At 63.9% G+C, this 57,671-nt stretch carries 47 protein-coding genes (2 of these 47 cut by a window edge); 14 read left to right on the forward strand and 33 right to left on the reverse strand.

Annotated features, from left to right (window positions below; translation table 11 throughout):
- A protein-coding gene (locus tag IPP68_07870; GenBank protein ID MBL0350275.1) for a M48 family metallopeptidase crosses the window boundary here: on the forward strand, positions 1 to 284 show its 3' portion. The gene continues 499 nt to the left of window position 1, outside the view; the window shows 284 of its 783 coding nt (coding positions 500–783); the start codon falls outside the window, past its left edge; its stop codon occupies positions 282 to 284.
- A 6-nt stretch (positions 285 to 290) separates the two neighbouring features.
- Here the strand turns inward: IPP68_07870 and IPP68_07875 are convergent, their stop codons facing one another.
- Positions 291 to 929, reverse strand: a complete 639-nt coding sequence (locus IPP68_07875; protein ID MBL0350276.1) for a 2,3-diphosphoglycerate-dependent phosphoglycerate mutase — start codon at positions 927 to 929, stop codon at positions 291 to 293.
- Positions 930 to 1,005: 76 nt separating this feature from the next.
- On the opposite strand from IPP68_07875, the gene IPP68_07880 reads away from it, so the two are divergent.
- The 6 genes from IPP68_07880 to IPP68_07905 all read left to right on the forward strand — a co-directional run bounded on the left by IPP68_07880 (position 1,006) and on the right by IPP68_07905 (position 10,129).
- On the forward strand, positions 1,006 to 3,057 hold the full coding sequence (locus IPP68_07880; protein ID MBL0350277.1) for a hypothetical protein: 2,052 nt from the start codon (positions 1,006 to 1,008) through the stop codon (positions 3,055 to 3,057).
- Positions 3,054 to 3,635 carry a sigma-70 family RNA polymerase sigma factor gene (locus IPP68_07885; GenBank protein ID MBL0350278.1) on the forward strand — a complete coding sequence of 194 codons (582 nt, stop codon included), beginning with the start codon at positions 3,054 to 3,056 and terminating at the stop codon, positions 3,633 to 3,635. The genes IPP68_07880 and IPP68_07885 overlap by 4 nt, the downstream gene beginning before the upstream one ends.
- Positions 3,632 to 4,984, forward strand: coding sequence for a protease complex subunit PrcB family protein (locus IPP68_07890; protein MBL0350279.1), 1,353 nt, complete (start codon positions 3,632 to 3,634; stop codon positions 4,982 to 4,984). Before IPP68_07885 ends, IPP68_07890 begins: the two co-directional genes overlap by 4 nt.
- A gap of 86 nt (positions 4,985 to 5,070) precedes the next feature.
- The gene (locus IPP68_07895) at positions 5,071 to 7,464 is read left to right on the forward strand and encodes a hypothetical protein (protein MBL0350280.1); all 2,394 of its coding nucleotides are present in this window, start codon (positions 5,071 to 5,073) and stop codon (positions 7,462 to 7,464) included.
- A complete protein-coding gene (locus IPP68_07900) occupies positions 7,461 to 9,893 on the forward strand; it encodes a hypothetical protein (protein ID MBL0350281.1) in 2,433 nt (810 codons plus the stop codon). The genes IPP68_07895 and IPP68_07900 overlap by 4 nt, the downstream gene beginning before the upstream one ends.
- On the forward strand, positions 9,890 to 10,129 hold the full coding sequence (locus tag IPP68_07905) for a hypothetical protein (GenBank protein MBL0350282.1): 240 nt from the start codon (positions 9,890 to 9,892) through the stop codon (positions 10,127 to 10,129). Before IPP68_07900 ends, IPP68_07905 begins: the two co-directional genes overlap by 4 nt.
- Here the strand turns inward: IPP68_07905 and IPP68_07910 are convergent.
- The 8 genes from IPP68_07910 to IPP68_07945 form a co-directional block, all read right to left on the reverse strand.
- Entirely contained in the window at positions 10,126 to 11,037 is a 912-nt protein-coding gene (locus IPP68_07910) for a YihY/virulence factor BrkB family protein (GenBank protein MBL0350283.1), read from the reverse strand. The two genes, IPP68_07905 and IPP68_07910, sit on opposite strands and share 4 nt — an antisense overlap.
- Entirely contained in the window at positions 11,038 to 12,072 is a 1,035-nt protein-coding gene (gene arsS, locus IPP68_07915; GenBank protein ID MBL0350284.1) for an arsenosugar biosynthesis radical SAM protein ArsS, read from the reverse strand.
- A gap of 1 nt (position 12,073) precedes the next feature.
- Positions 12,074 to 12,361 (reverse strand): carboxymuconolactone decarboxylase family protein, encoded by a 288-nt coding sequence (locus tag IPP68_07920; GenBank protein MBL0350285.1) that lies wholly within the window; start codon positions 12,359 to 12,361, stop codon positions 12,074 to 12,076.
- 70 nt (positions 12,362 to 12,431) lie between these two features.
- Positions 12,432 to 13,619 carry a tyrosine--tRNA ligase gene (locus IPP68_07925; protein MBL0350286.1) on the reverse strand — a complete coding sequence of 396 codons (1,188 nt, stop codon included), beginning with the start codon at positions 13,617 to 13,619 and terminating at the stop codon, positions 12,432 to 12,434.
- The gene (thiO, locus tag IPP68_07930) at positions 13,616 to 14,752 is read right to left on the reverse strand and encodes a glycine oxidase ThiO (GenBank protein ID MBL0350287.1); all 1,137 of its coding nucleotides are present in this window, start codon (positions 14,750 to 14,752) and stop codon (positions 13,616 to 13,618) included. The genes IPP68_07925 and thiO overlap by 4 nt, the downstream gene beginning before the upstream one ends.
- Positions 14,749 to 15,846 (reverse strand): tRNA 2-thiouridine(34) synthase MnmA, encoded by a 1,098-nt coding sequence (gene mnmA / locus IPP68_07935; protein MBL0350288.1) that lies wholly within the window; start codon positions 15,844 to 15,846, stop codon positions 14,749 to 14,751. Before mnmA ends, thiO begins: the two co-directional genes overlap by 4 nt.
- A gap of 30 nt (positions 15,847 to 15,876) precedes the next feature.
- The gene (locus tag IPP68_07940; GenBank protein ID MBL0350289.1) at positions 15,877 to 16,254 is read right to left on the reverse strand and encodes an iron-sulfur cluster assembly scaffold protein; all 378 of its coding nucleotides are present in this window, start codon (positions 16,252 to 16,254) and stop codon (positions 15,877 to 15,879) included.
- Positions 16,255 to 16,269: 15 nt separating this feature from the next.
- Entirely contained in the window at positions 16,270 to 17,508 is a 1,239-nt protein-coding gene (locus IPP68_07945; GenBank protein ID MBL0350290.1) for a cysteine desulfurase, read from the reverse strand.
- A 78-nt stretch (positions 17,509 to 17,586) separates the two neighbouring features.
- Between IPP68_07945 and IPP68_07950 the strand changes: the two genes are divergently transcribed.
- Positions 17,587 to 19,317: a glycosyltransferase family 39 protein gene (locus IPP68_07950; GenBank protein ID MBL0350291.1), complete on the forward strand. Its 1,731-nt coding sequence runs from the start codon at positions 17,587 to 17,589 to the stop codon at positions 19,315 to 19,317.
- Here the strand turns inward: IPP68_07950 and IPP68_07955 are convergent.
- From IPP68_07955 to IPP68_08020, 14 genes are all read right to left on the reverse strand, one after another.
- On the reverse strand, positions 19,280 to 20,839 hold the full coding sequence (locus IPP68_07955) for a glycosyltransferase family 39 protein (GenBank protein MBL0350292.1): 1,560 nt from the start codon (positions 20,837 to 20,839) through the stop codon (positions 19,280 to 19,282). The genes IPP68_07950 and IPP68_07955 overlap by 38 nt on opposite strands.
- A gap of 195 nt (positions 20,840 to 21,034) precedes the next feature.
- Positions 21,035 to 22,957: a hypothetical protein gene (locus tag IPP68_07960; GenBank protein ID MBL0350293.1), complete on the reverse strand. Its 1,923-nt coding sequence runs from the start codon at positions 22,955 to 22,957 to the stop codon at positions 21,035 to 21,037.
- Entirely contained in the window at positions 22,954 to 26,436 is a 3,483-nt protein-coding gene (gene metH, locus IPP68_07965; protein ID MBL0350294.1) for a methionine synthase, read from the reverse strand. The genes IPP68_07960 and metH overlap by 4 nt, the downstream gene beginning before the upstream one ends.
- Positions 26,437 to 26,473: 37 nt before the next feature.
- On the reverse strand, positions 26,474 to 27,256 hold the full coding sequence (locus IPP68_07970) for a PhzF family phenazine biosynthesis protein (protein MBL0350295.1): 783 nt from the start codon (positions 27,254 to 27,256) through the stop codon (positions 26,474 to 26,476).
- Positions 27,257 to 27,342: 86 nt separating this feature from the next.
- Positions 27,343 to 27,540: a hypothetical protein gene (locus IPP68_07975; GenBank protein ID MBL0350296.1), complete on the reverse strand. Its 198-nt coding sequence runs from the start codon at positions 27,538 to 27,540 to the stop codon at positions 27,343 to 27,345.
- Positions 27,541 to 27,828: 288 nt separating this feature from the next.
- Entirely contained in the window at positions 27,829 to 28,845 is a 1,017-nt protein-coding gene (locus IPP68_07980; GenBank protein MBL0350297.1) for a c-type cytochrome, read from the reverse strand.
- Positions 28,846 to 28,980: 135 nt separating this feature from the next.
- The gene (locus IPP68_07985; protein ID MBL0350298.1) at positions 28,981 to 30,303 is read right to left on the reverse strand and encodes a T9SS type A sorting domain-containing protein; all 1,323 of its coding nucleotides are present in this window, start codon (positions 30,301 to 30,303) and stop codon (positions 28,981 to 28,983) included.
- Between the two features lie 76 nt (positions 30,304 to 30,379).
- Complete coding sequence (locus tag IPP68_07990; protein MBL0350299.1) at positions 30,380 to 33,091, reverse strand: pyruvate, phosphate dikinase; 2,712 nt, start codon at positions 33,089 to 33,091, stop codon at positions 30,380 to 30,382.
- A 150-nt stretch (positions 33,092 to 33,241) separates the two neighbouring features.
- A complete protein-coding gene (locus IPP68_07995; GenBank protein MBL0350300.1) occupies positions 33,242 to 34,243 on the reverse strand; it encodes a hypothetical protein in 1,002 nt (333 codons plus the stop codon).
- Positions 34,240 to 36,951, reverse strand: a complete 2,712-nt coding sequence (locus tag IPP68_08000; GenBank protein ID MBL0350301.1) for a S8 family serine peptidase — start codon at positions 36,949 to 36,951, stop codon at positions 34,240 to 34,242. Before IPP68_08000 ends, IPP68_07995 begins: the two co-directional genes overlap by 4 nt.
- A gap of 4 nt (positions 36,952 to 36,955) precedes the next feature.
- Positions 36,956 to 39,100 carry a thioredoxin domain-containing protein gene (locus tag IPP68_08005; protein MBL0350302.1) on the reverse strand — a complete coding sequence of 715 codons (2,145 nt, stop codon included), beginning with the start codon at positions 39,098 to 39,100 and terminating at the stop codon, positions 36,956 to 36,958.
- A gap of 303 nt (positions 39,101 to 39,403) precedes the next feature.
- Positions 39,404 to 40,810: a hypothetical protein gene (locus tag IPP68_08010; protein MBL0350303.1), complete on the reverse strand. Its 1,407-nt coding sequence runs from the start codon at positions 40,808 to 40,810 to the stop codon at positions 39,404 to 39,406.
- Positions 40,803 to 41,330 (reverse strand): prepilin-type N-terminal cleavage/methylation domain-containing protein, encoded by a 528-nt coding sequence (locus IPP68_08015; protein MBL0350304.1) that lies wholly within the window; start codon positions 41,328 to 41,330, stop codon positions 40,803 to 40,805. Before IPP68_08015 ends, IPP68_08010 begins: the two co-directional genes overlap by 8 nt.
- Complete coding sequence (locus IPP68_08020; protein MBL0350305.1) at positions 41,327 to 44,374, reverse strand: carboxypeptidase regulatory-like domain-containing protein; 3,048 nt, start codon at positions 44,372 to 44,374, stop codon at positions 41,327 to 41,329. Before IPP68_08020 ends, IPP68_08015 begins: the two co-directional genes overlap by 4 nt.
- Positions 44,375 to 44,959: 585 nt before the next feature.
- Between IPP68_08020 and IPP68_08025 the strand changes: the two genes are divergently transcribed.
- The 6 genes from IPP68_08025 (at position 44,960) to IPP68_08050 (ending at position 50,480) form a co-directional block, all read left to right on the forward strand.
- Positions 44,960 to 45,538 (forward strand): sigma-70 family RNA polymerase sigma factor, encoded by a 579-nt coding sequence (locus IPP68_08025; GenBank protein ID MBL0350306.1) that lies wholly within the window; start codon positions 44,960 to 44,962, stop codon positions 45,536 to 45,538.
- Entirely contained in the window at positions 45,535 to 45,771 is a 237-nt protein-coding gene (locus IPP68_08030) for a zf-HC2 domain-containing protein (GenBank protein ID MBL0350307.1), read from the forward strand. Before IPP68_08025 ends, IPP68_08030 begins: the two co-directional genes overlap by 4 nt.
- A 4-nt stretch (positions 45,772 to 45,775) precedes the next feature.
- A complete protein-coding gene (locus IPP68_08035) occupies positions 45,776 to 47,239 on the forward strand; it encodes a glycosyltransferase (protein MBL0350308.1) in 1,464 nt (487 codons plus the stop codon).
- An 8-nt stretch (positions 47,240 to 47,247) separates the two neighbouring features.
- The gene (locus IPP68_08040; GenBank protein MBL0350309.1) at positions 47,248 to 49,242 is read left to right on the forward strand and encodes a glycosyltransferase; all 1,995 of its coding nucleotides are present in this window, start codon (positions 47,248 to 47,250) and stop codon (positions 49,240 to 49,242) included.
- Between the two features lie 201 nt (positions 49,243 to 49,443).
- Complete coding sequence (locus IPP68_08045; GenBank protein MBL0350310.1) at positions 49,444 to 50,133, forward strand: TIGR04282 family arsenosugar biosynthesis glycosyltransferase; 690 nt, start codon at positions 49,444 to 49,446, stop codon at positions 50,131 to 50,133.
- Entirely contained in the window at positions 50,130 to 50,480 is a 351-nt protein-coding gene (locus tag IPP68_08050; GenBank protein ID MBL0350311.1) for an arsenate reductase (glutaredoxin), read from the forward strand. Before IPP68_08045 ends, IPP68_08050 begins: the two co-directional genes overlap by 4 nt.
- Before the next feature lie 61 nt (positions 50,481 to 50,541).
- On the opposite strand, the gene IPP68_08055 is transcribed toward IPP68_08050, so the two are convergent.
- The 10 genes from IPP68_08055 to atpH all read right to left on the reverse strand — a co-directional run.
- Positions 50,542 to 50,928 carry a response regulator transcription factor gene (locus IPP68_08055; protein ID MBL0350312.1) on the reverse strand — a complete coding sequence of 129 codons (387 nt, stop codon included), beginning with the start codon at positions 50,926 to 50,928 and terminating at the stop codon, positions 50,542 to 50,544.
- A 93-nt stretch (positions 50,929 to 51,021) separates the two neighbouring features.
- Complete coding sequence (locus IPP68_08060) at positions 51,022 to 51,477, reverse strand: F0F1 ATP synthase subunit epsilon (GenBank protein MBL0350313.1); 456 nt, start codon at positions 51,475 to 51,477, stop codon at positions 51,022 to 51,024.
- A 3-nt stretch (positions 51,478 to 51,480) separates the two neighbouring features.
- The gene (locus IPP68_08065; GenBank protein MBL0350314.1) at positions 51,481 to 52,218 is read right to left on the reverse strand and encodes a hypothetical protein; all 738 of its coding nucleotides are present in this window, start codon (positions 52,216 to 52,218) and stop codon (positions 51,481 to 51,483) included.
- A gap of 22 nt (positions 52,219 to 52,240) precedes the next feature.
- The gene (gene atpD, locus IPP68_08070; GenBank protein ID MBL0350315.1) at positions 52,241 to 53,665 is read right to left on the reverse strand and encodes a F0F1 ATP synthase subunit beta; all 1,425 of its coding nucleotides are present in this window, start codon (positions 53,663 to 53,665) and stop codon (positions 52,241 to 52,243) included.
- A gap of 15 nt (positions 53,666 to 53,680) precedes the next feature.
- Positions 53,681 to 54,355, reverse strand: a complete 675-nt coding sequence (locus tag IPP68_08075; GenBank protein MBL0350316.1) for a hypothetical protein — start codon at positions 54,353 to 54,355, stop codon at positions 53,681 to 53,683.
- A complete protein-coding gene (locus IPP68_08080) occupies positions 54,352 to 54,753 on the reverse strand; it encodes a hypothetical protein (protein MBL0350317.1) in 402 nt (133 codons plus the stop codon). The genes IPP68_08075 and IPP68_08080 overlap by 4 nt, the downstream gene beginning before the upstream one ends.
- Positions 54,722 to 54,952 carry a hypothetical protein gene (locus IPP68_08085; protein MBL0350318.1) on the reverse strand — a complete coding sequence of 77 codons (231 nt, stop codon included), beginning with the start codon at positions 54,950 to 54,952 and terminating at the stop codon, positions 54,722 to 54,724. Before IPP68_08085 ends, IPP68_08080 begins: the two co-directional genes overlap by 32 nt.
- Positions 54,953 to 54,960: 8 nt before the next feature.
- Positions 54,961 to 55,854 carry an ATP synthase F1 subunit gamma gene (gene atpG, locus IPP68_08090; protein ID MBL0350319.1) on the reverse strand — a complete coding sequence of 298 codons (894 nt, stop codon included), beginning with the start codon at positions 55,852 to 55,854 and terminating at the stop codon, positions 54,961 to 54,963.
- 9 nt (positions 55,855 to 55,863) lie between these two features.
- Entirely contained in the window at positions 55,864 to 57,378 is a 1,515-nt protein-coding gene (locus IPP68_08095; protein MBL0350320.1) for a F0F1 ATP synthase subunit alpha, read from the reverse strand.
- Between the two features lie 10 nt (positions 57,379 to 57,388).
- Positions 57,389 to 57,671, reverse strand: the 3' portion of a protein-coding gene (gene atpH, locus IPP68_08100; protein ID MBL0350321.1) for an ATP synthase F1 subunit delta. It continues 269 nt past the right edge of the window; only the last 283 of its 552 coding nucleotides appear in the window; its start codon lies off the right edge, out of view; the stop codon is at positions 57,389 to 57,391.

The raw sequence follows: 57,671 nt of genomic DNA on the forward strand, positions 1-57,671 counted from the left end.
CCGCGGTGATGCAGGCCTTCGGCCTGGGCGCCACCGTCGGCGCCGTCCTTCCCTTTGGCCGTTTTCAGGAATCCGAAGCCGACCGCATCGGCCTGATTTACATGGCCCGGGCCGGATACGACCCCCGGGAGGCCGTGGCCTTTTGGAAACGCATGGAGAACGCCGGGGGCGGCGCTCCGCCCGAATTCCTATCGACCCACCCCAACCACGAAACCCGCGTACGCGATTTGGAAAAGTGGATGCCCGAGGCCCTCAAGGCCTACGAGGACTCCCGGGGGCGCTGAGGCCCTTTACTTAAGGATTTTCTTCCCCGTCACCCGCCCCTTGTCGTCGATCTCGTAAACCAGCGGCACGCCCGTGTCGAGGTTGAGTTCCAAAACTTGCTCCTTGGTGAGTTTGTCCAAATCCATCACGATGGACCGCAAGCTGTTGCCGTGGGCGGCCACGATGACGCTTTCGCCTTTTTTCACGTGGGGCAAAATGGCGCTGTAGAAGTAGGGCAGGGTCCGGGCGGCGGTGTCTTTCAGGCTTTCCGCGATGCCCTCGGGGTTCATGTCGGTTTTGTCCTTGGGGGGAGGCACGTCGTAGCTGCGCCGCCACACTTTGACCTGATCGGCCCCGAATTTCTTCGCCGTCTCCTCCTTGTTCAATCCCTGAAGGGCCCCGTAGTGCCGTTCGTTCAGGGCCTGATTCTTCTCGATGGGAACGGATTTTTGGCCGGTCACCTCCAAAATGAGCGCGAGGGTTTTCTGGGCCCGCTGAAGGACCGAGGTGAAGGCCCGGTTGAATTTGTAGCCCTTCAGATGTTCGCCGGCCCGGCGCGCTTCGCTTTGCCCCTGGTCCGTCAAGGGAACGTCCACCCAGCCGGTAAACCGGTTTTCCAAATTCCACTGCGACTGCCCGTGACGCACCAGCACCAATTGACCCATTTCCGCTTCCTCCGCCTTTTGAAATTCCCTCGGGAAGTCCCGGGGGGGCCTGTGAATTCGGTATTATAGCAATCTAATGCTTCCACTCCTTTTCCCCCTCCAACGAGAGGAACGCCAACTCTTCGCCGCCTCGGCGACAATTCTGTTCCAGGAACTCCTTTTCATTCGGTGGATCGGAACGCAAATTCGCGTCATGGCGTATTTTCCCAACCTCCTGTTACTGGCCGCCTTTTTGGGATTGGGGTTGGGATGCCTGGCGGTGGACCGTCGCCGCTCCGCCGTCCTCTGGCCCGCGGCCCTGACCACGGTGGTGGTGACGACGTTGGGCTTGTCGCGCATCGTCTTCACCGCCGAAGGCGCCTCGGAACATCTCTGGCTTCTTTATTACGATCTGCCGAAGGGATCTCCGGTGGTTCCTCACATCGTTCCGGCCCTGGCCGCGACGTTTGTACTCGTCACGGTGGCGTTCGCTCCGCTTGGGCAATACGTCGCCGTACGTCTCCGGGCGTTCCAATCCCGGGGGGAGCCCCTGCGCGGTTATTACTGGGAGCTGGCGGGTTCGTTGGCGGGGGTTGTGATTTTTGCGGTCGCCACCGCGGCCGGCGTTCCCCCCGCGGGCGGATTTCTCCTTTTGGCCGGATTGGTTTTGGGTTTGGGAGAGACCGGGCGGGACCGATGGATCTCCCTCGCCCCGGCCGTTTTGGCGCTCTTGGTGGCGATGGGGGATCGCACGGAAGCGCACACGCCGTATTACGCCCTTCGCACCCATTCCTCGTCCCGGGGCGGCGGTACGTTCGACGTTGCGGCGAACGGGTCCCTCCACCAAATCGCCCTTCCGGTGCGCCGGTCCAACGCCCCGACGGATCCGTTTTTGCGCCGCGCCCGAGACGGTTATCAATCGCCTTACGACCTCCTCCGGCGGCCCCCCCGCCGCGCCCTGGTCCTCGGCGCCGGCACCGGCAACGACGTTTCCGTGCTGTTGGACCGTGGGGCGGAATCCATCGACGCGGTGGAAATCGATCCCGGAATCCTTCGTCTGGGGGACCGGCACCCCGACCGTCCATACGCCTCGCCCCGCGTGCACGTTTTCAACACCGACGGGCGGGCTTTCCTGAACCGCTCCACGGGAACTTACGATTTAATCGTCCTGGGCACGCTGGATTCGATGACCCGGCTGTCGGCCCTTTCCAACGTGCGCCTGGACAATTTCATTTACACCCAAGAGTCCCTCGGGGCGATTCATCGTCGGTTGACCCCCGACGGCGGGCTGCTGATGTATTTCATGATCTCCCAACGGTTTATCGATGAACGCCTTCTCACCCTGTTGAAAAACGAATTCGGGCGCCGCCCCCTGGCCCGGGCCCTGGATGTCGGAGTGTTCAACCGGATTTTTGCCGCCGGTCCGGCCTTCGACCACGTGGGCGGACCCGCGCGGGACGTCCCGGGCGGCCTCAACGCGGACCCTCTCCCTTCGGACGATTGGCCCTACTTGTATCTCCGCGCCCCCCGGATCCCCCTCCACTACGCGGCGGCCGCGTTTCTCATTCTGTTGGCGGCGCTCACGGGCGGCATCGCCATCGGCGGGTGGAAGAACCTGAGAACCCCCCCTTCCCGGCAAGACATCGTTCTCGCTCTCTTCGGCGCGGGGTTCCTCCTCTTGGAGACCCGCGGCGTGACGGCCCTAAACCTTTTGTGGAGCGCCACGTGGATCACCAGCGCGGTGGTTTTCGGAGGAATCCTTTTTATGGGACTCGTTTCCACGGCCGTGGCTCGGGCGCTGTCCCCTCGATGGACCGTGGGGGCCGTCGGTCTTCTGGCGGCCCTGGCCCTGACGTATGGGTGCCCGGTTTCGTTGTTCCTGGGATGGAACCCGGTCGCCAAGGTATTGGTCTCCGGCGTCTTGGTGGGACTTCCGGTTTTTTTCGCCGGCCTCGTTTTCGCGGATTTCTTTCGCCACCACCCATCCTCTCCGAGGGGCTTCGCCTGGAACCTGCTCGGAGCGGTGGCCGGCGGGGTGCTGGAATTCGGTTCCATGGTCCTGGGGTTCCGGGCGTTGGTCCTGTTGGCCGCGGTCGTGTATTTGACGGCGTTCACGATCCATCTTCGAACACCGGGGACCGCGCGATGACGGACGGGAACTTTTTGTCCGATCCGGGGTCCAATCCCCCGGAGGGAATCGACGCCATGCTCCAAACCCACGGCCCGCGGATCTTCGCCCTGGCGGTTCGGCTTTGCGGCAACCGAACCGACGGAGAGGATTTGGCCCAGGAAACTTTCGTCCAAGCGTTCCGCCGCCGGGATCAATTCCGGGGCGAGGCGGACCTGGGGTCCTGGATCTACCGCATCTGCGTCAACCTGTGGAAAAACCGGGTGCGTTACGAAAAGCGGCGTTTCTTTTGGCAGCACCGGCCCTTGGAAATCCGGGACGCCGACGGCGAAGTGCGCCCGATGGAGATCGCGGACCCGTCGGACGCCACCGACGCGCCGGCCGAGCTGGACGAACGCCAGCGCCTGGTGCGCCACGCGCTGGAGGCCCTGGAACCCCACGAACGGGCGGTCATCGTTTTGCGGGACATGGAAGACAAATCCTACGAGGAGATCGCCGCCTTCCTGGAACTGCCCCTGGGCACCGTCAAATCCCGCATCGCCCGGGCCCGGGAGGCTTTGAAGGAAAAGCTGGAGCCGCTTTTGGGAGAACAGCCATGACCGACGAAAAAGAACCGACGATGAACGAACGGCTCTCGGCCTACGTGGACGACGCCCTGGCCCCGGGGGACCGCGCGGCCTTGGAAAAGGCCTTGGCCGAATCTCCGGACCTGCGGCGCGAACTGTCCCGGCTTCGGGCGCTCCGGTCGCTTCTTCGATCGATGCCGACCCCGGCGCCCACGCTCGATTTCTACCGGAAGGTGCGCCGCGCCGCGGAACCCCGGCGTTGGCGTTTCGTCCTTCCGCCCCTCGCGGCGGCGGCCGCCGCCGCGCTGGTCATGGTCGCGGTTCACCGCGACGTCCGGCGAACCGTGGGAGTGGACGCCCTTCGCCCGCTCGAGAAGTCCCGCCTCGTCCGTGTTCAATTATCGACGGAGAACAGCCCGGAGAAAGACCGCGCTTCCAACGCCCTTCAAAGCGCTCCCGCGGGCTCCGGCGGGGACTACGAAGTCGCCGCCGCCCCGGCGAATTCCGCTCGACCCGGACCAATAAGCGTTGACTCCGCCGATCGAAAAGCCGACGTCGCCGACGATTTATCGAAAGAACGTCTCGAAGAGGGATTCGCCCGGGAGGCCTCCTCTCACCGGGCCGCCCTCGCCTCTTCGCCCGCCGCTGAAACCGAAGGGCTTCCCGCCGCCCCTCGAAGCGATGTCCAAACCCGGGGGTTCTTCAAGGAAAAAGACCGGCGGGTCGACCCCGAGCCCTCGCCCCCCGGGGCCGCGCGTCTTAAAGCGGGCGCGGTGGGCTCCGTTCAAGACAAAGGCTTTCGAGCGGTCCCTTCCGGCGGGTTCGCCCTGGGAGCTTCCGGGGCCGGAGCCAAATCCGTGGAAGAAAAAAAGGCCCAATTCCCGGCGGCCAAACGCGAAGCTCTCCCGACTGGGGCGTTTTCCAATGACGGATCCGCCTTGTCCGACCGCCAACGGACCGCCGGGCTTTCCGGCGGGGGGCCCATCGCCGGCTTCCGGATCCCCGCAAAAACAGCGGTCCCCCTGGAGTGGCGGGGGGACGACAGCGGCGTCCTCCAATTCCGCACGGTGGTCGTGCGGGACGCCGCCGCGTGGAAAACTCTTTGGGCGGAACACGCGGCCCTCCGCGTGCCCCCGCCGCCCCCCCCGGCCGTGGACTTCTCCCGGGAAATGATTGTCGGTGTCTTCCTGGGACAAAAACCCTCGGGCGGTTTCGAGGCGGGCCTGGCGGACACGCGGGAGGAAAAAGGCGGTTTGACCGTTTCCTACCGGGAGGTGACGCCCGATCCCGACCAGAGCCAAATCACCGTTCTCACCGCGCCTTACCACCTCCGGGTGGTGCCCCGGACCGCCGGGGCGGTCCGCTTTAAAAAGATTCCCTGACCGGGAACTTTTAACGCGGGCCGGTGTCCCACCGGTATGAAACCCTTGATTCCCGCGCCGTTTGAACCTACGCTTGGGGGACGCCCATGACACGCCGACTTCTCCCCGCCCTGCTCCTAGCGGCGTGGTCCGCCCACGCGGCGGACACGACCGACAACGCGCGCCTGAAACTTCCCTGGGACACCATCAAATCCGTCCTTAAAATCGACCGCAACGAGGTTCGTTTAACCGCGACGGAGTTCGAAACTCTCCTTAAATTGACCAGCGCGCGGCCCCTCCCCGATTACCGGATCACGGAGGGCGAAGTGGTTCTGCCCCGGGCGGAATTCACGCGCTTGGTTCAAAGCCTGGTTCCCCCGGCGCCCGAAGCGGCCGGGGCCTACCTCCCCAAAGCCGTCTACCGGGGTCGGTTGGAAAACCACGCCGTTCGATTCTCCGCGGCCCTTCAACTGGAAATCCCCCGCCGCCCCCCCCGCCCACAACCCGTGGACGTGTTTCCGGGCGGAGTGGCCTTTGAAGAAATTCTTTTGGACGGGAAACCCGCCCGGTCCGATTTATCCACCGGGCGCCTCTGCGTTCTCGTCGACGACGCGGGTTCCCACCGGATCGACTTGAAATTCGTCGTTCCCCTGCCCGAGGAGAGCGCCGCGCAATCCTTCACCGTGCCCGTCGCCCGTACCCCCATCACGGACTGGACCTTGGAAATTCCCGAATCAAAACTGGACATCGCCGTGTCCCCGGCCCTCCACCGGGACTTAAGCGGCGGGGCCGGCGCCACCCGGGTGCGGGCCCTCCTGCCCCCGACGGATTACGTGTCCGCCTCCTGGAATCCCCTGGCCCCGGACGCGGCGAAGGGACCGGCCCAGGTGTATGCCACGGTGGACCATCTTCTTTCGGTGGAAGAGGACGCCCTCCGGGTCACGGGCCTCGTGGATTTGGAAGTCCTGCACAACACCATCAACCGGACCGCCTTGGAAATTCCGGAAGGGTTCGCCGTACTGAACGTTCGCGGCGACGATATCGGGGAGTGGCAGGAAAACACCGGCCGGCCCGCGACCCTGGACGTCCCCTTCCGATCGGCGCGGAAAGGGCACGTGTCTTTTGAAGTCGATTTGGAACGGATTCTCCCCGGTGAAAAATCCACCACGACCGTGAGCGGACTTTGGGTGCGGGGCGCTCTCCGGCAACGGGGCCACGTGGGGTTGGAACTTAAAAGCGACGCGGAGTTGCCGTCCCCCGACACCGAAGGATTGGACCCCCAGGATCCTTTCCGGGAACTCCCCCCGGACCTGACCGCCCGGAGCGCCCGCCTGCTTTTCGGTTACCGGTATCTTCGACCCCCCTTCCGTCTTCGGCTCGCTCTTTCCCGCCACGAAACCGTGTCGGTCGTTTCCTCGGTTATCGACCGGGCGGAGGGCACCACGGTGCTTCGCGACGACGGCAAACGCGTGCATCAGGTGGTCTATTATCTTCGCCACGCCGCCAAGCAGTTTCTGTCCGTCCGGTTGCCCGCGGGGGCCCGACTCTGGAACGCCTTCGTGGACGGCGCCCCGGTCAAACCGGTGATGGGATCCTCCGGGACCGTTCTCCTGCCCTTGATCCGGGCGGGCCGGAACCCCGCGGAGGCGTTCCCGGTGGAATTTGTTTATTTTGAAAAAACGCCGCCCCTGGGCTTCCTGGGCCGGACCACGGTGAATTTCCCGACCCCCGACGTGATGGTGAGCCGCCTCCGATGGACCGTGATCACCCCGCCGGACCAGGGGTTCCACTCGTTCGGCCATGACTTTGAACCCGAACCCTTGTACGCCGCGGGCGTCCCCGCCTCGCCCCCGCCCGAAGATTTCGGCCGGACGGACGTCGCTTCCGAGGAACCGGTCCCGGGAGAATCCCTGGGCGCGCTCAAGGACGAGCGCGACGGCTCCGACGACAAAGAACTCCTGAATCAACTGAGCGCCGCGAAACCGATGGCCAAGAGAAGTCGAACTTTTCGAGCGGAAATGAACGCCCCCGCGCCGTCCATCGGTGGAGGATGGGAGGGAAAAGGCGGGGGCGCCAAAACGGACCTTTCGGCCGTTCGCGGCGTGATGCCCGTTCGGGTGGCCGTGCCCCGGGTGGGCGCGCAACGGGTCTTCGCCAAAACGCTTCCCGAAGCCAACGGCCTGCTCCCCCTCGTGCTTTACCACGGCACGGCCGGGGTCGGCCGGATCTTAAAACTCCTCGTCCTCGTGGCGGCCCTGAGCCTCCTTTGGTTTTTCCGAACCCCTCTTGGACGGGCCGCGCAATGGGCCCGGCCCCGGGTGGAGCCCTGGGCGCGGCGAATTCCCTGGACCGACCCGGGTCTGGGCGCCTTCGGCGGATTGGTTCTGTCCCTCGCCGCGGCCTCGATCTCCCGCGGATTTTTCTACCTTTCCCTGATCCCTTTCACGACGGCCGTGGGGCGCTGGATCCTGTCCGTCTTTCCCCGAGGAGAGCAACGATGAATTTCCGACGACTTTTTTTAATCGGCGCCCTGGTCGGTCCTTCCTTCGCCGGACGGGCCGAGGACGCCTCGACCCAATCCCAGGGCGAATTGAGCCTTCCCTGGGCGGCCTTTGAAAAGCTTTTGCAGCTCAACAAGGACAACGTCCTCCTCACCTGGGAAGAGTTCCAGCGCCTGCTCCAACAAACCGGCGCCGCGGAAACGCCCCCCTACCAACTTCAAAACGGGCAGGTGTCCCTGACCCGGGACGAATTCAAGCGCTTGTTGGACCGCCTCAAACCTCCGGCCGGCGAAGGCGCCAAGGCCTATTTGACCAGGGCCGTCTACACCGGCCGCGTCACGCGAAAAGGCGCGACCGTTACGGCCAAAATTCGGCTGGACGTGGCGACGCCGGCCGGCGCCTATTCGCCCGTCCGGGTCCCGTTATTTCCGGACGGCGTGGCCTTCGAAGACATTCTATTGGACGGCCGCCCGGCCCTGGTGGAAAGCGCGGGCGGTTGGACGACGGTGACCGTGCCGCGCCCCGGCGAACACGAATTGACGGCGGTCTTCGCCCTGTCCTCCACTCTGGACAAGGAGCCCTACCGCGTCAATTTTCAAGTGCCCGCCACCCCCATCACGCAGGTGGACTTTTTCCTCGACGCGCCGCATTTGGAAGCCCGCGTGGACGGGGCCGCCCAGGCGGCCTCGACCCCCGCCGACGGCGGCACGCGGGTCCGCGCGTCGTTGCCCCAGGGGAATTCCATCGGGATTTCATGGAACGCCGTGGAGCCCGAGCGCGCCAAGGGACCCGCCAAGGTGTACGCCACGGTGCATCAATTGCTTTCGGTTCAAGACGACGCCGTGCGCGCCACGGCGCGCGTGGAATTGGACGTCCTCCAAAACACCATCAACAATCTTTCGATCGTGCTCCCCGAAGGCTACACCCTGCTGGACGTGACGGGCGACGCCGTGGGCGAATGGAAAAAGCGCGGCGAAGGCGCGCGGACCCTTTTTGTGCCTTTCGCCTACGCCCGAAAGGGGCGCTTCACCATGGACGTCCGCGTGGAACGGGCCTTTAAAGACACCGGCGGGGCTCTGCCCTTCGACGGCTTCCGGGTCTTGGACGTCGTGCGGGAAAGCGGCGACCTGCTGATCGAAAAAACGACCAACGGCGAGGTCACCGTGGCCGAAACGGCGGGCTTAACAAGGCTGGACCCCCGAGAAACTCCGCCGGCTTTGAGCGCCCTAGCGTCCCAAACCTTTTTGGACGCCTACAAATACATCCGACCGCCTTACCGCTTAAGCCTGGACATTCGACGGCACGAAGAGATCGCGGTGGTGTCCTCGGTCATCGACACGGCCAACGCGGTGACCCTCTTGCTGAAGGACGGCAAATGCGTCACCCACGTCACCTGGTCGGTCAAGAACACCGCGCGGCAGTTCCTGGAACTCCGCCTGCCCCCCGGTGCGGAGGTATGGTCGGTGGTCGTGGACGGACGCCCGGCCAAACCGTCCAAGAACGCGGAGGGGGCGACCCTCGTGCCTTTGAATCGCTCCCGGATCGACGGGGACAATCTGGCGCCCTACGATGTCGAGGTCATGTACTTCCGGCCCCTGAGCCGCCCCGGCCCGGGCGGTTGGCGCTCCCTGGACCTGCCCAACGTGGATCTAAAAATCAGCCAATTGATTTGGTCCGTCTACCTCCCCACCGAAGACGATTACCTCTATTTCGGCGGGACGGTGGACAAGGAAAAGGACGCGGAAGGTTTCCGGCCCCTGGCGGCGGTGGCCCGCGGTCAACGGCGGATTCTGAACCGCTTGTCCGAAGCCTCCACCGACGCCCTCTACCAATCGGCTTCCGGCGTCGGCGGGGAACACCGGGAAGCCCGCAAGCAAAAAGCCCGTCAGTCGGCCCAGTACAACCTCAAGAGCGAATTCGACGAATCCCAAGGGATCAACGAGGACGCCTTTGCCCAGCAGGTGGAGCGGGAAATCAATTTCTTCAGCAACGTCAATCGCTCCCCGGGCGGCGGCGACGCCACGGGAACGCCTTTGCGAATCAAGGTGCCCAACGCCGGGCAGATTTACCGGTTTTCAAAGGTTCTCGTTCAGGAAAACGAACCCATGACCCTGGGGGCCCTGCACCTGCACGGCGCCGTGATTCCGTTGGTCAAGCTCCTGCTGGTTTTGGGGATTCTATTGGCGCTCTTCCGACTTCGGCTTCGCCTTCGACAAGGATGGGACGGGCTGGGACGTTTGGCCGAGCGCCATCCCCGGGAGTTGGGTTGGATCCACACGCCGCTCGGAGCCGCGGCGGGGTTGTTCGCTTTGGGAATCGCTCTTTCTTGGGTGTCGAAATTTTTCGCCTTCGTGGCGTTCCTGGGATCCTTCGCCCTGGCCGGACGATGGATTTTCAACCGGTGGCTCGCCGGAAGGAAAAGCCCATGAACTCCGTCCTCGAATCGGTTTTGGGTCGCCCGGTCTCTCAATGGAGCCGCCTCCAAAAGTGGGGAGTCCGATTGGGCGCGGGCGCCGCGGGGTTCGCCGCGGTGTTCGCCTTGCATGTTCTGACGATGCTCTTGGTGGGGGTTTATCGGGCGCCGAGAGTCGGCGGGGTGTGGTTCTGCGGATTTCTTTTCGCGGCGGTCCTGGTGGTGCTCGCGGACCGTCGGCTAAAAACCTAAATCGAAGGCGCTTTTTCCACCGACGGGGGCGGCCCCGCGCGAGACCCGAACAAATGGGCCCACGCCCAGGTGAACTCGGCGCCCAACAAAAAGATCTGCGTTGAAAAGTAGACCCAGATCAGCACCGCCATGACCGACGCGGCCGCTCCGAACACCGACAATTCCGGAATGTCCCGAAAATAGATCTTCAACAGATAAACGCCCACGGTCGTCAGGAACGCCGTCACGGCCGCCCCCACCCGCACGTCCCGCCAGGCCAGTTTCAGCGCCGGAAGGAACTTAAACACCACCGCCCACAAAACGGCCTGAAGGACAAAAAACAACGCCAAGTTCGTCGTGTCCCAAAGGTGCAGGCGCTCCATCATGAGAGGGGCGATTTTGGCCAGGAAATTCCGAAAAAGGCCCATCCCGGCGTTCAGTCCCGCGAATCCCAAAAACAAAAATCCGACGGCCACCACCATGGCGAAACTCATGAGGCGGTTGAGGAGGGCCCCCGCCACCCCGGCGCGGGGTTTGACGTCCCACACGATGTTCAAAGCCCGCTGAAGGTGTGCGAACACGATGGAAGCGGCCCAAATCAACAGTCCGACGCTCAAGCTCGTGGCGTGAACCAACCCCTTGAACGACGCTTCGGTGACGATGCGGGAGATGGACCCCGCGAGTTCGGGGCCCAGGGCGCCGGACAGGGCCGGGACCAGGCGCCCCAGGGACGCCGCGTTTCCCAGTGCGCGTCCGCCGATGGCCAGCACAATGACCGACAGGGGCACAAGGGAAATCAACGTGTAGTAGGCCAGTCCGGCGGCCAAGAGGGAACAATGGTCTTCCCGCCAATGGCGAAACGTTAAAGACAGCAATCGTCCGGCTTTGACCAGCGGGTGCCCGTGGACGGGCGGAGGCGTTTTGGGCACTTAGGTCAGACTCCCGCCGCAGGAGGAGCCGTTTCCGGCGGCGCAACCGAAACAATGATTGCCGACGGCCACGCGCCGCCCGGCGAGGCGGGCGGGGTTGAAATCGCGTAGGTGGGGCGGGACTCCCTCCACCAACGGCCAATCGAGCATTTGATTAAAGTCGCAGTCGTACAGCGTCCCATCCCACCCCACCGAAAGAAGCGTCCGGCACATGAGGCCCGGGACCGCGGCGGGGTTAAAAGCGTTCGCGAGACGCTCCATGTACCCTTCGTAATTCCCCGTGGCCAGCAGAAATTCCAGAAAACGTCCGATGGGCAAATTGGCGAGAGCGAAGAGGCGATTGAACTCCACCGCCCATCGTTCCCGAAGCTCCCGCTTGAATTGAATTTCGAGTTCGCCCTGGGCGGGCGGAAGAAAAGCCCCGGCCGGGTTGTAAACCAAATTTAAAATCAAGCCGCTGTCCGGTCGGCCGTATCCGAGGGCGTTGAGTCGGCGGAGCCCGCGCAGGGAACGTTCGAACACGCCGTCGCCACGCTGGGCGTCGGTTCGGTCCGCCTCAAAAGAGGGGAGGGAGGCGACGATCTCGACGCGTTGGGCGGCGAGGAATTCCGCCAAATCCGCCTGGGCGGGAATTTCCAACACCGTGAGGTTGCAGCGGTCGATGACGCGGCGTCCCAGGGCCCGGGCCCCCCGGACCAATTCCCGGAAATGGGGGTTCAACTCCGGCGCGCCGCCCGTGATGTCCAGGGTGGGAACGTCGAATTCCCGAAGAACCCGAAGACAATGCCCCACCGTGTCCCGGGCCATGGCCTCGCGGCGGTCCGGGCCCGCGTCCACGTGGCAGTGGCGGCAGGTCTGGTTGCAAACCCGCCCGACGTTCACTTGAAGGATGTCGACGCGGACGGCGGTCACGGGGGGAAGCCCCGCCGCTTTCAAACGGTCGGCGAAGTTCGGGACCGCGGGGTCCGCCAGGGCCCGGCGCTGCTCCGCCGGGGCGGCCAGGGGATTTCCGCGGGCGGTCAGGGTCGCGGCCATGTCACATGGACAGCCGGTCGACGACGTTCCGCATTTGAACGCCGTGGGCCAGGGAGGCCCCGCCCCGAATGGCGCAGGCCACGTGGGCGGCCTCGGTCATCTCTTTCTCGTTGGAGCCTTTTTCGAGGCAGGCCTGGGTGTAGGCGTCGATGCAATAGGGGCATTGGACCGCCAGGGCCACGCCCAGGGCGATGAGCGCTTTTTCCCGCTCGGTCAGGGCGCCCTTGGCGAAGACCGCGCCGTAATAGCCCATAAATTTGTCCCACAACTCTTTGTTGCCCTTGGCCATGTCGGCGAAGTGGGCCAAATCGCCCGGGTGGTAGTAGGTGTCTTTTCCGTGGTTGTGCACGCGGTCCCCTTTAGGAGGCTCCGGCGGGGGGCGTCAACGATCGGAATTGGCGTTTCCCCACCTTGATCAACAGGGGCGAGTGCACGGTGATTTCCCGCTCCTCGGTCACCCGCTCCCCGGCCAATTCCACGGCGCCCTGGCCCAGAAGCCGCCGCGCTTCGTTTTTGGACGGGGCCAATCCGGCTTCGACCATCAGGGCCAATAGGCTCACCGGGGATCGGGACACCCGGTAAACCGGAATATCGTCGGGGTGGCCCTTCTTCGAGAAAACCGTTTCAAAATGCGCGCGCGCCTTGGCCGCGGCGTCGGCGCCGTAATAACGCGCCACCAGATCGGCGGCCAAAGTTTTTTTGGCCTCCATGGGGTGAAGGGCCTTGAGGGGGGCGGGGTCGCGGTCCGTGAGGAGTTCCACGTATTTCCACATGAGGGCGTCGGAAAGGGACATCGCTTTGCCGAACATGTCCTCCGGGGCGTCGTTCAGGGCGATGGCGTTTCCGTAGGATTTGGACATTTTCTTGACGCCGTCGGTGCCTTCCAGCAACGGCAACGTCATCACCACCTGGGGCGGCTGGCCGAAATCCCCCTGCAGGTCCCGCCCCCGCAACAAATTGAAAAGCTGGTCCGTTCCGCCGATTTCGACATCGGCCCGAACGGCCACCGAGTCGTACCCTTGCATCAGCGGATACAGAAGCTCCAACAGGGACACCGGGGTCCCGGCCTTCAGACGTTTCTGAAAATCCTCCCGCTCGGTCAATTGCTGGACGGTGTTGCGCGCCATCAGGCCCAGGAGGGTCCGCCGGGGGTCGGCGTCCCGATTGGTGAACAACGGCTCCAGCCACTCGGAATTTCGCCGGACCTCCGTTTTGCTTTTGTCGAGGATGTGAAAAACCTGGTCCAGATACGTCGTCGCGTTTTGCGCCACCGCCTCCGCGGACAAGGGGGGGCGGGTTTCGGAGCGACCCGAGGGATCGCCGATGCGCGCCGTGTAATCGCCGATGATGAACACGACGGTGTGGCCGGCGTCCTGGAATTGACGGAGTTTGTTCAGGGCCACGGTGTGGCCCAGGTGAAGGTCCGGGGAGGTCGGATCGACGCCCAGTTTCACCCGCAGGGGCCGGGACAGGGAAAGTTTTTTCTCGAGGTCGGCCCGGGAAAAAACCTGGGCCACGCCCCGCAGCAACCGCTCGAGATTTTTCACGCGGGGCGGGCCGGTTCGACGGTCCGGCGGAACCGCTCCGGCGAAAAAGCATCGCCCTTGGGGTCCCACCGGCCGTCCAGGATGCCTTCGGCCATGTAGCGGCCCGTCCAGGGCGACAGGAGGATGCCGTTTCGAAAATGCCCGGCGGCGATGTACAAATTATCAAACTCCCAGAGGCGCCCCACGACGGGCCACCCGTCCGGCGTTCCCGGCCGAAGACCGGCCTGAAATTCCACCACCGGCATGGGTCCGAGGGCCGGACACCAGCGGGCCACCCAGTCGGCCAGAAAGCGCTGGGCCGCCAACGTCGGCCGCACGTTGAACCCCACCCGCTCGGACGTGGCGCCGATGATGAGCCGTCCGTCGGACCGGGGAACCACGTAGCCCGGCGTGGCGTACACCGGTCCGCGAAAAACCCGGGGCACGCCGCCCAGAACCATGAGCTGCCCTTTGACGGGTTCCAAGGGGAGAGCGACGCCCAGGGTCTCCAACAGGAACGGGGTCCAGGCGCCGGCCGCCACCACCACGTGGTCGGCGGCGATCAAATCGGAGGACGCGCGAATGCCCGACACCCGGCGGCCCTCGCGCACAAATTGAACGGACTCCGCGTGGTCCAAAAAGCGAACGCCCAAACGGCGCCCGGCCTCCTCCAGGGCCCGAACCCAACGGGCGCTGTTGATTTGGCCGTCGCCGGGGCAATGAAGGGCGCCGGGAGCGGGGGCCAGGCCGGGGTGAACCTCTTTCAACTCTGCCGACGACACCCAAGCCACCGACAGCCCCCGGGCTTCCTGCCATTTTTTCCTGGCCAGGAGGCCGGGGATTTCGTCCTCATCGGCCGCCACGCGCCAAATCCCCGCCGTTTCCCATTCCGGATCCACGGAGGACAGGGAACGGACTTCGGGAACCAACGAATTGAATTGGGCGCGGCTCGCCAGGCATACGTCGAAAAAAGCGTCGGGGCCGGAGGCTTCTTCCTGGGCGGCGAGCATGCCCGCGGCGACGCTCGAGGCCTGGCCGCCCAGCGTGCGCTTCTCCACCACCGCGACCTTGGCCCCTTTTTGGGCCAAATGAAAGGCCACGGAACAACCGATGACACCGCCGCCCGCAACGGCGACGTCGAAATACTGGCTCAAAGGGGCGACCCCGGCGCAACGGGCTCCCGGAGGGAAGCGCGGCGAATCACGCCGCCCCCGATCACGTCGTCGCCGTCATAGAAAACGGCGGCTTGGCCGGGCGTCACGGCGCGGAGGCCCTCGGCCCGGACCCGCAGGCCCTCCTCCGTCACGGTCAACACGGCGCCCACGGGCGAATGCCGGGAACGAATTTGGACGTAGGCGGCGAACTCCGCCGCGGGGGGGCGCCCATGCACCCAATGGGCGTCGCCGACGTCGAAGGTGTCGCTCAGGGTGTCCCGGTCGTCGCCCACGAAAACGGTGTTGGCGGCGGGATCCAAATCGACCACGTAGAGGGGCCGGCCCACGGAAAGGCCCAACCCTTCGCGCTGGCCCCGGGTGTAGAAGGCCACGCCCTTGTGGGTGCCGAGCACGCGGCCGTTTTTGTCTTTGATGGGACCGGGACGGACGGTTCGGGCCAAAAGCTCCTTGCGCTCGGCCTCGTCCCGCACGTAGGCGGCGGTGTTGGCGCCGGGCACAAAACAAATTTCCATGCTCTCGGGTTTGTCCGCGGTGTTGAGGCCCAGGCGGTGGGCGGCGGCGCGCACCTCGGCTTTTTCCATGTGGCCCACGGGGAACATCAACCGCGAAAGTTCGGCTTGGCCCAAATGGTAAAGGACGTAGGACTGGTCTTTCTGGGCGTCTCGGGCCCGTCGGAGACGGTACACGGGGCCGTCGTCCCCGGCCGCCGTCTCCACCCGGGCGTAATGGCCAGTGGCCACGGCGTCGGCGCCCAGGGCGACGGCTTTCTTGAGCAAAGCGTCGAACTTCACGTAGCGATTGCAATTGATGCAGGGGTTCGGCGTCTCCCCCCCCAAATACGAGTCGAGGAACGGGTCCATGATTTTCTGTTCGAAGGTTTTGGCGAAATCGAAAACGTAGTGAGGCACGCCGAGCCGGCCGCAGACGGCCCGAGCGTCGTCGATGTCCTTGGTGGTTCCGCAACAACCGAACCCGGTTTCTTTCCCGAGGAGCCGCAGGGTGACGCCGAGGACGCGGTGGCCCGCCTCGTGCAACAGCCCCGCGGCGACGGAGGAATCCACCCCGCCCGACATGGCGACCACGATGTTGCGCGGGGACGCCATTTAAGCCGCGCTCCGGTTTTTCTGGGACCAATCGGCCAACGCGGACCGCAGGGCTTCCTCGGCCAGAACCGAGCAATGCATTTTGATGGGGGGCAATCCGCCCAGGGCTTCGGCCACTTGGAGGTTGGTGATGGCCCGGAGGTCCTCCGGCGTTTTTCCGAGGACGATTTCCGTGAGGACCGAGGAGGTGGCGATGGCGGCGCCGCAACCAAACGTTTTAAAGGTGGCCTTGGCCACCCGGCCGCCGGCGAATTTCAAATAGAGCCGCAAAATATCTCCGCAGGTGGGGCTCCCGGCTTTGCCGAGGGCGTCGGCGTCCGGCATCTCCCCCACGTTCCGTGGGTTTTGAAAATGGTCCATCACTTTGGCGGAATACACAACGTCTCCCGGATCCTACGAAGTGGCGGCCGTACGGCCGCGGTCTTCCCACAGGGGCGACATTCGGCGCAAATGGGTCACCGCGGCGGGCAACACCCGCAGGGCGAAATCCACGTCGGCTTCGGTGTTGAAATGCCCGAGGGAAAAGCGGACGCTGCCGTGGATGCGTTCGGGCGCAATCCCGATGGCCTTCAACACGTGGGAGGGCTCCAGAAGGCCCGAGGCGCAGGCCGACCCGGTGGAGATTTCCACGCCGGGCAAATCGGGCTGCTTCAAGGCGAACCCCGCCTGGTCCATGGCCAACACGAGGGATTCGCCCTCGACGCAATCGAAGGTGAGATTGGAGGTGTTTCCGAGGCGCGGGGCGCCCCCGCCGTTGACAGCCACCCCGGGGATGACCGACAGAACGCCCCGCTCGAAACGGTCCCGGAGCGCCTCGATGCGGGGCGCTTCCCGGGCCATTTCCCGGCGCGCCAAATCGCAGGCCACGCCCAGGCCCACGGCCCCGGGAACGTTTTCCGTCCCGGCCCGGCGGTTTTTTTCGTGGGAGCCGCCATGAAGCAACGACTGCAGGCGCACGCCCCGGCGAAGGTAAAGGGCGCCGATCCCCTTGGGACCGTAAATTTTATGGCCGGAGATGGCCGCCATGTCCACGGGCAGGTTTTTCAGATCCAGGGGCATTTTGCCCGCCGCCTGGACGGCGTCCGTGTGAAACAACACCTTTCGGTCCCGGCAGATCGCCCCCAGTTCGGCCACGGGCTGGACGGTCCCGATCTCGTTGTTGGCGGCCATGAGGGAAACGAGGATCGTGTCCGGCCGAAGGGCCGCCGCCAAATCCGAAGGACGAATGCGTCCCTCGGCGTCCACGGGGAGCTCGGTCACTTCGAAATGGTGCTCCCGGGCCAAATAGTCCAGGGTGTGCAAAACGGCGTGGTGTTCGACGGCCGACGTGATCAGGTGCCGACCTTTCGCCCGATGTTCGAAAGCCGCGCCGATCAAGGCCATGTTGTCCGCTTCGGTCCCGCAGGAGGTGAAAACGATTTCGGAAGGATCGGCCGCGCCCAACAGGGCCGCCACTTGCTCGCGGGCGGTCTCCAAGGCGGTGTGGGCCTTTTGCCCCGCCGAATGGAGGCTGGACGGATTTCCATAGACCCCGTCCGGGGACAAAAAAGGCCGCATGGCTTCAAACACCTCCGAACGAACCGGGGTGGTCGCGTTGTTATCAAAATACACGCAACGGGCGGGCGCTGCCATAAACGGAATCATTTTACCACTTCCGACGGAAAAAGACCAGACAATGGAAGCCGCCGGGCAGTCGCCGGCCCCCCAAAAATGTGCGATATTAGCGGGGTGGTCAACAATGTTTTCCCCATCGCCGTTCAACGCCGGAGCGTCTGGGCCCGCGGATCGACGATCGCCGCCCTCCTGGGCCTCACCCTTCACGCCGCGTTGGCGCTCAACGCCGCGAGGCGACTCTCGCCCACCTGGGACGAAATCGCCGCCCCCGCCTCGGGGCTGGCCCAGCTTCAAACCGGGGCGCTGACGCTCAACACCGTAAACCCCTTTCTTTCCCGACTTTTTTACGCCCTCCCGCTGACCGTTCAAGGCGCCACGCTCCCCTGGGACCATCCCGCGTGGAGGGAAAGGGACGAATACCGATTTGGATTCCAGTACACCTTCCGCAATCGCGTCGCCCCCCAACGGTTAATCGTGGCGAGCCGATTGGTGGCGGTGCTTTTTTCACTCGGGGTCGGGATTCTCCTATTTTTGAGAACGAAAGCCGTTTGGGGACCGCTCGGCGGGGCGGTCGCCGTGTGGGCCTACGGCGCCACGCCGATTCTGGCTTCCCGGGCTTCCATTGCCATGGCGGAAATGCCGATGTATTTTTTTATACTTCTCGCCCTGGCGTTCCACACGCGACGGGAAAAAAAACGGGACGCCGCTTCGCTGTGGGCCACCGGTCTCTGCGCCGGGCTGGCCCTCCTGTGCAAACTGGCCGCGCTCCCCCTCCTGCCTTTGTTTTTCATTTGGGAATGGATGCGACCCGGGAAAAAACCGCGGATCGTCGATCGCCTGGCGGACCCTCTTCGCTTCGCGGGCATCGCGGTCGCGGTGTTCGCCCTGTCCTATCTCCCGTGGAAAAATGGGCTCGCGGCGCTGGGCATGGCCTGCGACAATCTCCGGCGCTTCGACAAAATCATTCCTTATTATTTTCACGAGCGGGTTTGGACGGCGGGCAACACCTTTCTGAGTTGGGGGGCCTTCGCGGTCAAAGCGCCTCCGGCGATTTTGGGGCTGGCGGGGCTGGGGGCCTGGGGATGGTGGAAAAGCGGGGCCGACCGGCCGGGGTGGTGGCGGTGGACGCTCTTCGGTGGGCTGGTCTTGGGGACCGTTCTCTTCTTCGACCGCCCCGTGTCGACGGTTCAGTTGTCGCCCTTCTACCTGAGCGCGGTGGTCCTCGCCGCCGGGGTGGCCGGATTTCCCCGGTCGAGGCGGCGCCACGTCAGCGCGGCCGTGATCGGCCTGCTGGGATGGGCCTGGGTCGACATCGCCGAAGCGCACCCGAACGCTCTGGGTTATTTTAACGGATTCGCGGGAGGCCCGGACCAAGGCTGGCGTTGGCTGGCGGATTCGGATCACGACTGGGGGCAGGGCTTGCCGCTGCTCGCGGAACACCTTCGTCGGGATCCGCCGGGGACATTGCTGTTGGCCTACTCGGGCTCGGGCGATCCGGAGGCTTACGGCCTCCGCTACGTGGACTTCTTCTCCCCCGCCCTGGTCAGTTGGGAGCGACGGGACGATTTGTCCGTCTCCCCGCGGACGCCGGTGGTGTTGGCCGTGGCGACCAAGCTTCTGCAAACGAACCCCGAACTTTTTGAAACGCCCCTCACCCGATGGACGCCGCGGGCCCGGGTGGGGCACTGTTTTATCCTATGGGATCTGCGGTCGACCGATCGAATCGGTTGGTTGCACGACCAATACGTGGCCATGGGGCGCCCGGTTCACGCCCGTTGGACCACGCGAATCACCCCCGGGGATCCGAAACCGAATCCGGGGGACTGAGGCGGCGAAAAATCCATATTTTTCCCCCGACCGGCAACGCCGGCATCGACCCCGCCCCCCATTCCACCAACCGCCCGCCGCTCGGCCCCACCAAAACGACGGCGGCCGCCCGATAGTTTTCCGCGAGAAGACCGCCGACGCGTTGAAGAAAATCCGGCGCGTGTGCCGCCCGTTCCGGTAAAAACAATCGGGGGGGGAATCCGACGATCCAGGGGGGGGGTGAACCGCGGAGAATGGCCAGGCAGGCCCGTTGCTGCTCGGCGTGACCCGTCCACCGCTCATCGAACAACGTCCGCATATTGACGAAAGGCGTGGCCGAAAGGCGTTCCGAAGCCAACAGGATTTCGGGCTCGGATCCCAGGATAAAAACCCGGTCCGCGGAATCGCTCCTTCGACGAAGAAAATCGGCGATGAGGGCGGACTCCACAAATGGATTGGCGCCAAAAAGCTTCACACTGGTGTCCGACCCCGACGCCGCCACGTAATACCGGAACCCCAACAAAAGGGGCGCCCCGACCAAGCCGACTCCCAGCGCGAGGGCCCGCACCTTCGGGGACAAGGCCGACCACGCCCGCCGCCGCTCCAAGGCGGCGATCCCTTGAGCGCCCGTCATGGCCAGACCGGGCAAAAGCAAAGCCAAATAATGGGGGAAGGCGAATCCCGGCAAAGCCCCCAGGGCCCCGGCCCCAAGCAAGCCCAGGGGCCAAGCCCCGGCGGACCGGAACGAAGAACGCGCACTCGCCAATCCCCCGAGCGCGAGGGCGAGCGCTCCGGGATGCTCCAGAGCGAGGGCCCCCAGATTCTTCCCCGTTCCCCACACCCCCACTCGCCAAAAATCGGCCCCGGCCGCGTAAAGACGGTTGTATTCAAAAGTCCAAAACCACAGGTCGCCCCACCGACCCGTCGCCGCGAAAGGGAGCGCTACCCAAACGGTGGCGGCCAGGGCCCCCGCGCCCCAGAAGACCCAGCGGGCCATCTTCCTCCCCGCGGGGCCGCCCCGCGGCGAGAGGCCCGCGGCCACGCCGACCAGAAGGACCGCCGGCAAGGCCTGACTTTTAATCCAAAAAGCCGTCGCCCCCAGAGCCCCCGACAACATCAGCCGCGCCCGCCAACCGGTCGCCTCCACGGGCGGCAGGGCCCAGAGGGAGATGGCCAGCGGCAACAAGAGGAACAACTCGGTGGAGGCCGTGAATCCCTGCACCGCGGCCGCCGAGCTCAGAACCGAATACAACACCACGGCCCACCGCGCGGTGGGCCGATCAAACCATCGGAGGGCCAGGCGATAGAAAACGACCGCCGTGAGAGCGTTCCACAGGTGCAATACGAGGTGGAGGGATACCGGAGTCGAGGGAACCCACCGAAGGATCAGAGCGTACAGTCCGAAAACGAGGGGGGGCTTGTGGTCAATGAAATCCCGATAAAGGGCCCCGCCTCGAAGCAGGACCTGTCCCCCGTAGCCGAAAAACCCTTCGTCTCGGTCGAAGGGAATATCCAAGAGGTTCCATCGAAACAAGACATACACGGCGAAGATCCCAATCCAAATCCACCACGGGCTTACCGCGGGCGCGGTCTCCCCGCGACGGAGCCCCGGACCTGCCGGGGGCGGCGGATTCATTGGGGGGAGTGGGGCCGGGCGACGTTGCAAGTCATGGCACGACGATATAAAAAAATAGTCGTTTACGCCCGACGGTCCGCGCCCGGGAATAGAAAGGCGGGGTTATCGCTGGAGGACAAATTTTACTTTTCGCCGGTGGCCGTTCGCGTCGATCAGGGCCACGTAGACGCCGCTGGGCGCGGCATCGCCTTCGGCCGTCCATCCGTCCCACCGCGCCTGGCCCAGGGCGTCGGCTCGAAGCTCCCGAAGCAGCGCCCCATTCAACGCCAACACGCGAACCCGGGCGTCCTCGGGCAATCGGCCGATGACCAGGAAGGGCGATCGCCCGGGATGAAACGGATTCGGATACACGATGGCCCGGTCCAAGCCGGTCAAGGGCTCCCGCGACCAAACGAACCGGGTGAGGGAATGGGCGGGGAACGGCATCGTGAAATTCACGGCGGGCGGCAGGGAACCCGCTTCCAGCGTCACGGCGTTGGGTTGAGCGAGATCGTTCCGGGCGGTCGCGTCGGCGGCGTTCAGCCGCGCGAAAGACAGCCCCGTCAGGGGCCGCGGGGCCCCCGCCACCTCCACCGTCGCCGTCACCGAATTCGTCAGATCCCGGTTCACGACGTAAAGCAAAAGCCGTCCGTCGGGGACCTCCACCGCGGCGGCGTCCAGCACGGGCACGTTGAGGACGGCCGGGATCAACCCCACCGGCGTCGAATCGAACACGGGCGATCCCGTGACCGCCGCCGCCAGCGCCCGCCCTCCCGCGGCTTCCCGATACAAACGGAAAACGTGGTAAAAAGCCGAAGCCACCGGCGCGGGATCGTATTGGACGGGGTAGGTCGGGAGGCCGGGGTTGTACCCGGGAAGTCCCGGCGCGTTGGGCCATCGCACGTTGAGCGGCGCCTGCCAGAGGCCCGTCACCGGGTTGATGTGGTTGGCGAGGCGAAGACGGGGTTCGCGCAACATCACGTTGAAGGAAAGGGCCGAAAAGAGCGCCGACCCGAGGCTGCGGTTGCGGGACACGCCCTGGGCCAGGGTCCCGAAATCGGCCCCGTCGGGATAAAGGAAAAAGGGCGCGTGTTCGGTCACGGCGATGACGAGGTCCCGGCTGTTCGGTTTCGCGTGACCGGCGATGTCGGCCAGCACCAGGTCCAAATTTTGCCGGAAGGTGACCGGAGCGGCCAAAAGCGATTTGTATTCCACCGCCGTTTCGTTGGTCGTGTTGTCGAAGGGGGCGTAGAAATTGTGCACGGCGACGAAATCGGCTTTTTCCGTGATGCGGTCCAGCACGTCGGCGATCCAGGTGTCGAGTCCGCCCGGCGCGCCCGCGAGGTGCGCGCCCACAAACCCCACCCGCGCGTCCGGATCCACGGCCCGAAGGGCGGCCGCGGTGGCGTCGAACAGCCCGGCGTAGGCGACGACGTCTTTGTGTTGAAGATCGGTCAGCGGACTTCCGTAAAGATAAACTTCGTTTCCGATTTCCCAATACGTCGCGTGAACGCCCCGGGCCTTGAGATACGCCAGCCAAGCGGCCGCCTCCCCGGGGGTCCCCGTGCCGGCGTTGGCGGTGATCATGATTTCGGTTCCGAGCCGCTGGGCGACGTCCGAAAATTCATCGGGCCCGAACACCGGGCGTTGTGTTTGAAACTGGTCGGTGGTTCCCCCGATCAGATCGTCGGTCTTTTGGGCGATCCGCCCGCCCCAGGGCCCCGTCGCCTGATTCCAATGAAAAAAATCCGACAGATTGCCGCCGGGGTACCGAAGCAGGGTGAGGCCCAAGGGGCGAAGGGCGTCGATCAGGTCCGTTCGAAGCGTGCCCGTCGTGGGATCCACGGCGTCCACCGACAGAAGGTCTTGACCGTAATATTTCCATTGGATTTGATCGCCGAAGAGAAGCGGGGAAATCGCGTGGGAGACGCTGGAGAGGTCGACGGCGATGCAGGGGGCGGGGCAATTCGCCGACGCGGACGGCGCGCCGAGGGGGCCGAGGAGAATGGAAAGGAAGAAAAGGAACGGAAGGCGACAATTCGTCAAAGCACCGCCGGGGCCTCGTCGCCCAAAACACTGAAGTAACGCGCTTCGGGGTGGTGGAACACCAGGGCCGAGACGCTGGCTTCCGGTTCCATCATGAAGTTCTCCGTGAGGCCCACGCCGATGTGCCGCGCGGGGTCCAGGAGAGCGAAAAGCTTCGCCTGGTCCTCGAGGTTCGGGCAGGCGGGGTATCCGAAACTGACGCGAATTCCCCGGTAGCGGGTTTGGAGCTTTTGCTGGATCGTCGTGTCTTTGGGATCCCCGAAGCCCCACATGGTGCGAATCCGGTCGTGCAAAAGCTCCGCCAGAGCCTCGGCGGACTCGATGGCAATGGCCTGCAAGGCGTGGGATTTCAGGTAATCCCCCCTTTCCCGCCATTCCCGGGAGAGCTCCAAGATGCCCTGGCCGCAAGTGACCACGAAAAAAGCCACGTAATCTTTTTTCCCATCGGCTTTGGGCAACAGGAAATCGCTGAGACAGAGGGCGTCGCCGCCGACCTGCCGGGGGAACTCGAATTCGGCGACCGAATCCCCCCCCTGAGGCGAATCGTAAATCAACGTCCGATCGCCTTCGGCCTGCGCCGGGAAAAAGCGCCAGACGGCCTTGGGGACCATCAGCTTTTTGGCCACGATGTCCGATTGAAGTTCGGTCACCGTTTTGTGGAGTTTGACGGCTTTCTCGTCCCCCCGGTCGAGCTGTTTTTGGAGAGTCCCGCGAAGCCCCAGATGTTTGCCGTAGAGCATGACGGGGTTGAGGTATTTGAAAATATCGTCGACGTGAAAATCCGACACCACGTGGAGTTTCAAATCCGGCGGCGTGGGCGGGTCGTAGCGCCGGCTCACCCGGGACACGGCCGCCCCGTCGGCGGCGGGCGCCCGCGGGGCCAGGCCGGCGGCCCGAAGCCGGGCTTGTATTTCTTCGTTCTTCTTTAAAAGCGCCCCCCGCGCCGCCGGGTCCATCAGGCGATTCGCGAGATCGAGCCCCGTCATGGCGTCCTTGGCGTAGAGAACGGTGTGACCGTATTGGACCGCGATCTTGGAAGCGGTGAACTTTTCCGATAGAGCGGCGCCCCCCACCAGGACCGGAAGGTCGATGCCGGCGACCTTTAAATCCTCGGCCGTCACCACCATCTGCTGGGCGGATTTGACCAAAAGCCCGGAAAGTCCGATGACGTCCGGCTTGTGTTCCTTGACGGCCTTGATCAAATCCTCCGGCGGGCACTTAATGCCCAAGTCGATGATGCGGAAGCCGTTGTTTTTCAAAATGATGTGGACCAGGTTTTTGCCGATGTCGTGGACATCGCCTTTGACCGTCGCCAGGAGCACCGTGCCCCGGGCCGCCACGTCGGCCGTGTCCATGTGGGGCTCCAGAAAAGCCACGGCGGCCTTCATGACCTCGGCGCTTTGAAGCACTTCGGCCACGATCATTTCGTTTTTTCCAAACAGACGCCCCACTTCGTCCATCCCTTTCATCAAGGGGCCGTTGACGATCGCCAGGGGACCCCGGCCGGCTTTCAGCAAGGCGTCCAGATCCTCCAGAAGGCCTTCCTTGGAGCCTTCGATAATATTTCGGGGCAGACGCTCGTCGGGGGTGGCCCCCGCCCGGACCGGGGCTTTCTTCTCCGTGGTTTTCCCCCGGAAGAAAGCGGCGTAGGCGTCCACCGCCGCCCGGGACTGGGCGGGGTCGGCGAAAAGCAGCGCGTTGGCCAGGGCCCGTTCTTCTTCGGGGATCGACGGGTAACGCGCCAGTTTTTCGGAGTTCACGATGGCCAGGTCCAGTCCGGCCTGCACGCAGTGATAGAGATAGACGGCGTTCAACACTTCCCGTCCCGCCTCGGGCAGGCCGAAGGACACGTTGCTCACGCCCAGGACCGTTTTGCAGCGGGGGAAAACCTTCTTGATCAAACGAAGGCCCTCGATGGTTTCCCGGGCCGAACCGATGTAGTTGGCGTCGCCGGTGGCCACGGGAAAAACCAGGGGATCAAAAACGATGTCCTCGGGTTCCAGGCCGTATTTTTGGGTCAGCAGATCGTAGGAGCGTCGGGCCACGGCCAGTTTCCGCTCCCGGGTCACGGCCATGCCCTGTTGTTTGTCCTCGTCGATGCATCCCACGACCACGGCGGCGCCGTACGTTTTAAGAAGGGGCACGACTTTTTCAAAGCGTTCTTCCCCGTCCTCCAGGTTGATGGAGTTGACGACCGAACGTCCCATGCACTTCTTCAGGGCCAACTCCATGACGGCGGCGTCGGTCGTGTCGATCATGAGGGGCGCTTTCACTTTTCGTGTGGCGAAATCCAGGAACTTGTCCATGTCCGCCCGCTCGTCCCGGTCGGGGTTGGCCAAACAAACGTCGACGATCTGGGCCCCCGCGCGGACCTGATGGCGCGCGATCTCCGAGGCTTCCTCGAATTTCCCTTCCACGATCAGGTTCTTGAATTTGCGGCTGCCGATGACGTTGGTCCGTTCCCCCACGAGCACGGGGCGCATTTCCTCGGTCACGACCAAGGGGTCCAGTCCCGAAAGGGCGAAGCGGGCCGCCGGAACGGCTTTTCGGGGTTTTTTCCCCTCGGCCATTTGGGCGATCAAGCGGATGTGGTCGAAGGTCGTGCCGCAACAGCCCCCCAGCAGGTTGACCCAGCCGCTGTCCACGAACCGCTCGAGTTTCTTGGCGATCATTTCGGGGGTTTCGTTGTAGCGGCCCTCTTCGTCGGGAAGGCCCGCGTTGGGGTAGCAGGAGACGGCGAACCGGGAGATCTCCGACAGGGTCCGGACGTGGTCGGTCATGAATTCGGGTCCCGTGGCGCAGTTCAACCCGATGCTCAAGAGGTCCCGCTGTTGGAGGGAATAGTAGAGGGCCTCCACCCCCTGGCCCGCCAGGGTGGTGCCCATGGGCTCAATGGTGCCGGACACCATCACGGGAATTTTTTGGCCGGTTCGGGCGAAGGCCCGGTCGATGCCGATCAAGGCGGCTTTGATGTTTAAGGTGTCCTGGGCCGTCTCGACCAGCAAAAGGTCCGATCCGCCTTCGATCAGGCCCCGGGCCTGGATTTCAAAGGTCTCGATGAGCCCATCGAAGGTCACGCCGCCGGTGACGTAAAGGGTTTTGGTGGTGGGCCCCAGGGAACCGGCCACAAACCGGGGCTTGCCGGGGGTGGAGAACTTTTTCGCGCTTTCCTTGGCCAGTTGGGCGCCCCGCCGACTGATTTCGTGGGCCTTGTCCGCGAGGCCGTATTCCGCCAACACCAGGGGCGTGGAGCCGAAGGTGTTGGTTTCGATGATGTCCGCGCCGGCCTTCAGATAGCCTTCGTGAACCGCCTGAACCGCCGAGGGCTTCGAAAGGATCAAGTTCTCGTTGCACCCCTCGAGAGCGGGACCGCCGAAATCCGCGGCGGTCAAATTCATTTTCTGGAGCATGGTGCCCATGGCCCCGTCGAGAATCAGAATTTTTTGACGAAGGAGATCCTTGAGCGCTGAATCGCTCATCGCTGGGCTCCTTGCCCGTCACGTAAATTCAGTGGATTCACAGTCCTAATTCTCCTCGCAAATAAACAACGGCTCGACCGGAAATCATCACCCGGTCGCCTTTGATTTCACAACGCAGGTCGCCGCCCCTAAACGAAAGTTGGCGCACCGCCAGCGTCCGCTTTTTGAGTCGCGCCGACCAGTAGGGCGCGAGGAGGCATTGGGCGGAACCCGTCGCGGGGTCTTCGTTCACGCCCATTTTGGGAGCGAAGAACCGAAGCACGTAATCGGCGTCCAGACCGGGCGCGGTGACGATCACCCCCCGGCGGTCCAGCCGTCGAAGGCCGTCGAAATCGGGCGCCAAACGGGAAACGGCCTGAGCGTCTTTGTACACGACAACGTAATCCATGCCCGCCAAGACCGCCTCGGGCGCGGTCCCCAGGGCCGCGATCAGAGACGGGGGGGCTTCGACCGGTTTCGGCGCCAGCGCCGGAAAATCCATCCCCAGAAAACCGTCCCGTTCCCGAACCACCGTCAACGACCCGCTTTTCGTTTCAAATTGCACGGAGGGTTTTTGGTGCCCCCGGCATTCAAAAAGCACGTGGGCCGAGGCCAGCGTGGCGTGACCGCAAAGGTCCACCTCGGCCGTCGGGGTGAACCAACGGAGGTGAAAACGGTCCCGATCGGCCACGAAAAAAGCCGTCTCGGACAAATTGTTTTCAAAAGCGATGTCTTGAAGCGTCCGGTCCGACGCCCAGGCGTCAAGGAGGCAAACGCCGGCGGGGTTGCCGCCGAAGGGGCGATCGGTGAACGCGTCGACCACGTAATAGGGGATTTTCACTTTTCAAGGCTCCGGGCTGAAAAAGGCGGGGGGCGGATGCTTTCGGCACCCGCCCCCCGCTTGCAAGATCGTGAAGGGTGGGGGACTTATTCCACCATGAAGTCGTGGCCGCGGACGGTCTGCCGGCCGTTGGCTTTGGCGCGAGCCGCCGCCTGTAGGAGATACCAGTTCAGAAGCCCGTTCAACGAGTCAAAAACGTCGCTGGAAGAGCGGCAACCCGCCTTCGCCAGGATGTCTTTCGCTTTGGATTTCACCACGAGGTCCGGAATTTGCTTTTTGGCCATGAGTTCCCCTTTCGAAACGAATGTTGGGTTACATGATATCACGACGGAGAGCAAAATGGGAGGATCCGCCGGACGTTATCGACCTCAATGGAAAAAAACATCCTTAACGCGACGGGGACTTCCCCGGGTCCGTGGCCGGCCCGCGGACGCGCCGTCGGGGTTGGGGGGATTTGAACCGGGAGAACGGACGCGCCCAAGGGACCGATCCCCGGAAGCCAACGGAGCCCTCCCGGGTCCCTTTCCAGGACCCCCATTGGTTCCGGGAGGAAGGGCGGGCCGAGACGCCGACTATTGCGGGAGCGTCGGCTCCTCGAGGTCGACCGTGTCCCCGTTCAACGCGTTTAAAAATTCGATCAAATCCTTTTTCTCCGCCGACGACAGTTTCAAAGGTCGAATTTCCTTGTCCAGCCAGGGGTTTTTTTCTCCGCCCTTGTTGTAGTACTCCACGACTTCCTCGAGGGTCTTTTGGGACCCGTCGTGCATGTAGGGGGCGGTGTCCCGGAGGTTGCGCAGGGTCGGCGTTTTAAAGGCCCCGCGGTGGGCGTCCACCTTCGTTTCCACAAAGCGACCCAGGTCCGGGTCCTTTTGGCTCATACCGACGCCGAGGTTGTGGAAATCCGAGTTTGAAAAATTAAACCCCGAATGGCACACGCTGCAGTTCGCCTTCCCGAAAAACACCGTCAGCCCGCGTTGGGCCGACGGGCTCATGGCCTTGGGGTCGCCCGCCTGGCTTCGATCGTAGGGGGCATTGCCCGTCAGCACGGTCCGCTCAAAAGCCGCGATGGCTTTGGCCACCCGGTCCACGCTGATTTCCTCGGTGCCGAAAGCCGCTTTAAATAAGGGCTTGTAACCGGCCACGCCCGTCAGCGTTTTGACCATGGCCGTGTGGGTAAACCCCATTTCGATGGGGTTTTGAATGGGGCCCTTGGCCTGCTCCTCCAGGGACGGCGCCCGGCCGTCCCAGAACTGCACGTCCATAAAAGCGCTGTTCAACACCGTGGGGGCGCTCCGCCCGCCCTTCTGCCCCTGGATCCCCGTCGAAACGGGAAGTTGGTCCGTCCAGCCCTTTTTCGGATTGTGGCAGGTGGCGCAGCTCACCGACCCGTCCGCCGAGAGGCGCTTATCGAAATAAAGTTTTTTGCCCAAGTCGACTTTCGCGTCGGACATCGGGTTGTCCGCCGGCACAAAGGGTTTCTTGAGTCCCGCCGGCACCGGGTAGGGGTAATCCGCCGAATCTTCCCACTCCGCCCGCGCCGCGCCGACGCACGCCACCGCCAACACCGCCATTGCCCATCGTTTAACCATGGGAGCCTCCTTGAAGAAGATCAAAACCTTTTTACTTTTTTCACGCGGGCAAATCCATGCGTTCGGTCATCTCCGCCGCTTCGGCCGGTGGGGGGGTGGGACGGAAGGCCAAACGCGTCGCGGAGGTCCGCGGGATCAGCGCTGGAGGACGACTTTCCACCTCTTGGTTTTTCCCTCGGAGGCGAGAACGACGAAATACACGCCGGAGGGAACGGAACCCCCGTCGCCGTCCAATCCGTTCCATTGCGCGTTGCCGAAATCGTTGGCGGCAAACTGCCCGACCAACGATCCCCTCAGCCCGTAAATCTTCCCCGTCGCACCGGGGGGCAAACCGCTCCAGCGGAGAACGCCTCCGCCGGCCGGGCGATAGGGGTTCGGGTAGGCGTGCACCGCGCGAAAGGGATCCCCCGCGGTCGGGGCGCCGGCCCCGGTGAGAACCTCCCAGGCCGGCTTCGGAGTTCCATCCGATCGGCGGACGCCCACGGTCGCCAAGTCCACGTTTCCCAAGAAAAACGACGGATCGATGTCGTGAAGGAGGGGCCACACCACCAGCGCCGGGCGGGCCGGCGCCATCAGCTCCGGAAGCCGGTCCGCGAAGGCCCGCTGGGTGGCTTCGCTTCCCGATCCGTCGGACGGCCAGCCGATCTCGGAGAACACCGGCCGCTCCGCCCCCGACAGGTGGTCCGCGGCCGCGGCGTAATAGTCGGAGGGGATGTCCCAGGGCGTGGCGAAAAGCTTATCGGCAAAACCGGTCTTGCAGGGGTACGAAGTGTACCCGACGACGTCGAGTTTCGACGGGCCGGGACCCCGATAAGCGCCCAAAAACACGTCCCAGGACCCCGGGTTGTCCCGCTCGAATTTTTTCTGCAAGTCGTATTGAAAGGAGACGAACACTTGGCAGGCGGGAACCACGGCTTTCACCTGGTCGTGGGCGGTCCGGTAGAGAAGGCCGAAATTGACGAATTCTTGATCCGCCGGGGCGGCGATTTTCCGAAGCAGGAGCGTATTGACCTCCGTCGCCAGGTGGAAGTAATCCGGTTGGACGGCCGCCGCCACGGTCGTGGCGTCCGCGATGAAGTAGGCCTGAAGACAAGGGTTGGAAAAGGACGCCGTCGCGGTGGACAGCCCGCACCCCGCCGCCACCCAGGGCGGCAAGTCGATGTCGGTCCGAAGGCCCGCGATGCTCGTCGGACTGAACCCGATCGACACCTTGAGCCCGAGGGCCCGTTCCTGGTTGGCCCGGGCGGTCATCGCGGGCAACAGCGCGTGAAGTTCGCTCCAGGCCGGAAGAATTTGCTCGAACGTGGCCACTTCCTTGGCCAGCGGAAGCGGGTTCGCGGCGGAGGCGTCCTCGTTGGCCGTGATGGCGAAGGGGGTCCGAAGCCGCTCTTCGAGCGAAGCGGCCCGGGCCCCGGACACCGCGACCCCCGCCGCCAACATCCACGTCCATTTTTTCACGCGCGCCCTCCCGGGAAAAGAAAAGAGGGGGGCGGGGCGGGATTCCCCGCGGCCCGCCCCCCTCTTCGTTGAAGCGTTATTTGGACGAGTAGGATTTCCCCGACTTGTCCTCGATGACGGCCTGGGCCGCCGCAAAACGCGCCACGGGGACGCGGAAGGGGCTGGCCGACACGTAGTTGAGGCCGGTGCGGTAGCAGAACTTCACCGACGCCGGGTCGCCGCCGTGTTCGCCGCAGATGCCGCACTTAAGATCCTTGCGGGTTTTGCGGCCGTCTTTCACGGCCATCTCCATGAGTTTCCCCACCCCCGTCTGGTCCAAGGTGGCGAAGGGGTCGTCCGAGAAGATTTTCTTGTCCAAATAGACCTTGGTGAACTTGCCCGCGTCGTCCCGGGAGAACCCCAGGGTCATTTGGGTTAAGTCGTTGGTCCCGAAGGAGAAGAATTCCGCCTCCGCGGCGATTTCGCCCGCGGTCAAAGCGGCCCGGGGCACTTCGATCATGGTGCCCAAGAGGTATTTCACCTTCACGCCCTGGGACTTTTGAACTTCCTCGGCCACGCGGCGGACGATGGCGGTCTGGTCCTTCAATTCCTTGATGTTCCCGACGAGCGGAATCATGATCTCGGGCACGACCGTGACGCCCTCTTTTTTGAGTTCGCAGGCGGCCAGGAGGATCGCCTTGACCTGCATTTCCGTGATTTCCGGGTAGGTGATGCCCAACCGGCAGCCGCGGTGGCCCAACATGGGGTTGAACTCGTGAAGTTCCTGGGTTTTCGCCAGGATTTTTTCCGTCGGGATGCCGATTTTGCGGGAGAGCTCGGTGGCGTCTTCCTTGGTTTTGGGCAGGAATTCGTGCAGGGGCGGGTCCAGGGTGCGGATGGTCACGCCGTAACCCTTCATTTCCTTGAGCAGGCCTTTGAAGTCCTCTTTTTGGAAGGGCAGGAGCTTTTCCAAGGCCGCGCGGCGCTCTTCCTCGGTGTCCGCCAGAATCATCTCCTGCATGTAGGGCAGGCGGTCGGGAGCGAAGAACATGTGCTCGGTGCGGCAAAGGCCGATGCCTTCGGCGCCCAGGGCCCGGGCCATCACGGCGTCCCGGGGGATGTCGGCGTTGGCGCGGACGTTGATCTTCCGGTAGCTGTCGGCCCATTTCATGACGGTTTCAAAGGTCGCGTAGAGGGGCGCTTCCTTCTTGTCCAACTCGCCGCGCAGGACGCGGACGACTTCGGAGGGAAGGGTGGGCACCTGGCCGGTGATGACCTCGCCAGTGAACCCGTCGATGGAGAGGTAATCGCCCTCTTTCACCCGGGTGCCGTTCACCGCCAAGACGCCGGCGTCCAAGTCGATTTTCAAGACGCCGCAACCGACCACGCAGGGCTTGCCCATGCCGCGGGCCACGACGGCCGCGTGGGAGGTGCGCCCGCCGATGGCGGTCAAAATGCCTTCCGCCACGACCATGCCTTCGATGTCGTCGGGGTTGGTTTCGGGGCGGACCAACACCACGGGGCCTTGCTTGGACATGGTCACCGCTTTCTCCGAGGTGAAAGCCACGCGGCCGGCCGCGGCGCCGGGGCCGGCGTCGATGCCCTTGGCCAGGAAGCGCCCGCTTTTGACGGCGGCCACTTTTTCTTTCCCGTCGAAAACCGGGGCCAGGAGCTGAGCCAGCTGGTCGGGCTCGATGCGGAGGATCGCCTCTTCCTTGGAAATCAGCTTCTCGTTGACCATCTCCACGGCGACGCGGACGGCGGCGATGCCCGTGCGTTTGCCGTTTCGGGTCTGGAGCATGAACAACTTGCCTTTTTCGATGGTGAACTCAAAGTCCTGCATGTCGCGGTAGTGCTTCTCGAGCTTGGAGGTGATTTCCTTCAGCTGTTTGAAGACCTGCGGCATGTCGTTTTGAAGTTCGGTGATGGGCTTGGGCGTCCGAATGCCGGCCACCACGTCTTCGCCCTGGGCGTTGGTCAGGTATTCGCCGAAGAATTCCTTGGCGCCCGAGGAGGGGTTCCGGGTGAAGCCCACCCCGGTGCCCGAGTCGTTGCCCATGTTGCCGAACACCATGGCCTGGACGTTGACGGCGGTGCCAATGTCGTCGGAAATCTTGTTCAGGCGGCGGTAGGTGATGGCGCGGGGGTTGTTCCAGCTTCGGAAGACGGCGTTCCGGGCGTCCTCCAACTGCTGCCAGGGATCCTGGGGGAAGTCCTTGCCGGTTTCGCGCTTGACCAATTTCTTGAGCAGGTCCACGACGTGCTTCAGGTCGTCGACGCCCAGGTCGGTGTCCAGGTGGACGCCCTTTTTGTGCTTCACGGATTCCAGTTCTTTTTCAAATTCGCCCTTTTCGATTTCCATGACGACGTTGCCGAACATGGAGATGAAGCGGCGGTAGGCGTCCCAGGCGAAACGGGCGTTGCCGGTCTTATCGGCCAAGCCGAGCACGGCCTCGTCGTTCAAGCCGAGGTTCAAAATCGTGTCCATCATGCCGGGCATGGAGAACTTCGCGCCCGAGCGGACCGAGACCAGGATGGGGTTTTTATTGTCCCCGAATTTTTTGCCCAGGGCCTTTTCGAGTTTGGCCATGGCTTCCTTCTGCTGGGCGGCCAATTCCTTGGGGAGTTTCTTGCCGTTGGCGTAGTAGTGCCGGCAGGTTTCGGTGGTGATGGTGTAGCCCGGGGGCACGGGCACGCCCGCGCTGGACATGCCGGCCAAGCCGGCGCCCTTGCCGCCCAAAAGGTCTTTTTGCGTTCCGTTGCCTTCGGCCTTGCCGTTGCCGAAGAAATAGACGTATTTTTTCGCCATGACAGTGAAACTCCTTAGAGAGAGACGAGTTTTTTGAACGCGAGGGTAAGACGGAGAACTGCGGGACTTGAAAAAGCCCGGAAGGCCCATCCCGAGGGAAGGCCCCCCGCGCGTTACGGGGTGGATTTTAGCACAGCCGGAGAGGCCCCGTCAACGCGGCGGGGCGGGCGGTTTGTCGCCGAAAGCCACGTCGTCCAGAAACAACGCCGAAGGGGCGCCGGGGGGGCTGGCCGTGAGGCCCACCTCCACGCGGTCCAAGACGGTATCGGGCAAGGGGAGGGTTTGGCCCCGGACGTCGATGATTTTGTCGTCGTTCAACCACAGTTGGACGACGCCTTGATCGTCGTCCATGAGCCGGTAGTGAACCCGGAGATGGAACCATTGGCCCCGGGGAACGGCGATCCCCCGCGGAGCCCGGTAGGTGGGTTTGTCGGCCCACTTTAACTCCACCCGGGGTTCGCCGGTCTCCGACAGGAGCACGCGGGGGCCGGGTCCTTCGTCCATGTAAGTGCATTCCAAATCCACCAAACCCAGCGGCCGCCCCTCCACGATGAAATACCAGGCCGAATACCAAAAATCGTCGCCCCGGACAAAATAGGCCAGCCCCGTCTCCAGGGACGCCTTGGAGCAAATCATCGACCGGGTCGGAGCGGCGGAATAGAGGTAAAGGCTCGCCCGGCCGGCGTGGGGGCGGACCGTCGAAGGCTCCACCCGGTTGTCCAGAAAATCGGAGGCGCCCGACAAGATCCGGTTTCGGAGGGCGACGTAGTCGGGCACGGTCCGGGCCCGGGGAGACTGCAGGGTGAAGCCCGACCAGCCCCGGTGGGGGCCGATCAAGTCCCGCAGGGAGGCCGCGCCCTCGAAACCCTCGGCGAAGGTCCGAAGGACGGGAAATTCCCGCCCGTCGTCCGACAAGGCAAAAACGCGTCCGCCCCGGTTCCGATACCGACGATGAACAAACGCCGGATCGTAGAGGGCCTTGAAGAATTTCTCCCGTCCTTGAACGATTTCGTAGGCGTTCCCCTTTCGAAAAACAAAGGTTCGACCCTCAATGACTTTTCGGGTCGCCGGAGGTTCCGCTCCCAGGAAGGGGATCGCCCCCAGAGCCAGCAACGCCAGGAACAGCCGCCGCCCCACGGAAGCCGCCTTCATTTCTGCACCACGAACGGGAAGGGCGGAGCGCCTTCGGGAAGAATGTAATAAACGCCGCTGGCCACCGACGCGCCGTCCTCCCCGGCGCCGTCCCAACGGGCCTCCCCGTTTTCGTCGACCGGGAGAACCCGCACCGTGTGGCCCGACACCGACACGATTCGGACGCTTTTGTGCGCCGGCAAGTGAATCAGCCGGACGTCCCCCGCCCCGGGGACATACGGGGAGGGAAACGCCCGGGGTTTTTGGGGCTCGGTGTCCGCCACGGTCCGAAAGGTTCCGGAGGACACGCTTTCCCGCCCGCCGGCGTCCCGGGAGGCGATTTGAAAATCGTAGGCCGTGTCCGGCGTCAAGTCCCCGAGGACCGCGGCGTGCGTCAACGACTCATCCGCCAGGACCACCCGACCGATCGGCGACGTTCCCGCCGGACCGACGCCCACCCCAGCCGTGGACGGTTCGTCGGTGTTCCATTGAAGGGTCGCCCGCCGGGGTTCGGGGCGGATCCTCAAGTCCGAAAGAACCGGGGGCCGGGTGTCCGCCGCCACGTCGAACAGAAGATCGTCGTGGTCCGTGTAGTCCCCGGCGGCGCAGGCGTCGGGCGGAATTTGATAGGTCATGACGGCGCGGAGCACCAGCCGGGGCGAATCGGGGAGCGTCATCGCGGTTCGGAGGGTTTGCCCGCCGCCCGCCGTCGGCACGAAAGACAGGAGGGGCGTCCACCCGGGGGCCGCCGGGGACGTGGCGTAATAGAGCGCCACCCGATCGGTGGTGAACCCAAAATAAGACCAATAGGAGACGTCGATGGTCGCCCCCCCCCCGGCCGTGAGGGGGCCGCCGGAGGCGCTCCGAACCCGCAGGCGATCGATGGACTCGTCCAAGTGAAAGGTCCCTTCGTTTCCATCGGCGCAAGGCGCGGTGAGGAGGGTGTTGGGCGCGTCGGGCTCGGCGCCGCCCAAAAAGCTTCCCCGGCCCGTCAAGAGGTTCACGGAATCGCATTCCGCGCCGACGCCGCAGGCCGGCGCGCCCACCCCCGCGTCGTAAACGGCGGGAATTCCGGGACCCAGGGGCGTGGGCGACGCCACGTTGACCGCGACCGACGCGTCGGTGGATTGATCAAAAACATCCAGAGCCCGCACGGTCAATCGATGAGCGCCGGACAACCCCGTCGCGTCGACCGCGCAGGACCACGTCCCATGGTTGACGTGGGCCATGCCCCGGGAAGCCCCGTCGACCAACACCTCCACCCGAAAGAGCCCGGCCGATGAAGCCGCCGTCCCCCGCAACCCCTGAAGGCCGGCCACCGTGGCGCCGTCGGCGGGATAAACGATGGAAACCGTCGGCGGGTCGTTGACGGCCGCCAGATTCCGCTGGGACGCCGCCCGGGCGGCGTTGATCCGCCCGGCGCCGGTGGCGGCGTCGAAGCCGGGGGTTTCCACGTCGTCCACGGCCAGTCGAAGGGCGGCAAGAAGCTGGGCGGGCGTGTAAAAGGGATGGAGCGCCGCGACCAGGGCCGCCACCCCGGACACGTGAGGGGCGGCCATGCTGGTTCCGCTTTTCGTCCCATACGTCCCCCCGGGCAACGTGGATAAAATCCCCACGCCGGGGGCGGCCACGTCCATCGGAGGGCCAAAACTTGAAAAATCCGCCTTCCGATCCGCGTCATCGGTGGCGGCCACGGCGGCCACCCCGTCCAAGGCCGCCGGGTAGCCCACCGGGCCGTTGCTGTTGCCGGCGGCCGCCACCAACAAAACGCCGCTCTCCCGGGCGTAATTCACGGCGGCTTCGATCAAGGCGCCTTTGGAGGAACCGCCCCAGCTGGCGTTGATGATCCGGGCGCCGTTGTCCGCCGCGTAAATAATACCGGCGGCCAAATCGGATTCGTAACCCGCGCCGCCGGCGTCCAACCCTTTGAGGGGCATCAGTCGGGCGCCGAACGCCACCCCCGCCACGCCCAGCCCGTTGTTGGCCGTGGCGGCGATCGTTCCCGCGACGTGGGTGCCGTGGCCGGCGTCGTCGGTCGGATTGCCGTCGTCGTTGGCAAAATCCCACCCGCCGGCATCGTCCACAAATCCGTTGCCGTCGTCGTCCAATCCGTTGGCCGGGATTTCGCCGGGGTTGGCCCACATTCGGTCCACCAGGTCGGGATGCGTTCCATCGACCCCCGAATCCACGACGGCGACCACCACGCCGCCGCCCGCGGTCGAGTCCCACGCCGTTGGGGCCTCTATTTTAGGCATGGCCCAGAGCGAGGAATAGTCGGGGTCGTTGGGAACCCAGGACGCCTCGTACCGGCGGTCCGGCTCGGCCCAGGCCACGCCGGGCTCCGCGGCGAAGGCCCGCGCCACTTCGTCGGGATCGGCCGGGCCGTCGTACGCCAGGATCCGGATGTTTTCAAGTTGGGCCCGAAGCTCCCGAGCGGCGCCGTACCGGGCGGGCGCCCTCCGAGGCGGCGAAGTCGCCCCCCCGCCCCGAAGAACGGGGGTGACGGATCGAACGCCGAAGGCCGCGTTCAGTCCGGTCAGGGCGGGGGCCTTGGCGGCGCGGAAAAACCGTGCGGGGTCCGATTGAAATTGGACGATCACCCGCCGGGGAGGGGGCCCCGCGGGCCCCGCAAAAACCCCCGCCGTCCCCACGAGAAGGGGGGCCAGAAGGAGGGGACGCCGAACGAACCGCCGGGAGGAAAAAAGCGCGCGGAATCCAGGGGAAATCACGCCTTCACCATCGAGGGAAGCCGGTCAACCGGGCGCGCAAAGCGTCGGGGGTTTCCAAAGGAAGTTCGCAGGCCCCGTCCCGGCAGAAATAGGCCCGGGCCCGGCCCACGGGAACCCGGAGGCCCGCCAAGTGCGGCAGGCGTTCCGCGAGGGCGGCCTGGCCCTCGCCTTGATCCGCGAGCAACACCAGAAGGTCGGGACGGAACACTCGACGGGCTTCCGCCATCAGTCGTCGGGTGGCTTCGTTGCCCGGCCGCCCGGCGATGACCAGTTCGCTGAAGGACCCGAGACCCAGCAGCACCGAGGACAAAAATCCCGGGAAAGCCCGGGGCGCTTCCGCCGCCCGCCCCCGCAAGGCGTCCACGATTTTCCCGGCGGCCGACGCGAAATCCGGGCGGGCCCGCAAACGACCGAGTCGGAGCAGGGCCGCCACGGCGACCGAGGAGGCGCCGGGCTCCACGTTGTCGCCTTCGTCCCGGGCCCGGAGGATCAACCGGGGGTCGTGGTCGACGGGCGTCGTGCGCACCACGCCGCGATCGCCCTCCACGAACGCCCGAAGGAAAATATCCGCCAACGCCTCCGCCCACCGAAGCCATCGGACCTCAAAGGTCGCTTCGTGCAAATCGAGGAGCCCTTGGATCAGGAAGGCGTGGTCGTCGGCTTGCCCCGGGATGGCCCGTTGGCCGTCCCGCCACCGCCGGGACAGACGACCCCCGGCGGGATCCCAAAGGTGAGCCTGAAGAAATTCCGCGCATCGCACCGCCGCCTCCCGATAGCGGTCCTCGCCCAGGACCGCGTGGCCCTTGGCGAAGGCCGAAAGGGCAAGACCGTTCCAACCCGTTAGAATTTTATCGTCCAAGAACGGCCGGGGCCGCGACAGGCGCAGACCCAGCAACGTCGACCGAGCCCGCGCCAATCGCCGGGCGACGTCCTCGACCGTCAAACCGAAATCGGCCGCCACGTCCGCGTCGGACCGCGCCCGGAAAAGAATGTTTTCCCCGGCGAATTCCCCCGCGCCGTCGGCCACGTTGCCTTCGGGCCGGACCCCGTAGGCCCGGGCAAAAAGGGCGGCCTCCGCGCCGAGGGCCTCGGCCAACGCCGAAGAGGTCCACGTGTAAAAGGCCCCTTCCTTCTTATCGGCCCCGGGAGGGCTTCCTGGAGGAAGGCTGTCGGCGTCCTCCGCGGAGAAAAACCCGCCCTGGGGATTCCCCAAATCCCGCATCAGATAATTCAAGGTGACGCGGGCCGTGTCCGCGAAAGACGCGTCGCCCGTGAGCTGATGGGCTTCCAAGAAATTGACCGCCAATTGGGCGTTGTCGTAAAGCATTTTTTCAAAATGGGGGACGTGCCAACGGTCGTCCGTGGAATAACGGTGGAACCCCCCGCCCAACGCATCGCAAATCCCCCCCGCCGCCATGGCGGCGAGGGTGCGAACCGCCATGTCCCGGGCCGGCGAACCCCGTGGGTCCGCCCGGGCCTCGGCCCGCGCGGCGAATCGAAGGAGAAATTGCTGATTGACCGGAAGGGGAAATTTGGGCGCCCCCGAAAAACCTCCGTTTTCGGCGTCGAAGGATTCCCGGAAAGCCTCAAAAGCGGCCGTCACCGCCTCCTCGGCGTCGGCCTCCACCGCCGTGGGAGCCCCCGCCAAAAAGCCGGCCACGACCCGGTTTAATTCGTCCCCCCGGCGTTCGATCGCGGCCCGCTCCTGGGGATTTTTCCAGGCGGCACCGAGGCGTTGAACCAATCGGGGCCAGCCGGGGCGCCCGCCCCGGTCCGCGGGCGGGAAATACGTTCCCCCCATGAAAATTTTTCCGGTCGGCGTCAAAAAAACGTTCAGGGGCCAACCGCCCTGGCCCGTCATGGCCTGGATCGCCGCCATGTATTGGCGGTCCACGTCGGGACGCTCCTCCCGGTCCACCTTCACACACACCAGATGTTCGTTCATGACCTCGGCGATGTCGGGGTTTTCGAATGATTCCCGCTCCATCACATGGCACCAGTGGCACGTGGCGTAGCCGATGGAAACAAGGATCGGTTTGTCCTCCCGAAGGGCTTTTTCAAAAGCCTCGTCCCCCCAGGGGAGCCAATGCACGGGGTTGGTGGCGTGCTGAAGCAAATACGGGCTTTTTTCTGTCGCTAATTTATTCATGGTCAGCATGGAACCTGGAATCGTCGAGGCGGGTGGTCGGTTTTAATAAAACAAATCCTTCGAGCGGATTGACTTCGAATGGCTTGGAGGCCGGCCGCGGCTCTCCCTCGTTGATTAAAAATCGCCCGAAGGATGTCCGTCCCTTCCCCGGAGGACACGAAATCCTCCATCGGGATTAAAAGCCCTGGGGCACCGGGAAGGATTCCAACGGAATTCGATTCCCCCGGCTTTTCGAAAGGGTCGGACCGGGTTATTTTGATTCGGGCTCGATGAAACAGAAGCGCCGGGGGGAGACCCCGGGCGCTAAGGCCATACCATATCGGATTTGTCTTCGTTGTAATAGCGTCGGCGAACGGGGGTGTAAATCACCTTCATCCGCGATGCCACGGCCTCGTCAAAATAGATGTCCAATCCCTGCCCCGGGGGATCAAAATCGGTTTTGAGGGTTTTAACGTAGACCACGCCCACCAAGCGAACGTCGTCGTTGTTGTCCTCGATCGTGCACAAACCGTCCTGAACGTGCAAAAACCCATGGAAACCCACTTTGTCGGGCAAAAGATAGGGATAACGCCCGGACGCCCACACCGCCCCCATCCCGGAAGTCGTCCACGTCGTCGAGGCATCGGTTTGGCGGTATTCCATGTCGGCGTTCACCGGGATCGTGGCGTTGTAGCTGGCCCAGTGGGGGTGCATCCAGAGGTCGTTGCTCGGCCCCGCGACGATGAACGCCTCCAGGTCCAACAGGACCTTCCCTTCGATGACGGCGCCGCAATTAGCGTTCGTTGAATTCTCGATAAAGAACACCGACGTTGAATTGGAGAACACGTAGTTTTGCCCCACGTCCGTCCGAAACCGAACCCCCCGGTTGGACCCGTCCCAATTGTCCGCGCACAAAAACAGCCCCGTGGCCGCGCCCCCGTTCGAAACGGCGGCCGTCGCGCCGTCCCGCAGGACCAGGGTCCCCAGGCCGGCCGTCCACCGGGGCAAAGACGACGCGGCCGCTTTGCTGCGGTAATAGGGATAGTCGATCGCGGGCGGGTCGCCGATGTTTTTGTCGAAGGCCCAATATTCCTGGCCGTCGGAATTGTGTTCGTCCCGGGTGGTGTCGCGGGCGAACACGCCGTTCCGCGCGTATTTTCGGGGAAAATGGGGAACGTCGGCCGTCAGGAACGCGGGGGCCAACCCGAGACCGGCGTAGCTTTTAATCGGGCCCCAATGAACGCGGGGGTAGACATCGGACGCCGGGTTCAAATCGTTTTTCATGACCAGGGCTTCAACAAAATTGCGCGTGTAGACGGCCATCAACGTGCGCACCGTTTGGGCGTTCCGGACCGATCGGACTTTGCATCGCACCGTGACTTCCTCGGGACCGGGGCCCGACGAGAATTTTATTTTGTATTGGTACGCGGGGTCCAAATCGGTCCACACTCGATCGTAGTTGAATTCCGGGATCGGGACGCCCGTTTTGGCGTTTTGCCAATTGGACTCGGAATCGCCCAAGGTCCAGGACCCCCGGTCCAGGCCGGATTCCGCGATGGTCACGATCTCATCGATGTGCAGCTTGCGCGTGGACCACCGGGAATCGTCTTTGCTCATTTGGATCAAGCTCGGCAGGAAAATGGCGAGAAGGGCCAAAATCAAAATCACCAAGGGGAGGATGAACCCCCGTTGGGACTTCCGTTGGGCCCGGCGGGTTCGGTCGCTATTCATTGAGGATCCGGACGCGGTCGTTGGTGACATAAAAAATTCTTTTCCGCCGGAAGGACTCTTTTTCCAGCGACAGGTTAACGGACATGACGCTGTCGTCCATGGACCCCACGTACGAAAAAGCCAGAAAACGCAGGTACGGCGTGACGACCCGGGGCACGGGCGACGAGACGGAGTCCGTGACGTACAAGTTGTGGCCTTCCTGCCAGACCGTGACGGTGGACCCCCGCACGGTTTCAAACCGGATCCGCGAATAGGGCGGCTGGGGGACGGGAGCGTCGACTTGGTCCACGCTGATCGTGGTGGACACGGCTTTTCGCAAATTCGTGATCACGATTTCGGTGGCGTTGCGCGCGTCCCGCTGAAGGGCCAGTCGGTCGGTCGTCACGTAATAGAAGCGAACCACCTTGTCCAACAATCCGGGCAGGAACGAGACCATCACGGCGAGGATGGCCAAGGTCACCAAGATTTCCACGAAGGTGAATCCCGCGGACCGACGGTCCTTTCTTCGTTGGGCGATCACGGGGTCAGATCCAAAACGGGAAAGTCCGCGCTGTTGCTGCCCGAATTGATGTAGGCCGAAAGAGATCGTTTCACCCAGACCACGTCGCCGGTCGGACTGAAATAGGGGTAAAAGCCGTACACGTTGTACGTCCCCATTTTGACGTCAAAGGTGTAACGGCCGGTCGCGTTGGCCGCGGTCATGTAATATTCAACCGCCCCGGCGCGGAATTGCGCCGTGAGGGCCGTCGGCGTGGACCCGGCGATGGTGGTGGTGGTCAAAACCAACAAAACGCCGGTTTGGATGGGGGCGCCCGACGCCACCACCGATCCGGATCGGTTCCCGTAGGCGTTGGTGATGGTGAACGTCCCCACCACGATTCCGCCCGCCGTCGCCACCGAGGTCGCGATGTTCACGATTCCCGAAATGTCCGGAGTCACGGTTTCCCCACGCTCCGCCATCACCCGGACCTGGTAATCGCCCGAGGACACGTTGATGCGGAACCAGCCCACGGGCCGGCCGTTCGTAACGGTGGAATAGGTCGTGGCCGAGGCTCGCTCCTCTTTGGTCGCCGCGTTGATGGCGCTCACGACGACGTCGGGGATGCCCGCGCCCAAATTGTCCTGGACGAAACCGGCCAAAAAACCCGTGTAGGGCAAACGCGTGTTCGGGCAGGCGCACGAATTGACGTAGTACCCCTCCCCGCCCCAAAATTCGTGTCCGATGGGGGGGGACCCGGGGGACCAATACACGTCGTTCAAGGCCGCGGCATAATCCCCGGACGCCGGATTATTGAGATGCACCCCCACGTAGGCTTGATTGACCGACGACGAATATTCAAGGCTGTAGGCCCCGCCGACGCGGGAGTGCGTGTAGGCGCCGACGAACCCGGACGGGAATTTGTATTCCACCCGCAGGTCTTCCAAGGGCACATCGTAAACGTCCCGGGCGGACCCAAACAGAAACACTTTATCCGTCGTTTCGCCGATGACCCCCTGCCAGAAGTTGTAACTGCCCGGGGTGACGTTGACGGTGATTTGGGACGATGCGTGGTAGTCGTAGGGCGTTTGGCCGGGGGTGCCGCCCGTTCCGCTTCCGCCGGTGATGCGGCGGACGTACAAGCCCAGGGTCCAGTTTCCGGTGGAAACCCGGGTAAATTCGTAACGGCCCCACCAGGGGATGTCGGAGGTGGTGTAGTTGAACATATTGGACCGCGGGCACGTCGTGCAAAACCCGACGCTGCTCGGGGTCCACCCGGTGTAATAGGTCGGTTTCAACCCGTCCAGGGTCGGGGTCAAACCGTCGTTCACAAAAGCGTTGACGTACCCCGCCTCGTTCCCCCCCGCCAAGCGGTTGCTGGCTCGCGTCCAATCGTCCCGGCCCGCCACGACGGGCACGGGGGCGGCCGCGCTGTTGCGGGGGAGAAACCGGGCAAAATACCCCGGAGCCGAGGGCGTGTATTTGGACCAATCCCGGACGTTGCAATTCGAGTCGTAGGCCGGCCCGACGTCCCGGGTTTCCTGCCAGGCCATGGTGCTCGCGTAACGCAGGTATTGCTCGCCCGCCTGCAGACCCGCGCAGTCTTCAATGGCCCCCGCCTTATCCACCAATCGGAAGTTTTCCTCGGCAACGACGGGGTCCCGCCCCCCTCCGACGCATCCCGCGTCCAAACCCCCGCGCCAACCGACCCCGTCCAAGTAGATGTAGTCGGTGGAGGATTGCCGGCTGTAGCTCAAACGCAAGGCGCCGCCCCCCCCGTTGTATTGAACCGCCGGAACACCCAGGACGAAGTTCCAGGTGGATTGACTGGGCAGGAAATTCGCCGTTTCCGCCGTTGTAATAATGTCGGGATTGGGCGCCCCGGCCGAGAGAAGGCCCGCCGGATCGAAACGACCCACGGCCCCCGCCGGTCGGTCCACGCGCCACCAGGCGTTCGCCGACGGATCGACCGTTTCCCACACCGCGTCCGCGGTCACGGACCCCTCCCCCAAATCGATCGTGGGGGTGTTGGCGAACAGGAAGTAGCCGCCCGGGGGAATGGAAGTGTTGACGTAGCCGACGTCGATCTTATGCAGGTCGTAATCGGCGGTGGTGTTGGGAAGAGCGCCCGCGGCGGGTTCGGAGCTGTTGTGGGTCATGTAAAAGTGCAGATTGAGCTTGGTCGCGTCCCAGGTCCAGGTCGTGGGGTTGAATATTTCCACCCATTCCTGCGCAAACGCGGGGTTTGAAAAACTGGCGGAGCTTCCGACCACGCGGCTGATCACCGGGCTGGAGTTCCACCAAAAGGCGGCGTCCACGCGGCCGTAACTAAAACGCGACAGTTGAAAGTTCACCGTCGTCACGCCCGTTTCGTACCCGACGTAGGCCGACTGCTTGGCCGAGAAGTAATTCCAGGCGCTGCTCGTGTCCCGAACGCGGAGGGTGTAGGTCCCGGGCCGAATGGAAAATTCGTAGTAGCCCGAGGCGTTGGGCGAAGCGTTCACCATTTGCCCCAAGGTTTCAACGGTGTCCACGCGAATCCCGAGCCCCCCGCTCAACGGGACGCTGTTGGTATCGGTAATCACGCCGACAAATTTAACCTCGCCCCGCGTGCGGTTGGGATTCTCCTTCAGGCCGGTCACGTCCGCCACCCGCCACGACGACCCGTCTTTCCACATCACGGAAGATTTGATCCGTTTCATGCCGGCTTCGGTCTGGTAGGGCGTGGCGGCGGCCATCGCCGCCAGATTCCCCGTCGATGGATCGCGGTAAACCCGTTCAATGTACGCCCCCCGGAAGTACGTCACGTTGCCCACTTGAATCCGCTCGGGACCGGGGGTGTAGTAAGGATCGTAGTAGAAAAAAGGGGCGCCGCTTCCGCCCGGCTGGTAATAGGTGGGAGCCCCGGCCGCTCGCAGCCGGTAGTAGGCAAGCACCTGGAGGGCTTCCAGTTTTTCCCGGGCCAACGCGGTGGCGACCTGTTTCGTTTGGCTGATAAAAACAGACTTGGCGACCCCGTTGAAAACTTTGATGGAAACGAACACCCCGACGCCCACCAAAAGGGCGGCCACGACCAACTCAATCATGGTCGCTCCTCGATGGGATGGTTTGCCGAAACGCATGTGTCCCCTCCGGTTGGATGCCATTTAAGTGTGTTACTAAAATGGTCACATTTCAATGTTTATTTCGGCCTTTCGCGCCACTTTTCGCGGCACCCTTGGAACCAAAATAGTGGTCGAACAATCGTTACCAAGTTATTCGGTCGGGGGTCAAAACCCCCCGTGGGATCGTCTCTTTTTGCCTCGCCACGTTGGCCTCGAACGGGGGGAGACGACCTTCGGTTATGACCCTGGGGCAACCGCGAAATGAAAGAAAAAATGCCGGGACGTCCTTTTCAATCGCCGATGCTTCGGGAAAATCAACCCTCGGACTCGTCGTCATGGGAATTTGGCGCCGCTTCCGTCAACCCGTCCTGGGCGCGAGGGAACTCTGAACACCGCCGTTGGAACGATCGACACGCCCCCCCCGGGCCCCGTTCTTTCCGAATCGACCGGATCCCGATCGCGCGGCGAACGACCCGGAGGGGCCTCCCGCGGGCGGTTTGCGGGTTCCGTCGAGAATTGATAACCTAGGAAGCGGCACGGGAACTTTTTTTCCCGTCGGGGTTTAGAATGAACGAGGCACGGCCACAGGAATTCAAAAGCAAAGCGCTCCCCTTGTTGGACGAGATGTACGGGGTCGCCCTGCGCATGACCCGCCATCCCCAGGTGGCCGAGGACCTCGTCGCCGAGGCCTTCGCCCGGGGCTGGAAAAGCCTCGAGCAGTTTCAGCCGGGGACAAACCTCCGGGCCTGGCTGTACCGCATCATGACGAACGCGTACATCAACGATTTCCGGAAGAAAAACCGGGAGCCGGAAAAAGTGTCCGTGGACGCTTACGAGAAACTCGACGAGTTCCACCTGTACAACCGGTTGTCGACCGAGGCGCCGGCCGCGCCCGACCCCGTCCGCGACGTGATCGCCCGGTTGACCAACGACGATTTTCGCACGGCGTTGGACGCCCTGCCGGAAGAGTTTCGAACCGCCATTGTGCTTTACGATCTCCAGGGGCTTTCCTACGACGACGTGGCCAAGGCCCTGGACGTCCCGATCGGCACGGTGCGTTCCCGATTGGCCCGCGGGCGGCGGCAACTTCAAGCGGCGCTCTACCGCCACGCGGTGGACGCCGGACTGGTGGGAGCTCAACGATGACCGACCACGACTGCGATAAAATTCTGGACCACGCCTACGAATTCCTCAATCGCCGGGACGTGACTCCCGCCGAGGACGCCGCCTTTCGGAAACATCTGAACGACTGTCCCCCCTGCGGCGACAAGTTCGAGTTTGAGCGGAAATTGCTGCTGCGGCTGAAAGCCGCCGGCGGATGCCAATGCCCCGAGGGGTTGAAAGCCCGGGTGAAATCGCTTTTGGAACGGATGCCCTAGTTCCGTGGCCCCCGCCGCGGCTCTCGCCGTTTATTTGGGCATCCTCGTCGTCCTTTCCCTCTACGGTCTCCACCGGTATTGGATTTTATTTCTGTATTGGCGGCACTACAAATCCCGCGCCCCCCTGGCGACCCCACCGGAGCCCGCCGAGTGGCCCCGGGTGACGGTGCAACTCCCCCTGTACAACGAGATGTACGTCGTCGAGCGTCTTTTGGAGTCCGTGGCCGCGTTGGATTACCCGGCGGAAAAAATTCAGATCCAAGTCCTGGACGATTCCACCGATGAGAGCGGCGCCCTGGCGGAACGACTGGTGGCCGAACACCGGGAGCGGGGCCTCGCGATGGAGCGCGTGGCGCGGTCCGATCGGCGGGGGTTCAAGGCCGGGGCCCTGGCCAACGGGCTCCAAACCGCCACCGGGGAATTCGTGGCCATCTTCGACGCGGACTTTCTCCCCCCCCCGGATTTTCTCCGGCGCACGATTCCCTGGTTCGGCGACGCGGGCCTCGGCATGGTCCAAGCCCGATGGGGGCACGTCAACACCGGCTATTCCCTTCTGACCCGCCTTCAGGCCCTCCTCCTGGACGGCCATTTCCTGCTCGAACACACGGCCCGGAACCGCTCGGGGGCTTTTTTCAACTTCAACGGGACCGCGGGGGTCTGGCGCCGGCGGACCATCGAAGAAGCGGGCGGATGGGCCGACGACACCCTCACCGAAGATCTGGACATTTCCTACCGGGCCCAAATGAACGGCTGGCGATTTCTCTTTTTGCCGGAGCTGGTGTGCCCGGCGGAACTGCCCGTCGACATGGGAGCGTTCCGAAACCAACAACACCGCTGGGCCAAGGGCGCCCTTCAAGTGGCGAAAAAAATTCTCCCGGCCCTTTGGCGAAGCCCCGCCCCGTTTTTTGTGAAGCTGGAGAGCACCGTCCACTTGACCTCGAACCTCGCTTACCCCATGGTGCTCCTGTTTTCCCTCCTGCTTTTTCCCAGCCTCGTGGCCCGACGCGCGTTGGGGTGGCCCCTTTGGGTCGGGGTGGTGGAATTGGCGGCCTTCGGGCTGACCACGGCGTCCATTCTCCTTTTTTACACCGTGGCCCAACGGGAGGCCTTCGGGGGCCCCCTGCGCCTGCGCGGCAAGGATTTGCCGGCGCTCATGGCCTTCGGCGTGGGCATGTGCGTCAACAACGGCCGCGCGGTTCTGGAAGCCCTGTTGAACATTCCAACGGAATTTCGCCGCACGGCCAAATTCGACATTCGGAGGCCCGGCCAAGAGTGGCGCGCCAAGAAATATCGCTCCGCCCGTCCCGTCGGCGCCTTGGAGTTGGCGGTCGGGACCTACCTGGCGGCCGCCATGGGCTGGACCCTCCGGGCGGGGTATTATTGGTCTCTCCCTTTCCTTTCGATCTTCTTGGCCGGCTACCTCTACGTCGGCTACCTCAGCCTGCGCCACGCCCTTCAGCGGGCCTGAACCCCCGCGTGCCCCCGCTTCTCGCCTTCGCCTTGGCCCTCGAGGGCGCTTGGATCTCTTCGCTGACCCTCCGCCCCTGGCGCGCGCACCCCGTCCCGTTCCTGGCCCTCTTCGCCGCCGCCTTTGTGGTTTACCTCCTGGCGGTCCGGCGGGTGTTGCGTCGGCCGGGGACCGTGGGGCTCGTCTTGGCCGCGGGGGTCCTTTTTCGCCTCACCGCTTTCCTCTCCCCCCCCAGCCTGTCCGACGACATTTACCGCTATGCCTGGGACGGGCGCGTGCAGGAAGCCGGGATCAATCCCTATCGATTCCCCCCGAACGCGCCGGCGTTGGCCTTTCTTCAAAACGCCGACTTCCCCGGCATCAACCACCCGTCGATCCCGACGATTTACCCGCCGATGGCCCAAGCGGTGTTTCGCCTCGCCGCCGCGGCGTCGCCGACCCTGACCGCCCAGCGGGTCGCCTTCCTTTTTTTTGATTTGGCTTTGATGTTTCTCCTGCCGGCGTTCCTTCGATCCCGGGGCCTTCCTCCGGAGCGGTGCCTGATCTACGCTTGGCACCCCCTGGCGGTGGCGGAATTCGCCTCCTCGGGCCACGTGGACAGCCTGGGGCTTTTCTTTCTCTTGGCCGGCCTCTGGACCTTCCACCAACAAAAGCCCGTCCGATCCGGCGTCCTCTGGGCCCTTTCCTTTCTCGGAAAATTGGGGTCCGCGGTTCTCCTCCCCTGGCTGATTTTACGTCGAGAAGGACGTCGGGCCGTGGCCGCCTTTGTGTCGTTAATCGTCGTGGGCTACGCCTTTTTCCTCACGCCGCCTTTGGCCGAAACGTTCCGGTCCCTTTTCGCGGGAACCCGGACCTACGCCCGGGACTGGTCGTTTAACGCCGGGATTTACGCGCTAATGTCCGCCGTGACCGGAGCGCCGGGACTTTGGCTGCGTCTCGGCGCGGGGGTTCTTTGGGTCGCGGCCGCGCTGGTCCTGGCCCGTCGGTTCAAAGACCCCCTGACCTACGCGGCGGGGGCCGTTGCCCTGGCTCTGGCGTTGAGCCCCGTGGTTCACCCCTGGTACGCCCTGTGGCTTTTGCCGTTCCTTTGCTTCTTCCCCCACCCCGCGGGACTGGCCTTCACGGGGCTGGTGGCCCTTTCCTACGCGGTCCTCGCGGTTTACGATCGAACCGGCGTCTGGGCCCTCCCCCCCTGGGTGCCGGTCGTGGAGTACGGAACCGCCTACGGCCTTTTGTTCCTCGGTTCGCCCCGCCCCGCCGCCCCGGTTCCACGACCCGCCGTCGGGCCCCGGCCGTGCCGTCCGGTCGTGGTCATCCCGGCGTTCAATGAGGAAAAAGCGATTTCGGCGGTTCTGGCGGAAATTCCCCGGGATCAAAACCCCCAGATCATCGTCGTGGACAATGGATCGACCGATGGGACCGCGGGGGCCGCCCGGAAGGGGGGCGCCACGGTGGTGGCCGAACCCCGCCGGGGGTACGGCCGCGCCGTCCAGGCCGGGGCCCGCGCCGCGTCGCCCGACCGGGACGTCCTCGTCGTTCTGGACGGCGACCACTCGGATTTCCCCGGGGATCTTCCGGTCCTTCTGGGTCCCCTGGAACGGGGCGAAGCCGATTTCGTCATCGGTTCCCGCGTCCTCGGCGGCGCGCCCCGGGATTCCCTGACGCCCCAACAGCGTTTCGGCAATTGGCTTTCCTGTCGGTTGATCGCGGCCCTCTTCGGCCAATCCTTCACGGACTTGGGGCCTTTTCGGGCCCTTCGGCGGGACCTCTTCGTACGCCTTCGCCTGGCCGATCCGACCTACGGCTGGAACGTGGAAATGCAGATCAAAGCCCTGCGCGCCGGGGCCCGGGTGACGGAGGTGCCCGTGCGTTACCGCCGACGCATCGGGGTGTCGAAAATCTCAGGTACGGTCAAGGGCACGGTGTCGGCCGGGGTTAAAATTCTTTGGACCATCGCCCGGTTCGCCCTGGCCCCCGGGCCCGAGGAACCCGAAAAATGGTAAAATAGAAGCCAGAAAAGGTCGCCGAATCGGGGAACTCTTTTCGTTCCGGCGCGTTCCAGAAAGTGAGAATTTTTCGCGAAAGGGAGGACGCCATGTTCGGACCCGGCTGTGGTTGCTAGTTAAAAGGGGAGATGAAAGAGTGCTTTCATCTCCCCTTTTTCTTTTGATCCCTCGTCGAAACCCGGCGGGACGCGAGAGCCCGTGAGTCCCTTTCGGCGGGCTCTCGTTGTTTTTTTAAAAGCCCCCGTCCCCGGCCTCGTGAAAACCCGACTCACCCCGGTGCTCTCCCCCGACGAGGCGGCCGGGTTTTACCGTGCCCTGGCCCGGGACACGCTGGACGTCGTCCGCGATTGGGCCGAACTGAGCGACGGCCACTTCCCCCGGGTGGCTTACCAATCCCATGCCCGCTTTCCGGACCTTCGGTGGACCGGCTTCGCGGGTTCTTTTTTTGAGCAGGAAGGCACGACGTTGGGCGATCGGCTGGACCACGCGTTCCGACGCGTGTTCGAGGAGGGCCACCAACAAGCCGTGGCCCTGGGGACGGACGCCCCGGAGATTTCGGTCGATCGATTGACGGAAGCCTTCCGGTCCCTGGACCGTCACGACGCCGTTCTGGGACCGGCCCGGGACGGCGGGTATTACCTTTTGGGCCTCCGGCGGCCCTGCCCGGCCCTTTTCGCCGAAATGCCCTGGTCCTCGGACCGGGTCTTGGCGGAAACGATCCGTCGGCTCGACGCGGCGCGGCTTTCCCACGAGCGGCTGGACGTGTTGGACGACATCGACGACCCCTCGGACGTTTCGGCCTTGGCCCGTCGAATGAAAGAAGCGGGCGCCCGGTGCCCCCACAGCCGCGACGCCCTTCTCAAACTCAACACCGGGAGGATTCCGTGAGCGAATGGTCTCTTTATTACAACCCCCGCTGTGGGACTTGCGTGAAAGTCAAAGAACGCCTGGAAGCCCGAGGCGTGAAACCCCGAGTGATTGAATATTTAAAGGAAGCGCCGTCGGTGGCGACCCTGAAAAGGCTTCTGGAAAAGATGGGAGCCGCGCCCGCGGCCATCACCCGCTTCAAGGAGCCCTATTGGCAGGAACAGCGGATCGACCCGTCCGCCTTAAAACCCGAGGCGTGGTTGAAAATTCTGTCCGAAAACCCGTTTTTGATTCAGCGTCCCATCGTTGAAACGGAAACCCGCGCCCTGGTGGCCCGGCCGCCGGAAGAAGTCGACACGCTCTTTTAACCTTTTCCAAAAAAAAAGGCGACCCCCGTCGCGGGGGGTCGCCTTTTTAGGTGGGGGAAATTTAGCGGGGGCGCTCGGACGTCAATCGGCGGAGGCTGTCCACGACCCCCTCCAAAACCCGGGGCTTTTGAATAAAACGGTCTTTCTCCCCCGTCAACAGCTCAATGGGTACGCCGCCGCCGGACAGGACCAACACGGGGATCCGGCTTGTCTGGGGCCGGCTTTGAAGCTGGCGAATCACCTCGCGCCCATCCAATCCCGGAGCTTCCAAATCCAATGCAATGACATCCGGTCGCCATTCGAAGGCCCGGAGGGCCGCCTGCCCTCGATCGCTTTCCACCCGGACGTCAAACCCCACCCCTTGGCAAGCCCCCGCCAACCGGGCGGCCTCCTCCAGGTCGTTCTCGATGACGAGAATTTTCTTTTGGACGACGTCGGTCTTTTCCATGGATTTAGAATACAAAGGAGGAGACGGAGATGGGATTAACAGTAAGTAACAAACAAGTAACAGATTGAGCCCAAAAGAGCTCGAATCACCAATTTATTGGGCGGGGGGCGTGTTGGGAGGAGATCCGCGCTGAAATCCGCGTCGCGCGGCCAATTCCTGAGCCCTGAGACGGGCCAAGGCCCGCTCCAAAGCCGCGACGGCTTGGGCGTCTAACTTCTCGGCCGGGGTGGACTTGATTTTGGCCCGGGCGCGTTCGGCCGCCTGTCGGGCCCGTTCCGCGTCAATTTCGTCGGCCATTTCGGCGGTCTCCGCAAAAACGGACACCCGGCCGCCGTGAACCTCCACGAAACCGCCGGACACCGCCAAAAGCTTTGTTTCCGCGCCGTCCCGCATGACCACGGTGCCCGGGGTCAGCTCGGCCAGCAGGGGCGCGTGGCCGGGCAGTATGCCCAACTGCCCCTCAAAGGCCGGCAGGACCAGGGAGTCCACTTCCCCCTCCCAGGTGGGCCGCTCGGGCGTGACGATGCTGACGGAAATGCGGGAGACCATAATTCAGCGCTTGGCCGGCACGCTCTCTTTCAACTGCTTTTCCACTTCGGCCCGGTGTTTGGCCATCTCGGCTTCCACCTGTTTTTGCAGGTCGGCGGGCAGCATGCCCTGGCCCGGCAAACGCGGCGCGTCGCCCTGGCGGTAGGCGCCCGGCATCATTTCGCCGCCGTTCATTAGGCGGGTTCGAACGGCGCGGAAAACCATGGCCGCAACTTGAAGCGCCAAAGAAATCACCAACACCCCCACCCAAACGATGAGGGCTTTCTTGAGGGACACCCCGTGCACTTCCACGGTGGCCACGATCAACAGGAAAAAACCGTAGATCATGACGGCGAGAAACAGGAAGGGGACCAGACGCGACACGGCGCTCAAGGCGCTGAGGGGCGTCAGCAACGCCCAACACCGGAACGCCGTGCGGAAAGGGTGGGGAGATCCCATCAAGTGCCAAATCACGAAAAAGATCGCCGAGAGGAAAAAACCAACCCCCAACGTCAGGGGCGGACCGAACACCAGCCACATCAATCGTCCGCCCACCGAAAGCGAAGTCGCCCCGGGGACGAACCCCACGGCGAATCCGATCGCACCGGCCATCAATTGCCAGAAGATCGCGTAGTAAATCGGCGTCGCGTAGCCCCCGTCCGTCGACACCTCCCGGAAAAATTGCCAGGGGTGCCGCGCCATCTGGCCCGCCCACTGAAAAAAGGACGCGGGGGTTAAGCGTTGACCAATCGTTCGTTCCATGGATCCTCCTCGAAGGCCCGGGCTACTGGGTCAGGCCTTTGGCCTTTTCCGCCGCTTCTTCAATGCCGCCGACCATAAAAAACGCCTGTTCCGGCAAGTGGTCCCACTTGCCGTCCACCAATTCGCGGAACCCTCGGATGGTGTCTTTGAGAGTCACGTAGCGGCCGGGAATGCCGGTGAACTGCTCGGCCACGTGGAAGGGCTGGGACAGGAATTTTTGGATCTTCCGGGCTCGGCCCACCAACAATTTGTCCTCTTCCGACAATTCGTCGATGCCCAAAATCGCGATGATGTCCTGCAAGTCCCGGTAGCGCTGCAACACGCGCTGCACGGCCCGGGCCGTGTCGTAGTGTTCCTGGCCGACGATCTTGGGGTCCAGAATGCGGCTGGTGGAATCCAGCGGGTCCACGGCGGGGTAGATGCCGAGTTCCGCGATTTGTCGGGAAAGAACGGTGGTGGCGTCCAAGTGGGCGAAGGCCGTGGCCGGCGCCGGGTCGGTCAAGTCGTCGGCGGGCACGTAGATGGCCTGGACGGAGGTGACGGACCCTTTCTTGGTGGAGGTGATGCGCTCCTGGAGTTCCCCCATTTCCGTCGACAGGGTGGGCTGGTAACCCACGGCCGAGGGCATCCGACCCAGGAGGGCAGACACTTCGGACCCGGCCTGGGTAAAACGGAAAATGTTGTCGATGAAGAGCAGCACGTCCTGACCCGCTTTGTCGCGGAAATATTCGGCCTGGGTCAAAGCGGTCAAGGCCACCCGGAGTCGGGACCCGGGGGGTTCGTTCATTTGACCGTAAACCAGAACGGTTTTGGACAACACGCTTTCCCCGCCGGAGAGCTTGGACTGCTGCATTTCCAACCAGAGATCGTTCCCTTCGCGGGTTCGTTCGCCCACGCCGCCGAAAACGGAGACGCCGCCGTGCTGCTTGGCCACGTTGTTGATGAGCTCCATGATGACGACGGTTTTTCCCACACCGGCGCCGCCGAAGAGGCCCACTTTGCCGCCCTTCATGTAGGGCTCGAGAAGATCGATGACCTTGATGCCCGTTTCGAAGATTTGGGGGGTGGTTTCTTGGTCCGTGAAGGCCGGGGTGGGGCGGTGAATGGGGAATTTTTCCTTGGCCTCGATGGGGCCGCGGTAGTCCTTGGGTTCCCCCAGCACGTCCATGAGGCGTCCGAGGCACGCCGGGCCCACGGGCACCAAAATGGGGGCGCCGGAGTCCACGGCCGCCATGCCGCGCCGGAGGCCGTCGGTGGGGCCCAGGGTGACGGCGCGCACGGTGTTGTCGCCCAAATGCTGGGCCACTTCGGCGGTCAAAACGCGGGGTTCCCCGCCGGCCGCTTCCACGTCGATTTTAACGGCGTTGTGAATCGCCGGCAGTTGGCCCGCGGGGAACTCCATGTCCACCACCGGACCGATGACTTGTACGACTTTTCCCGTACTCATGAGGCGCTCCTCTTGTTATTGAAAATGATACCGGGCCGATAGGCCGACGACGGCCTCGGCGCCCAGCTCCACCGACGCCGTCAAGGTCCAAGCGTCGTTGGGGGAGTAACCGATCCCGCCGAACCCGCCGAAACGTTGATCGGTGTCGAACTTCGTGACCACGTTGGAAAGTTCAAATCGCAGGTCGGGGCGCACGAAACTCACCCCGCCGAAAAGATCCACGTGCTCCACCAGCGGAACCGTCGCGCCCCCCGCCAGGGACAACTCCAACCAATTCAAGTTGTCCCGGCTGGATTTGGCGCCCTGGAAAAAGTCGACCCCGGCCACAAACCCCAGGCGCACCGGGCCGATGGGTTCCGGCGGCGACCAGTGAAGCCCGCCCCCCAGTCCCCACAGGTCGGGATTGAAGGAGGAGTTCTCCAAATTGATGCGGCCGGTGAAGGGGACGCCCCGGGCGAAAAGCTCAAATCCCTGGCCCAACCCCCGGGCGTATTGAACCGTGAAGCGGTGGGCGTCCAGTTGCACGTCCGGGCCGTTGGTTCCTTTGACCCGAATGTCCCGGTCGCCGGTGTCGTAGATGAATTCGATCGAATGTTCGTCCCGCCCGTTGGCCCGGCCGATTTGCCCGAACCACGCCGCCTGGGCGGTGGTTCCCGCCAACACCGTTGCCATCAAAATCCATTTTTTCATCTTCGTCGGCCCCCTTTGTTGAACGACACGGTTTCGTTCCGGTCGTCAAAACATACCTTAAATCGGTCGAACACGCCCTTGCGGCCCAACAAATTGAAGGCGCCGCCCAACGCGCTGCAAAATCCCACTTCCACGGGGACCACGGTCCGGTCCAGCCGCAGCTTCAACGTGCGGGTGAAGACGGGAATGCGACGGTCCCCCGCCACGACGATGTAAAACTTGGGGCATTTCCGCAGATCCACCCCGAGGCGGCTCGCCTCGTAGGTGTGGAGGATGGTGAAACTGGCCCCCGAATCCACGTAGACCCACAGGTTGTGCCACCGGCCCCGCCCCCAAAACTCGACCGGGATGACGGGGGCCTTGCCCTCACGAAAGACGGAATAGTCGAAGCGGATCAAGCGCCGGTCCCCGGCCCAACGACGGAACGCGCACCACCGACGCCGGAAGACCCGGCCGGCGCGCCGCTTTCCGTTCCACCGACTCGGGGCGGGCGCCCACCGCCACCACCCTCTCGTCGGCCACGGCCACGTAACGGCCTCCGTACAGGTCCACCAGTTTGCCGAAGTTCTTTGAAATCCAGCGGTCGTTTTTGTTCATGGCGTCCCCTAGTTCAACGCTTCCGCGCCGCCCACCAATTCTGAAATTTCCTTGGTGATGGCCGCTTGGCGGATTTTGTTGGCCGTGAGCGTCAGCCCGGCGATCAATTCTTTCGCGTTTTTGGACGCGTTTTCCATGGCGGTCATGCGGGCGCCCATTTCGGACGCGTAGGATTCCAGGAGGGCCCGGAAAATCTGAGCTTTAAGCACCCGGGGAAAGAGGGACTCCAGAAGGCGCGACCGCTCCGGCTCATAGATGAAAGGCGCCTCCCAGCGGGTCGCCATGGGCCGCGCCGGCGGTGCCAGGGGGAGAAGCGGCGATACGACCACGTTTTGCTGAATGGCGGATTTGAATTCCGTGTAGAGGAGAGTCACGTCCGCCGCGCCCCCCTCCGTGAAAAACTTAATGAGGTCCTGGCCGATGACTTCCGCCGTGGCGTAACCCAATTGGCTGAACACCCCGACGTACTCTCCCCCCAGGGCCACGCCGACCCGGCGGAAATAATCCCGGCCCTTTCGGCCCACGCAAAAAAGGCGCACCTCCCGCCCGTCGTTGTTTCGCAAAAACTCCAAGGTTTTCTTGATCAAATTCGTGTTGAAGGCGCCGCAAAGCCCCCGGTCCGCCGAGATCAACAAAACCCCCCGGGGTCCGGCGGGGGCGCCCTTTAAGAGCGGGTGCGTCAATTCGTCGGCCGTGAGCACGCCGTCCTGATTCACGTCGGCCACCTGCCACAGGACGTCGGCCAGCATCCCCGCCATCTTGTTGGCGAAGGGACGGGCTCCCAGGATGCGGGCCTGCCCCCGGCGCAGACGGGCCGCGGCCACCATCTTCATGGCCTTGGTGATCTGCTGCGTCGACTTGACGCTTTTGACCTTGCGCCGGAGCTCCCGGAGGGACGCCATGGGAAATCGTTAAACCTTGAACCGCGCCTTAAATTCCCCGACGGCGGCGGACAGCTTGGCCTTGAGGTCGTCGTCCAGGGTTTTCTTGTCGGCCAGGGTCTTCAACAGGTCGGCCCGGTCTTTTTCCAGCCAATTCAAAAGATCGGCCTCGAAACGGCGCAGGGTTTCCACGGGCAGATCGTCCAGGAACCCGTTGGTGGCGGCGAAAATGAGGGCCACCTGGCGCGGCACCGACTGGGGCTGGTATTGGTCCTGTTTCAGGATTTCGACGATGCGCTGCCCCCGGGCCAGTTGGGCCTGGGACGCCTTGTCGAGGTCCGAGCCGAACTGGGCGAAAGCCGCCAGCTCGTTGTATTGGGCCAAGTCCAAACGGAGCTTGCCGGCCACCTGCTTCATGGCCTTCATCTGGGCGCTTCCGCCCACGCGACTGACGGATAGACCCACGTTGACCGCGGGTCGCACGCCGGAGAAGAACAGGTTCGACTCCAGGTAAATCTGTCCGTCGGTGATGGAAATCACGTTCGTCGGAATGTAGGCCGAGACGTCGCCGGCCTGGGTTTCGATGACGGGCAGGGCCGTGAGGGACCCGCCGCCGTTTTTGTCCGACAATTTGCAGGCCCGCTCCAACAGCCGGGAGTGCAGATAGAAGACGTCGCCGGGGAACGCCTCGCGTCCCGGCGGACGGCGCAGGAGAAGGGACAATTGCCGGTAGGCGACGGCGTGCTTGGACAGATCGTCGTAGACGCAGAGCACGGCGCGGCCGTTCCACATGAACTCCTCGCCGATGGCGCATCCGGCGTAGGGGGCGATGAACTGCAGGGGCGCCGCTTCCGACGCCGAGGCGCTCACGACGATGGAATAGTCCATGGCGCCCAAATCCGTGAGTTTTTGCACCACCTGGGCCACGGTGGATTGCTTTTGCCCAATGGCCACGTAAATGCAGACGGGGCGGTTGGGATCGTTCTTTTGGTTTACGATGGTGTCGATGGCGATGGCGGTTTTGCCGGTCTGCCGGTCGCCGATGATGAGCTCCCGCTGGCCCCGGCCGATGGGGATCATGGCGTCGATGGCCTTGATGCCGGTCTGAAGCGGCTCCCGCACGGGCTGCCGCTCCACGACGCCGGGGGCCACGACTTCGATGGGCCGGGCTTTTTTCGTGTTGAGCGGACCCTTGCCGTCGATGGGCTGGCCGAGGGCGTTGACCACGCGACCGATCAGGGCCTCGCCCACGGGCACTTCCATGATGCGCCCCGTGCGCTCCACCGTGTCGCCTTCTTTGATTTTTTCCGATTCGCCCAGCAGCACCGCGCCGACGCTTTCCCGTTCCAGGTTTAAAACGATGCCGACCACGCCGTGGGGGAACTTCAACATCTCGCCGGCCAGGGCGTTGGCCAGGCCCCAGACGCGGGCGATGCCGTCGCCCACCTGGAGGACGGTGCCGACCTCTTTCATTTCCGCCGTGAGCTGGAAGCCTTCGAGGCGTTCTTTCAAAACGCGGGTGATTTCTTCGGGTTGGATTGCCATGGGTTTTCCTTTAATTCGTGGCCGAACTGAGCCACGCGTCTTTCAATCGGGCCAATTGCGCGGCCACGCTGCCGTCCCAGAGACGGTCGCCCACCTGGACGACCAAACCGCCCAGGAGCGCGGGGTCCGTGCGGGGGTGGAGCGCCACCTCGCCGAAAATCTTGGACAGCGATTTCTTAAGCGCCGCGGTTTGCTCGGCGGTGAGCGGCTGGGCCGTGCCGACCGACACCGCGACCACGCCCCGGGCTTCGTCCGCCAAGGCGTTGAAGCGGCGGGCGATGTCCGCCAGGGCG

This window comes from Elusimicrobiota bacterium (genome assembly GCA_016722575.1).
GTDB lineage: Bacteria > Elusimicrobiota > Elusimicrobia > FEN-1173 > FEN-1173 > JADKIY01.

Coding starts and splice junctions, on each gene's coding strand:
- IPP68_07880 (MBL0350277.1), top strand. CDS start 1,006: ATGCTTCCACTCCTTTTCCCCCTCCAACGAGAGGAACGCCAACTCTTC.
- IPP68_07900 (MBL0350281.1), top strand. CDS start 7,461: ATGAATTTCCGACGACTTTTTTTAATCGGCGCCCTGGTCGGTCCTTCC.
- IPP68_07950 (MBL0350291.1), top strand. CDS start 17,587: ATGTGCGATATTAGCGGGGTGGTCAACAATGTTTTCCCCATCGCCGTT.
- IPP68_08030 (MBL0350307.1), top strand. CDS start 45,535: ATGACCGACCACGACTGCGATAAAATTCTGGACCACGCCTACGAATTC.
- IPP68_08010 (MBL0350303.1), bottom strand. CDS start 40,810: ATGAATAGCGACCGAACCCGCCGGGCCCAACGGAAGTCCCAACGGGGG.
- IPP68_07890 (MBL0350279.1), top strand. CDS start 3,632: ATGACCGACGAAAAAGAACCGACGATGAACGAACGGCTCTCGGCCTAC.
- arsS (MBL0350284.1), bottom strand. CDS start 12,072: ATGGCCGCGACCCTGACCGCCCGCGGAAATCCCCTGGCCGCCCCGGCG.
- atpD (MBL0350315.1), bottom strand. CDS start 53,665: ATGAGTACGGGAAAAGTCGTACAAGTCATCGGTCCGGTGGTGGACATG.
- IPP68_07975 (MBL0350296.1), bottom strand. CDS start 27,540: ATGGCCAAAAAGCAAATTCCGGACCTCGTGGTGAAATCCAAAGCGAAA.
- IPP68_08075 (MBL0350316.1), bottom strand. CDS start 54,355: ATGAAAAAATGGATTTTGATGGCAACGGTGTTGGCGGGAACCACCGCC.
- IPP68_08020 (MBL0350305.1), bottom strand. CDS start 44,374: ATGATTGAGTTGGTCGTGGCCGCCCTTTTGGTGGGCGTCGGGGTGTTC.
- IPP68_07905 (MBL0350282.1), top strand. CDS start 9,890: ATGAACTCCGTCCTCGAATCGGTTTTGGGTCGCCCGGTCTCTCAATGG.
- IPP68_08005 (MBL0350302.1), bottom strand. CDS start 39,100: ATGAATAAATTAGCGACAGAAAAAAGCCCGTATTTGCTTCAGCACGCC.
- IPP68_07875 (MBL0350276.1), bottom strand. CDS start 929: ATGGGTCAATTGGTGCTGGTGCGTCACGGGCAGTCGCAGTGGAATTTG.
- metH (MBL0350294.1), bottom strand. CDS start 26,436: ATGAGCGATTCAGCGCTCAAGGATCTCCTTCGTCAAAAAATTCTGATT.
- IPP68_07895 (MBL0350280.1), top strand. CDS start 5,071: ATGACACGCCGACTTCTCCCCGCCCTGCTCCTAGCGGCGTGGTCCGCC.
- IPP68_08025 (MBL0350306.1), top strand. CDS start 44,960: ATGAACGAGGCACGGCCACAGGAATTCAAAAGCAAAGCGCTCCCCTTG.
- IPP68_08065 (MBL0350314.1), bottom strand. CDS start 52,218: ATGGAACGAACGATTGGTCAACGCTTAACCCCCGCGTCCTTTTTTCAG.
- IPP68_08055 (MBL0350312.1), bottom strand. CDS start 50,928: ATGGAAAAGACCGACGTCGTCCAAAAGAAAATTCTCGTCATCGAGAAC.
- mnmA (MBL0350288.1), bottom strand. CDS start 15,846: ATGTCGGGCGGGGTGGATTCCTCCGTCGCCGCGGGGCTGTTGCACGAG.
- atpG (MBL0350319.1), bottom strand. CDS start 55,854: ATGGCGTCCCTCCGGGAGCTCCGGCGCAAGGTCAAAAGCGTCAAGTCG.
- IPP68_07885 (MBL0350278.1), top strand. CDS start 3,054: ATGACGGACGGGAACTTTTTGTCCGATCCGGGGTCCAATCCCCCGGAG.
- IPP68_07990 (MBL0350299.1), bottom strand. CDS start 33,091: ATGGCGAAAAAATACGTCTATTTCTTCGGCAACGGCAAGGCCGAAGGC.
- IPP68_07920 (MBL0350285.1), bottom strand. CDS start 12,361: ATGGCCAAGGGCAACAAAGAGTTGTGGGACAAATTTATGGGCTATTAC.
- IPP68_08095 (MBL0350320.1), bottom strand. CDS start 57,378: ATGGCAATCCAACCCGAAGAAATCACCCGCGTTTTGAAAGAACGCCTC.
- IPP68_08060 (MBL0350313.1), bottom strand. CDS start 51,477: ATGGTCTCCCGCATTTCCGTCAGCATCGTCACGCCCGAGCGGCCCACC.
- IPP68_07995 (MBL0350300.1), bottom strand. CDS start 34,243: ATGAAGGCGGCTTCCGTGGGGCGGCGGCTGTTCCTGGCGTTGCTGGCT.
- IPP68_07945 (MBL0350290.1), bottom strand. CDS start 17,508: ATGGCAGCGCCCGCCCGTTGCGTGTATTTTGATAACAACGCGACCACC.
- IPP68_07980 (MBL0350297.1), bottom strand. CDS start 28,845: ATGGTTAAACGATGGGCAATGGCGGTGTTGGCGGTGGCGTGCGTCGGC.
- IPP68_08085 (MBL0350318.1), bottom strand. CDS start 54,952: ATGAACAAAAACGACCGCTGGATTTCAAAGAACTTCGGCAAACTGGTG.